General features: G+C 59.9%; 52 protein-coding genes (1 of these 52 only partly in view). 25 read left to right on the top strand and 27 right to left on the bottom strand.

The features are described 5' to 3' along the window. The first annotated feature begins 178 nt into the window (after positions 1-178). The 5 genes from ACRZ94_RS08795 to ACRZ94_RS08775 all read left to right on the top strand — a co-directional run bounded on the left by ACRZ94_RS08795 (position 179) and on the right by ACRZ94_RS08775 (position 8,715). Positions 179-2,530, top strand: a complete 2,352-nt coding sequence (locus ACRZ94_RS08795; protein ID WP_480797154.1) for a hypothetical protein — start codon at positions 179-181, stop codon at positions 2,528-2,530. A 132-nt stretch (positions 2,531-2,662) separates the two neighbouring features. Further along, complete coding sequence (locus ACRZ94_RS08790; protein ID WP_480652334.1) at positions 2,663-4,618, top strand: type I secretion protein; 1,956 nt, start codon at positions 2,663-2,665, stop codon at positions 4,616-4,618. A gap of 121 nt (positions 4,619-4,739) precedes the next feature. Continuing rightward, a complete protein-coding gene (locus tag ACRZ94_RS08785) occupies positions 4,740-6,890 on the top strand; it encodes a type I secretion system permease/ATPase (protein ID WP_480652332.1) in 2,151 nt (716 codons plus the stop codon). 15 nt (positions 6,891-6,905) lie between these two features. Further along, entirely contained in the window at positions 6,906-8,258 is a 1,353-nt protein-coding gene (locus tag ACRZ94_RS08780; protein ID WP_480652330.1) for an HlyD family type I secretion periplasmic adaptor subunit, read from the top strand. Between the two features lie 79 nt (positions 8,259-8,337). Then, complete coding sequence (locus ACRZ94_RS08775) at positions 8,338-8,715, top strand: rhodanese-like domain-containing protein (RefSeq protein WP_480797153.1); 378 nt, start codon at positions 8,338-8,340, stop codon at positions 8,713-8,715. Here ACRZ94_RS08775 and ACRZ94_RS08770 read toward each other — a convergent pair. Further along, the gene (locus ACRZ94_RS08770; RefSeq protein ID WP_480797152.1) at positions 8,712-9,512 is read right to left on the bottom strand and encodes an alpha/beta fold hydrolase; all 801 of its coding nucleotides are present in this window, start codon (positions 9,510-9,512) and stop codon (positions 8,712-8,714) included. The genes ACRZ94_RS08775 and ACRZ94_RS08770 overlap by 4 nt on opposite strands. Before the next feature lie 49 nt (positions 9,513-9,561). Between ACRZ94_RS08770 and ACRZ94_RS08765 the strand changes: the two genes are divergently transcribed. Continuing rightward, a complete protein-coding gene (locus ACRZ94_RS08765) occupies positions 9,562-9,936 on the top strand; it encodes a hypothetical protein (RefSeq protein ID WP_480652324.1) in 375 nt (124 codons plus the stop codon). Between the two features lie 63 nt (positions 9,937-9,999). On the opposite strand, the gene glyA is transcribed toward ACRZ94_RS08765, so the two are convergent. Continuing rightward, positions 10,000-11,295: a serine hydroxymethyltransferase gene (gene glyA / locus ACRZ94_RS08760; protein ID WP_480652322.1), complete on the bottom strand. Its 1,296-nt coding sequence runs from the start codon at positions 11,293-11,295 to the stop codon at positions 10,000-10,002. A gap of 167 nt (positions 11,296-11,462) precedes the next feature. On the opposite strand from glyA, the gene ACRZ94_RS08755 reads away from it, so the two are divergent. Then, the gene (locus tag ACRZ94_RS08755; protein ID WP_480652320.1) at positions 11,463-12,224 is read left to right on the top strand and encodes an NAD kinase; all 762 of its coding nucleotides are present in this window, start codon (positions 11,463-11,465) and stop codon (positions 12,222-12,224) included. A gap of 260 nt (positions 12,225-12,484) precedes the next feature. On the opposite strand, the gene ACRZ94_RS08750 is transcribed toward ACRZ94_RS08755, so the two are convergent. From ACRZ94_RS08750 to ACRZ94_RS08740, 3 genes are all read right to left on the bottom strand, one after another. After that, entirely contained in the window at positions 12,485-13,921 is a 1,437-nt protein-coding gene (locus ACRZ94_RS08750) for an amidase family protein (RefSeq protein WP_480797151.1), read from the bottom strand. A gap of 89 nt (positions 13,922-14,010) precedes the next feature. Then, a complete protein-coding gene (gene prpE / locus ACRZ94_RS08745; protein WP_480797150.1) occupies positions 14,011-15,900 on the bottom strand; it encodes a propionate-CoA ligase PrpE in 1,890 nt (629 codons plus the stop codon). Positions 15,901-16,164: 264 nt separating this feature from the next. Next, entirely contained in the window at positions 16,165-18,438 is a 2,274-nt protein-coding gene (locus tag ACRZ94_RS08740; protein ID WP_480797149.1) for an NADP-dependent malic enzyme, read from the bottom strand. 181 nt (positions 18,439-18,619) lie between these two features. Between ACRZ94_RS08740 and ACRZ94_RS08735 the strand changes: the two genes are divergently transcribed. The 7 genes from ACRZ94_RS08735 (at position 18,620) to upp (ending at position 24,986) form a co-directional block, all read left to right on the top strand. Continuing rightward, positions 18,620-19,312, top strand: a complete 693-nt coding sequence (locus ACRZ94_RS08735) for a hypothetical protein (RefSeq protein ID WP_480652312.1) — start codon at positions 18,620-18,622, stop codon at positions 19,310-19,312. Next, a complete protein-coding gene (locus tag ACRZ94_RS08730) occupies positions 19,287-20,378 on the top strand; it encodes a cupin domain-containing protein (RefSeq protein WP_480652310.1) in 1,092 nt (363 codons plus the stop codon). Before ACRZ94_RS08735 ends, ACRZ94_RS08730 begins: the two co-directional genes overlap by 26 nt. An 89-nt stretch (positions 20,379-20,467) precedes the next feature. Next, positions 20,468-20,854 carry a cytidine deaminase gene (locus ACRZ94_RS08725; RefSeq protein WP_480652308.1) on the top strand — a complete coding sequence of 129 codons (387 nt, stop codon included), beginning with the start codon at positions 20,468-20,470 and terminating at the stop codon, positions 20,852-20,854. A 4-nt stretch (positions 20,855-20,858) separates the two neighbouring features. Continuing rightward, the gene (locus ACRZ94_RS08720) at positions 20,859-22,166 is read left to right on the top strand and encodes a thymidine phosphorylase (protein ID WP_480652306.1); all 1,308 of its coding nucleotides are present in this window, start codon (positions 20,859-20,861) and stop codon (positions 22,164-22,166) included. Next, positions 22,163-23,374, top strand: coding sequence for a phosphopentomutase (locus ACRZ94_RS08715; RefSeq protein ID WP_480797148.1), 1,212 nt, complete (start codon positions 22,163-22,165; stop codon positions 23,372-23,374). The genes ACRZ94_RS08720 and ACRZ94_RS08715 overlap by 4 nt, the downstream gene beginning before the upstream one ends. Continuing rightward, positions 23,371-24,357 (top strand): adenosine deaminase, encoded by a 987-nt coding sequence (locus ACRZ94_RS08710; protein ID WP_480797147.1) that lies wholly within the window; start codon positions 23,371-23,373, stop codon positions 24,355-24,357. The genes ACRZ94_RS08715 and ACRZ94_RS08710 overlap by 4 nt, the downstream gene beginning before the upstream one ends. Continuing rightward, on the top strand, positions 24,354-24,986 hold the full coding sequence (upp, locus tag ACRZ94_RS08705) for a uracil phosphoribosyltransferase (protein ID WP_170741068.1): 633 nt from the start codon (positions 24,354-24,356) through the stop codon (positions 24,984-24,986). The genes ACRZ94_RS08710 and upp overlap by 4 nt, the downstream gene beginning before the upstream one ends. Before the next feature lies 1 nt (position 24,987). On the opposite strand, the gene ACRZ94_RS08700 is transcribed toward upp, so the two are convergent. After that, the gene (locus tag ACRZ94_RS08700; protein ID WP_480652300.1) at positions 24,988-26,004 is read right to left on the bottom strand and encodes a hypothetical protein; all 1,017 of its coding nucleotides are present in this window, start codon (positions 26,002-26,004) and stop codon (positions 24,988-24,990) included. Positions 26,005-26,152: 148 nt separating this feature from the next. On the opposite strand from ACRZ94_RS08700, the gene ACRZ94_RS08695 reads away from it, so the two are divergent. From ACRZ94_RS08695 to ACRZ94_RS08685, 3 genes are all read left to right on the top strand, one after another. After that, on the top strand, positions 26,153-27,070 hold the full coding sequence (locus ACRZ94_RS08695) for a DMT family transporter (RefSeq protein WP_480797146.1): 918 nt from the start codon (positions 26,153-26,155) through the stop codon (positions 27,068-27,070). Beyond that, the gene (locus ACRZ94_RS08690) at positions 27,067-27,729 is read left to right on the top strand and encodes a sulfotransferase family 2 domain-containing protein (protein WP_480797145.1); all 663 of its coding nucleotides are present in this window, start codon (positions 27,067-27,069) and stop codon (positions 27,727-27,729) included. The genes ACRZ94_RS08695 and ACRZ94_RS08690 overlap by 4 nt, the downstream gene beginning before the upstream one ends. A gap of 170 nt (positions 27,730-27,899) precedes the next feature. Then, positions 27,900-28,661: a Hint domain-containing protein gene (locus tag ACRZ94_RS08685; RefSeq protein WP_480797144.1), complete on the top strand. Its 762-nt coding sequence runs from the start codon at positions 27,900-27,902 to the stop codon at positions 28,659-28,661. A gap of 98 nt (positions 28,662-28,759) precedes the next feature. On the opposite strand, the gene ACRZ94_RS08680 is transcribed toward ACRZ94_RS08685, so the two are convergent. The 8 genes from ACRZ94_RS08680 to ACRZ94_RS08645 form a co-directional block, all read right to left on the bottom strand. Beyond that, the gene (locus ACRZ94_RS08680; protein ID WP_480797143.1) at positions 28,760-30,961 is read right to left on the bottom strand and encodes a 3-hydroxyacyl-CoA dehydrogenase NAD-binding domain-containing protein; all 2,202 of its coding nucleotides are present in this window, start codon (positions 30,959-30,961) and stop codon (positions 28,760-28,762) included. Next, positions 30,954-31,436 (bottom strand): cupin domain-containing protein, encoded by a 483-nt coding sequence (locus tag ACRZ94_RS08675; protein ID WP_480797142.1) that lies wholly within the window; start codon positions 31,434-31,436, stop codon positions 30,954-30,956. Before ACRZ94_RS08675 ends, ACRZ94_RS08680 begins: the two co-directional genes overlap by 8 nt. Next, positions 31,436-32,647, bottom strand: a complete 1,212-nt coding sequence (locus ACRZ94_RS08670; RefSeq protein ID WP_480694406.1) for an acetyl-CoA C-acetyltransferase — start codon at positions 32,645-32,647, stop codon at positions 31,436-31,438. Before ACRZ94_RS08670 ends, ACRZ94_RS08675 begins: the two co-directional genes overlap by 1 nt. 11 nt (positions 32,648-32,658) lie before the next feature. Further along, positions 32,659-33,297, bottom strand: a complete 639-nt coding sequence (locus ACRZ94_RS08665; RefSeq protein ID WP_480797141.1) for a glutathione S-transferase family protein — start codon at positions 33,295-33,297, stop codon at positions 32,659-32,661. A 315-nt stretch (positions 33,298-33,612) separates the two neighbouring features. Then, complete coding sequence (locus tag ACRZ94_RS08660) at positions 33,613-33,825, bottom strand: hypothetical protein (protein ID WP_480652285.1); 213 nt, start codon at positions 33,823-33,825, stop codon at positions 33,613-33,615. 54 nt (positions 33,826-33,879) lie between these two features. Further along, positions 33,880-35,661: an acyl-CoA dehydrogenase C-terminal domain-containing protein gene (locus ACRZ94_RS08655; protein WP_480797140.1), complete on the bottom strand. Its 1,782-nt coding sequence runs from the start codon at positions 35,659-35,661 to the stop codon at positions 33,880-33,882. A gap of 47 nt (positions 35,662-35,708) precedes the next feature. After that, a complete protein-coding gene (locus tag ACRZ94_RS08650) occupies positions 35,709-36,110 on the bottom strand; it encodes a MerR family transcriptional regulator (RefSeq protein WP_068332361.1) in 402 nt (133 codons plus the stop codon). Between the two features lie 253 nt (positions 36,111-36,363). Beyond that, positions 36,364-36,732 (bottom strand): MerR family transcriptional regulator, encoded by a 369-nt coding sequence (locus tag ACRZ94_RS08645; protein WP_480652281.1) that lies wholly within the window; start codon positions 36,730-36,732, stop codon positions 36,364-36,366. A gap of 113 nt (positions 36,733-36,845) precedes the next feature. On the opposite strand from ACRZ94_RS08645, the gene ACRZ94_RS08640 reads away from it, so the two are divergent. Genes ACRZ94_RS08640 through ACRZ94_RS08630 form a run of 3 tightly spaced genes read left to right on the top strand, consistent with a single transcriptional unit; the run spans position 36,846 to position 39,106 of the window. Further along, entirely contained in the window at positions 36,846-37,265 is a 420-nt protein-coding gene (locus ACRZ94_RS08640; protein WP_480652279.1) for a PaaI family thioesterase, read from the top strand. Then, on the top strand, positions 37,265-37,783 hold the full coding sequence (locus ACRZ94_RS08635; RefSeq protein ID WP_480797139.1) for a PaaI family thioesterase: 519 nt from the start codon (positions 37,265-37,267) through the stop codon (positions 37,781-37,783). Before ACRZ94_RS08640 ends, ACRZ94_RS08635 begins: the two co-directional genes overlap by 1 nt. Positions 37,784-37,789: 6 nt before the next feature. Continuing rightward, on the top strand, positions 37,790-39,106 hold the full coding sequence (locus ACRZ94_RS08630) for an MATE family efflux transporter (RefSeq protein ID WP_480797138.1): 1,317 nt from the start codon (positions 37,790-37,792) through the stop codon (positions 39,104-39,106). Here the strand turns inward: ACRZ94_RS08630 and arsC are convergent. Genes arsC through ACRZ94_RS08610 form a run of 4 tightly spaced genes read right to left on the bottom strand, consistent with a single transcriptional unit; the run spans position 39,103 to position 41,262 of the window. After that, positions 39,103-39,444 (bottom strand): arsenate reductase (glutaredoxin), encoded by a 342-nt coding sequence (arsC, locus tag ACRZ94_RS08625; RefSeq protein WP_480797258.1) that lies wholly within the window; start codon positions 39,442-39,444, stop codon positions 39,103-39,105. The genes ACRZ94_RS08630 and arsC overlap by 4 nt on opposite strands. Beyond that, positions 39,441-40,499: a quinone-dependent dihydroorotate dehydrogenase gene (locus ACRZ94_RS08620; RefSeq protein ID WP_480797137.1), complete on the bottom strand. Its 1,059-nt coding sequence runs from the start codon at positions 40,497-40,499 to the stop codon at positions 39,441-39,443. Before ACRZ94_RS08620 ends, arsC begins: the two co-directional genes overlap by 4 nt. Further along, positions 40,496-40,927, bottom strand: a complete 432-nt coding sequence (locus ACRZ94_RS08615; protein WP_480797136.1) for a DUF1330 domain-containing protein — start codon at positions 40,925-40,927, stop codon at positions 40,496-40,498. Before ACRZ94_RS08615 ends, ACRZ94_RS08620 begins: the two co-directional genes overlap by 4 nt. Beyond that, positions 40,924-41,262, bottom strand: coding sequence for a DUF952 domain-containing protein (locus ACRZ94_RS08610; RefSeq protein ID WP_480797135.1), 339 nt, complete (start codon positions 41,260-41,262; stop codon positions 40,924-40,926). The genes ACRZ94_RS08615 and ACRZ94_RS08610 overlap by 4 nt, the downstream gene beginning before the upstream one ends. A 108-nt stretch (positions 41,263-41,370) precedes the next feature. On the opposite strand from ACRZ94_RS08610, the gene ACRZ94_RS08605 reads away from it, so the two are divergent. Further along, the gene (locus ACRZ94_RS08605) at positions 41,371-42,954 is read left to right on the top strand and encodes a bifunctional metallophosphatase/5'-nucleotidase (RefSeq protein WP_480797134.1); all 1,584 of its coding nucleotides are present in this window, start codon (positions 41,371-41,373) and stop codon (positions 42,952-42,954) included. A gap of 58 nt (positions 42,955-43,012) precedes the next feature. Here the strand turns inward: ACRZ94_RS08605 and ACRZ94_RS08600 are convergent, their stop codons facing one another. Next, the gene (locus tag ACRZ94_RS08600; protein WP_480652265.1) at positions 43,013-44,665 is read right to left on the bottom strand and encodes a tetratricopeptide repeat-containing sulfotransferase family protein; all 1,653 of its coding nucleotides are present in this window, start codon (positions 44,663-44,665) and stop codon (positions 43,013-43,015) included. A gap of 54 nt (positions 44,666-44,719) precedes the next feature. On the opposite strand from ACRZ94_RS08600, the gene ACRZ94_RS08595 reads away from it, so the two are divergent. Together ACRZ94_RS08595 and mnmH are read left to right on the top strand one after the other, a co-directional pair. Continuing rightward, positions 44,720-45,385, top strand: coding sequence for an SOS response-associated peptidase (locus ACRZ94_RS08595; protein WP_480652263.1), 666 nt, complete (start codon positions 44,720-44,722; stop codon positions 45,383-45,385). A gap of 42 nt (positions 45,386-45,427) precedes the next feature. Continuing rightward, the gene (mnmH, locus tag ACRZ94_RS08590; protein WP_480652261.1) at positions 45,428-46,480 is read left to right on the top strand and encodes a tRNA 2-selenouridine(34) synthase MnmH; all 1,053 of its coding nucleotides are present in this window, start codon (positions 45,428-45,430) and stop codon (positions 46,478-46,480) included. Here mnmH and selD read toward each other — a convergent pair. From selD to ACRZ94_RS08555, 7 genes are read right to left on the bottom strand one after another with little or no spacing between them, the layout of a single operon-like run. Continuing rightward, complete coding sequence (selD, locus tag ACRZ94_RS08585) at positions 46,471-48,630, bottom strand: selenide, water dikinase SelD (protein WP_480797133.1); 2,160 nt, start codon at positions 48,628-48,630, stop codon at positions 46,471-46,473. The two genes, mnmH and selD, sit on opposite strands and share 10 nt — an antisense overlap. A 5-nt stretch (positions 48,631-48,635) precedes the next feature. Beyond that, entirely contained in the window at positions 48,636-49,022 is a 387-nt protein-coding gene (locus ACRZ94_RS08580) for a Na+/H+ antiporter subunit G (RefSeq protein WP_480652257.1), read from the bottom strand. A 7-nt stretch (positions 49,023-49,029) separates the two neighbouring features. After that, on the bottom strand, positions 49,030-49,299 hold the full coding sequence (locus ACRZ94_RS08575) for a K+/H+ antiporter subunit F (protein ID WP_480652892.1): 270 nt from the start codon (positions 49,297-49,299) through the stop codon (positions 49,030-49,032). Next, positions 49,299-49,796, bottom strand: a complete 498-nt coding sequence (locus ACRZ94_RS08570; protein WP_480652255.1) for a Na+/H+ antiporter subunit E — start codon at positions 49,794-49,796, stop codon at positions 49,299-49,301. The genes ACRZ94_RS08575 and ACRZ94_RS08570 overlap by 1 nt, the downstream gene beginning before the upstream one ends. After that, entirely contained in the window at positions 49,796-51,325 is a 1,530-nt protein-coding gene (locus ACRZ94_RS08565) for a monovalent cation/H+ antiporter subunit D (protein WP_480797132.1), read from the bottom strand. Before ACRZ94_RS08565 ends, ACRZ94_RS08570 begins: the two co-directional genes overlap by 1 nt. Then, the gene (locus ACRZ94_RS08560) at positions 51,322-51,681 is read right to left on the bottom strand and encodes a Na+/H+ antiporter subunit C (protein ID WP_480652251.1); all 360 of its coding nucleotides are present in this window, start codon (positions 51,679-51,681) and stop codon (positions 51,322-51,324) included. Before ACRZ94_RS08560 ends, ACRZ94_RS08565 begins: the two co-directional genes overlap by 4 nt. Then, positions 51,681-54,548 carry a monovalent cation/H+ antiporter subunit A gene (locus tag ACRZ94_RS08555; protein ID WP_480652249.1) on the bottom strand — a complete coding sequence of 956 codons (2,868 nt, stop codon included), beginning with the start codon at positions 54,546-54,548 and terminating at the stop codon, positions 51,681-51,683. The genes ACRZ94_RS08560 and ACRZ94_RS08555 overlap by 1 nt, the downstream gene beginning before the upstream one ends. Before the next feature lie 223 nt (positions 54,549-54,771). Here ACRZ94_RS08555 and ACRZ94_RS08550 point away from each other — a divergent pair, with 223 nt between their 5' ends. Then, positions 54,772-55,245: a rhodanese-like domain-containing protein gene (locus ACRZ94_RS08550; protein WP_480652247.1), complete on the top strand. Its 474-nt coding sequence runs from the start codon at positions 54,772-54,774 to the stop codon at positions 55,243-55,245. Next, positions 55,242-56,066 (top strand): CE1 family esterase, encoded by an 825-nt coding sequence (locus tag ACRZ94_RS08545; protein WP_480652245.1) that lies wholly within the window; start codon positions 55,242-55,244, stop codon positions 56,064-56,066. Before ACRZ94_RS08550 ends, ACRZ94_RS08545 begins: the two co-directional genes overlap by 4 nt. Before the next feature lie 98 nt (positions 56,067-56,164). Here ACRZ94_RS08545 and mdoH read toward each other — a convergent pair whose 3' ends face one another. Beyond that, positions 56,165-56,938, bottom strand: the 3' portion of a protein-coding gene (gene mdoH, locus ACRZ94_RS08540; RefSeq protein ID WP_480652890.1) for a glucans biosynthesis glucosyltransferase MdoH. It continues 1,095 nt past the right edge of the window; only the last 774 of its 1,869 coding nucleotides appear in the window; its start codon lies off the right edge, out of view; it ends in the stop codon at positions 56,165-56,167.

Here is a 56,938-nt window from a genome sequence, read left to right as displayed (position 1 = left end):
CATCAAAACCGCAGGCCTCGCATCGGCTTTAGCCGGGAAAGGGAGGTGGGCACGAAGTCACAGAAAACGACCGCGTCATGCGCGTTTTGCGCCTGATCGCAAAAATTTTGTTTCAACCGCGCGAGTAGCCGTTTTGTAGATGAATGACGGTCGAGCGCTTAGTAAGTGGAATTTTCTTATGTCTAGCAGACGCTCTCAACCAAATAATGATATTACAGCAATCGGCGAAGTGAACGTCGACAAGGTCTATGCACCTGTCGATGCCGATGTGAAAGTTGGCTATGCCGACGTCGATATCGATGCTGATGTAAATGAGCAGTATAACGACAACGAGAATAAGAACGACAACGATGTCGACAACGAGAATAAGAACGACAACGAAGTTAAGAATGACAACGACGTCGATAACGACGTTGATAACAAGAACGACAACGACGTTGCTAATATTAACGGTCAGCAGCAGAAGAACGGCGGCGACGACAGCAACGACAACTCCAACTCCAACAAGGTCAACATCGACTTTGGCGGTGGCGAGTGGATCCCGCGCGATGACGATCTGGTAGATGTCGACGTCAGCAAAGGCGGTTCGGTCGAAGACGTTATCACTGTCGGCAACGACTTTGACTACGATCCCGGCGACGACATGAACCTGGATATTTCGCTGAACGGCGAAGGCAATGACATGCTGGCCATCAACAGCCAGCTGGCCGAGCTGAACGACGCGGACCATCTTGGTGACGCAACTGTCCGCAACGACGGTCGTTTTGACCAGTCGGGCGACGCGCGTGGCGGAACCGCAACCTCTGCTGAAGGCATCTCTTCGCAGTCTGTCGGTGGCGACACCGGTGACGGCGGCTACAACTATGGTGGCGACGCAGCAGCTTACACCAAGGGCAGCACAGCAATTGCAGCCGGTGGTGAAGCAGGTGATGCTGACGCCGACGCAGACGCTGGTAACGGCGGTGCTTCGGGCGATGCAACCACGCTTGGCCTGAATGTGGGCAAAGGCTACGCTGACTCGGATGGATCCGGTGACGGTGGCAACAGTGGTCACGCGGACGCGGATTCGGATGCCGACAATGACGGTCATTCCGATGCATCGGACGCCGACAGCAACGGTGGCGACGGCGGCAATGCCGGTTCGATCGGTCTGGGCCTGGGCCTGGGTGTGTCGGGCGCTGGCAATGACGGCGAATCCGAAGGCGGCGACAACGCAAGCATTGCTGCTGCTAAAGGCGGCGCGCTGGCGGACAATGACGCTTCGGCTGACGACGCAAATGGCGGCGACAGCGGCGCTGGCAACATTGGTCTGGCCAAGAACGACGCCGAAAGCGATGCAGACGCTGGTGACACCTCTTCGGGTGGCAACATCGGTCTGGGCAAAGCAGCAAGCGCAGCTGGCGCAGACGCAGATGCTGATGGCGGCCGTGGTGACGGTGGCAACGGTGACGGTGCTCGCGGTGACGGCGCCAAAGGCGTTGGCGGCGACAGCACCGGTGGCGGTGGCGAAGGCGGCGATGCCGGCCAGATCGACACAGCCGTTGCAGGTGCCAAGCAGCTGAATGGCCTGAGCGGTCTGAACCACAACGACGCAGATGCTGATGCTGGCGGATACGACAAAGCCTATGGCGGCGACGTGAACGCTGATGGCGCTGATGGCGGCGACGGTACCGGTGGTAAAGGTATCGGTGGTGACGGCACTGGCGGCAACGGCCCGGGTGGCGACGCTGACGGTGGTCGTGCCGAAGCAGACTCTTCTGCGAAGGGTGTAGGCGATCAGGACGCAACAGGTCCTGAGGTATCGCCGACTGCTGGTGATGTGTACGGTAAAGCCGGCAACGATCAGGATGCAGATTCTGATGGTGGCAACGGTGGAACCAACGACACCGACGGTCATGCTGACGCCGAGGGTACCGGTACTGCGAAAGCAGACGGCTTCGGTGGCGGTGGTGGTGCTGTTGATCAGGATGCAACGTCTGATGCACGTGGCACCGGATCTGCTGACGCCGACAACGATGCCGGAAACGCCGGAGACGCCGAAGTATTCGCAGTGGCTGACACTGACGGCTCTGCCGACAGCTTGGCCCAAGCGATCTCGGGTTATGCTGGCGCAGGGAGCTCGGACAACGATGCGACTGCAACCGGTTACGGTACGTCGCACGGTACGGCTGACTCCGGCTTCGGCGGCGGCGGTGGTGCTGCGATGGCCACAGGTGGCGAGGGTGGTAACGCCCACGGTTACCTGGACATCGGTGACGTCAAAGGCGGCGCTCAGGAAGGCGGAAACGCATCTGGTGCCAACTCGGGCGACGGTGGTAACGGCGGAAACGCGGGTACCTGGGGCGCGAACAATGCTGGTGACAGCATCGTGTCCGGCGAGTCGAACGCATCTGCAGCAGCAGTTGTCGACACCGCGGCCTTCAACCAGTCGATTGTCATGGGCGCCAACGTCCTGGGCAACTCGGTCGACACGACCATGGTTGGTGGCAACATGTCGTCCAGCTACTCGAGCGACGACACCGACACCTAATAGAAGAACCAGAGCCCGCTCTTACGCGGGCTCTGACTCCTTCCAAGACAACTCCGGGGGCGCACAACGTGGCCTCGGTCCAACCGAACCTAAGCCGGAAATTTTAGGCCGGCGCGGGGAAAGGAAACCCAGATGTCGCTTGACAGTATTTCTGAACAGATTGCACATTTTGTTGGTACATTTGCCCTGACCATTGAACAGGCACGCTGGCGCGACCAGTACGAAGAATTCACGGCGTTGCGCCGCAAAGCCGAACTTGAAGAGCTTGAAGATCCTACACGTATTTCTGTGAAAGCCGACCTCAAGCCGATTTCCGGTGAATATGATCCGCTTCCGTATAAATTCGCAGCGCCTCAGGTAAGCTATCCCGCCAACCCCTCGGTACAGGTTCAGCTGAGTGACCCGGAAACCTTCTCGGGTCCGGCAGTCCAAGCCAATATCTACTTGCCTGAAACCCTGGCCACAGGCGCGACGCTGACACAAATTAACATCATCCTTGAACCGGTTTACATCAACGAACTGATTGGCTCAGCCGTTACGCATACGGTTCAGAAGGTCTATCTGAACGACAACGATACTGTTGGCGAAGGCGACTTCCGCGATGTCGAGGTCCTGATGGCGCAGGGCGCGGCCCTCGCTGAAGGCGCGACCCAACTGCACGCGATCTCGACGCTGTCAGTCCATATTCAGGACTATCAGTCCGGCGAAGCGATCGAGATGCTGATCGAACAGATTGAATCGCCGATCAATGTCGAAATCGAAGGTGTGACTGTTTATCAGTTCCACGGCGAGGATGCGACCGGGATGATCGTCAACGGCGAACAAGTCGACGAGATTCCCAATTTTCTGGACCTGCAGCCGGACCATCACCAGGACGACGACGAGGAAGACGGCGAAGAGGATACCTTTGCCGAAGCTCTGCCGGCCGAGTGGGATCAATCAGACGACTATGAGTTCGAAGATGGCCACTCGATCGTTGCAGGTGGAAACCTGGCGATCAACGAAGTGTCGATCAGCGTTGGTTGGGTGGATGCGCCCAACATCGTTGTTGGCGGACAGGCCGTTAACCTGACAGTTGTCAGCCAGGTCGCCATCGTGTCGGATACCGACCAAGGCGAAGACGGCGTGCAGAGCGAAACCAAGGTTGTTCAGGCCGCCGCGATCAATGTGGAAGGCAACGAGGCGGCTTGGGTCGAAGACAACGTTCTGGAAGATCCCGAAACACAGGAAACCTTCGTCACGGTCGACTGGATCAGCGGTGACCTGTTGGTGACCAACTTTATCGAACAAGTTATCGACGCGACGGATATCGACCAGATTTCGACCGATATCACGGCCAGCTCGACAGCCTATACGCTGGGCGACAACACGTTGATCAACGTGACCAATATCATCCAGCTGGGCAGCTTCTATGATGTGATCATCATCGGCGGCGATATGGTTTCCATCGATGTCGTGTCGCAGACCATCGTTCTGCTCGACAATGATGTGGTCCATGGCGCGCAGCCGACCGATGCCGAAGACAATCTGGTGATGAATCAGGTGTCGGTATCGACTCAGGGCGAAGACACCCATGAGGCCCTGAGCGACAATTTGGCCAGCACCGTTGATCTCCAGGAAGTGGACACTGATGCGTTAGAGGACGCATTGTTGAACGATCCTGAATTCGCGGGCGCCGAGTTGATCCGTGTTCTCAAGATCGAAGGCGATTTACTTCAAATTAATGTGATCGATCAGGTCACCATTCTGCAGGACGACGATGATGTGTATGTCGAAGGGCCGGGTGGTGAAGAGACTTCGGCCCTTGGTGCCGGAAATGCCATCCTGAACGCAGCCAACGTCACCAAAATTGGTGTGGATTCGGTCGTAAGGGCACAAGAGGAAGAGTATTCTGACGTGATGTTGCATCAGGCCAGCCTGATCGACAGCCCCGAAGAAGAAAATGCTGAACTGGTAAACGAAGCAATTGCTCTTCTGATGGAAGAAGCCGATGCCGGAAATGACGCTGACGGTATGGCTGGCAACTCGAATCTTACGTCTTCTGAAATGGCCACCATCGACGACGGCCTGCAAACTATGCTAGCATAGTAACCCTGTTTGTTACGAGTGACCTGAAAGTTTTGACATGTCGATTGTTTTTCCGTCTCGTCCGAGGCGATTCCCAAGCCCATTGGATCGCAACGGCGGCGGCGTATCTAAGCCGCCGAAAATGAGCAAGGTAGAAGATAAGCCCAACAAGACCCCCGGATTGCGCCTGAGCGAGGATTTTCGCGTTCGCAATTCGAAAGACGGTGAACAAGAGGCTGTCGCTGATAGCGATGCGAGCGCCAATGAAACCGTGAAAGCGCAACCTGTAAATTCTGATCAGAATGAGGAGCCGCAATTGCGCGCCGGTGCTTCTGCCCGACGCGATCAGCCGCAGCCTGCCGAAGACAGTGACCAACAGGGCAGCGGCGATGGGGTGGCCGATGCCAAGGGGCCCGATCCTGAAACCGTCAACAAAACGAGCGACCGTATACCCCCCGCGTCGCGCTCGAAAGGCGGTGAACGCATGGGCACCACTATCGAGGCCAAGGCGAATGAGCCATTGCTGCGTAGCAACTCAGGCGGCGGCGATGGCAAAGGGCCACCCCAAACTTTCCACAAACGCACTCCGCCCGAAGATTTCCAAAAGACGCTGCGCACCTCGCTGCGGGCGATCTATCGCAATCTGGCCTTTGTGCTGGTGTTGACCTGTGCGACCAATATTCTGGTTCTGGCGATCCCGATCTATCTGTTCCAGATCAGTGACCGTGTTCTGACCAGCCGGTCGCTGGACACGCTGATCATGCTGACGGCTATCGTGGCCGGAGCGGTCGTCTTTCAATCGGCCTTTGACGCGGTCCGTCGCTTTATGCTGATGCGCACCGGGGTCGAGGTTGCCGCGCGTCTGGGCGCGCCGGTGTTAAGTGCGGCGGCGCATGCCTCGCTGCACGGTAACGGGCGCGAGTATCAGACGCTGGGTGATCTGCAGCAAGTGCGCGGATTTCTGGTGTCAGGTACTCTGATCTCTTTCCTTGATGTGCCCTTTGCACCTCTGTTCATCCTGATGATCTTTCTGGTGCATCCACAGCTGGGCATGATCGTGATCGTCACGGCACTGCTGCTGATGCTGATTGCCTTCATCAACCAGCGCATGACCGCCAAACCCTTTGCCGAGGCGAACAAGGCGCAGTCCATGGCGAACATGCACCTGGATTCGATGGCGCGGAACAGCCAGATCATCAACGCGCTGGCCATGATCCCCGAGGCCGTGCGCATCTGGGGTCGCGATACCGCGCAGTCGCTGACCTGGCAGGTCAAGGCGCAGGATCGCAACGTGATCTTTGCCGCCATTTCGCGAGGTGTGCGCCTGCTGACGCAGATCACCATTCTGGGTTGGGGTGCCTTCTTGTCCCTGCAGGGTGAAATCACCGGCGGTATGGTGATTGCGGCCTCAATCATCGCGGGCCGGGCCTTTGCCCCGATCGAAGGTTCAATCGAAGGCTGGAACAGTTTCCTGCTGACCCGCGGCGCCTATGCCCGGATTAATCAGCTACTGTCGAACTCGGCCCTGCAATTCGAAAAACTGCGCCTGCCGCGTCCCGAAGGCCGGCTGGATGTGGAACGCTTGCTTTACGTGCCCGGCGGTACCAAACGTGTTGTACTGAACGGGATCAGCTTTTCACTTAACCCGGGTGAGACGCTGGCGATCATCGGCAACTCTGGCGCGGGCAAGACCACGCTGGGCAAGACGCTGGTGGGGTCGATCCTGCCGACATCGGGCAGCGTGCGGCTGGACCTGATGGATATCCGTAACTGGGACCCACGTCAGTTCGGCGAAAGCATCGGTTATCTGCCGCAGGACGTGCAGCTGTTCCCGGGCACCATTAAGGACAATATCGGCCGGATGCGTAATGACGCGACGGACGAGCAAATCCATGATGCCGCGGTTCTGGCTGACGTGCACAACATGATCGCGACCCTGCCGCAAGGCTATGAGACGGTGGTGGCCGCCGATGGATCGCCCCTGTCGGGGGGGCAGAAACAGCGTATCGCGCTGGCCCGGGCGTTCTTTGGCAATCCGCGCATGGTGGTGCTGGACGAGCCGAACTCGAACCTGGACGTGGCTGGTGACAAGGCGTTGGCCAAGGCCATCGAACAAGCCAAGGCCAACAAGATTACGGTGGTTGTTATCACGCAAAAGCCAACCCTGTTGAACGCGGTCGACAAGATCATGCTGCTGACGGACGGCCGTGTGGCGCTGTTTGGTCATCGCGAACAGGTATTGCAACAATTGAACGGGCCGCGGAACAACCAGCCCGGCATTCAGAAGCAGTAATTTGGGGGAAGTAAGATGAATGAACTTGTACCCGTTAACAACGATCCACAGGACCCGGCGGTTTGGTACGCCGAGGTTCCACGCTCGATCAGCCGATTGGTGGTTGTCGGGATGATCATGCTGGTGGTCTGCTTCGGCGGGTTTGGCCTTTGGTCGTTCAGTGCACCGCTGGCTGCCGCGGTTATTGCGCAGGGAAGTTTTGTGGCCACTGGCCGCAACAAGATCGTGCAGCATCTGGAGGGTGGCATCATCCAGGAAATCCAGGTCGCCGAAGGCCAGTCTGTCCAGGCAGGACAGATCATGATGACCCTCGACCAAACCTCGGCCGAAGCAAATGAGCGCGAGCTTTTCATCCGCAAAATCCGTTTGCAGGCGATGTCGGAACGTCTGAACGCAGAATATGATGAAAAGCAGCGGCTGGAGTTTTCGCCCAACCTGCTTGAGGCCTCGGATGACATCGAAGTCCTCAGCATTCTGGACGGTCAAAAGATCACCTTTGATCTGTCCCGCAAGACATTGCTGAACGACATCGCGCTGCTTGAGCGCAACATGGAAGCCCTGCGTATCCGCTCCAGCGGGTTTGAGGCGCAGCTGGACAGCATGAAACGACGGTCAGACATTCTGCAGGAAGAGTTTGAAACCAAACAGACCCTGTTCGAAAAAGGCCTTGTCCGTAAGGGTGAGCTGAATACGATCCGTCGTGTTCAGGCCGAAGCGGAGGGCCAGCAGGCTCGCCTGCAGGCCGAAGCGTCCGAGATCAGCCAGATGCTGCTGAAATTTGACGAACAGATTGATCGCACCCGCGCCGCCTATCGCGAAGCAGCGCTGGATGAGCTGGGCGTGATCGAGGCGGATCTTGAAAGTGTCCGCGAAAAAGCGCGTCAGGCGCGCAGCGTTCTGGACCGCGCGGTTGTGCGGGCCCCGGTGACGGGTACGGTGGTGCGGCTGCATTACCACACGCCCGGCGGTGTGATCGAAACCGGTGAACCCATTGCCGAGATTCTGCCCGCTGACGCCCCTCTGATCATCGAGGCGCAAATCCCCCGGACCGAGATCGACAGTGTTGTGACCGGGCAGGACGCGACCGTCCGTCTGGTGGGCCTGAACCAGCGAACAACGCCCGTGCTGAACGGGCAGGTGTTTTACCTGTCGGCGGATGCGGTGGTCGAGGACACGCATGGCGCCCCGCAAGAGGTCTATCTGGCCCGTATCTCGCTGGAACCAGAAGAGCTGGAACGCGTGCGTGGCTTTATACCAACCCCCGGCATGCCCGCCGAGATCATGATCCAGACCGAAGAACGCACCTTTGCAGCCTATATCGCCAAGCCTGTGACAGACAGTATGTCGCGCGCGTTCCGCGAGCAATAATGAGGCTGACCCAGGGGGCGGTCTACACCTTCCATTTTTCGCATGTTATCCTCCGGTGATCATCACCGGAGGTTGACCTATGGCGCTAAGCGTAAAAGACATGATGGAAGCGGCAAATGCGGTTGTCGAACGTATCGATACCCAGACCGCCAAGGAGCTGCTGGATCAGGGAGGTTTGCTGCTGGACGTGCGGGACGGCACTGAGGTGCAGCAAACCGGTACGGCGGCAAATGCGCTGCATATATCGCGCGGGGTGCTGGAATTCAGTGCTGATGAGGCCCTGCAATCTCATAACCCGGAACTGCGCAAGGATCGCCCGATTGTCTTGTATTGTGCCGCAGGTGGCCGTGCAGCTCTGGCAGGTAAGGTTTTGAAAGATATGGGGTATGCGCAGGTCTATAACCTTGGTGGCTTTGCCGATTGGGTTAATGCAGGCGGTGCCGTTTCCAAAGCTTAGGCATTCAGGAACGTCCGAACCGCGGCCTCAAATTCGCGGGGCTTTTCGGCATGCAGCCAATGCCCCGCACCGGGGATTTTGGCGAATTTGGCGGCCGGAAAAAGCGCGCGGATTTGGGCGCGATGTTCAGGCAAGACATAATCCGACTCGGCGCCCGACAGGAACAGGGTCGGGCCATCCCAATGGCCGCTTACTTCGGGAAAGCCCATGATTCTGGGCATCTCGGCGGCCAGCACATCCAGGTTCAGCAACCAGCGTTGGTCCTGCACATCCAGAGACTGGGTGAAAAAGCTTTGCAGTGTTTTGTCGACCCCCAGCGCGGCCAGCTGTTCGGACGCGTCCGAGCGACGCGTGACCTTTGTCAGATCAACGGCGCGCATCGCCTCGATATACTGAATCTGGCTATGAGAATACGCAACCGGCGCAATGTCGGCCACCACCAGTTTGCGGACCAGATCACCATGCTGCAAGGCCAACGTCATCGCAGCCTTGCCACCCATGGAATGGCTCACCACGTCGGCTTTTCCCCCAAAGTGGTCGATGACCTCGGCCAGATCATTGGCCATGTCGGGATAGCTGTGCTGGCCGGTCCATTGGCTATAGGCATGGTTGCGCATATCGACGGCGATCACCTGCCGTTCATCCGCAAGCCGCCGCGCGATCACCCCCCAGTTCCGCGCCGAGCCATATAGCCCATGTGCAATCAAAAGAGGGGGGCTATCGGTCGGTTCGCCATGAAGGATCGTGTTCAGCATAAAGATGTGATACCTGCCGCAAAAAGAAACGACCAGCCCCATTGTCGCCCCGCCAGCCGGTGACTAAGCTGTGGGGCTTGGAGGCCCGGAAATGTCCGAAAACACAGAAATTCAAAGCCAGATTGCGCAGACGCTGATGCTGTTGCGCAAGAAGCTGGGGGTAAAGGACAAGACGCTCACAGCTTCGATCCGCAAGGCCAAACGGCGACTGCCACGCCGCATCTACAAACAGGCATTGTTATTGGCGCAGGCCGAGCCGATGGCCTCGCATCCCAAACTCCGGTTGGTTTTGGACAACCCCCGGCTGCTGCGTGCGTCCGAAGAGGTGCAAGAGCATCTGGGCGGCATCAATCTGGCAGATCGGCGTCTGGGATGGTTTCTGGGGATGCTGGGTGGTCTGGCCTTTAACCTGCTGGCCGTGATCGTGCTGCTGTTGGTTGTCCTGTGGTGGCAGGGATTTATCTGAGCCACTAGACACAAAAAAACGGCGCCCGATGGACGCCGCTTAGCTTGTAAGTTTTTGATCCGATTACAGGTTCGGGTAAATCGGGAAGCGGGCGCACAGCTCGGCCACTTCGGCTTTGACCTTGGCTTCGACAGCGCCGTTGCCCTCTTCGCCATTGGCGGCCAGACCGTCGACCACTTCGATGATCCAATCCGCGATCTGGCGGAATTCGACCTCGCCAAACCCACGGGTGGTTCCGGCGGGTGAGCCCAGACGGATACCGCTGGTGATGGTTGGCTTTTCCGGATCAAACGGCACGCCGTTCTTGTTGCAGGTGATATGCGCGCGGCCGAGGGCCTTTTCGGTCGCGTTGCCTTTGACGCCTTTGGGGCGCAGGTCGACCAGAACCACATGGGTGTCCGTGCCGTGGGTCACGGTATCCAGACCGCCCTTGATCAGCTGATCCGACAGCGCCTGCGCGTTGGTGATGACCTGCTGAATATAGGTCTTGAACTCGGGGCGCAGGGCCTCGCCGAACGCAACGGCTTTGCCGGCGATCACGTGCATCAGCGGGCCGCCCTGAATGCCGGGGAAGATTGCCGAGTTCACTTTCTTGGCGATCGCCTCGTCATTGGTCAGGATCATGCCGCCGCGCGGGCCGCGCAGGGTCTTGTGGGTGGTGGTGGTCGCAACATGTGCGTGCGGGAAGGGGCTGGGGTGTTCACCCGCCGCAACCAGACCGGCGAAATGCGCCATATCGACGTGCAGATAGGCGCCGACCATATCGGCAATCTCACGCATGCGGGCAAAGTCGATCTGGCGCGGGATGGCCGAACCGCCTGCGATGATCAGCTTGGGTTGATGCTCTTTTGCCAGCGCTTCAACCTGATCGTAGTCCAGCATGTTGTCCTGCTGACGCACGCCATACTGAACGGCCTTGAACCACTTACCCGACTGGTTAGGGGCCGCGCCGTGGGTCAGGTGGCCACCTGCGTCCAGGCTCATGCCCAGAATGGTGTCGCCGGGCTGGATCAGCGCCTGGAACACACCCTGGTTGGCTTGGCTGCCCGAGTTTGGCTGTACATTGGCGAAACCGCAGCCGAACAGTTCTTTGGCACGGTCGATGGCCAGATTCTCGGCAACGTCGACGAACTGGCAGCCGCCATAGTAACGGCGACCGGGATAGCCCTCGGCATATTTGTTGGTCATGACCGAGCCCTGCGCTTCCATCACGGCGGCAGAGACGATGTTCTCGGACGCGATCAGCTCGATCTCGTCGCGCTGGCGGCCCAGCTCGGATGTGATCGAGCCGAACAGCTCGGGGTCACGATCCGCAAGGGACTGGGTGAAAAAACCGGTATCACGAAGATTGGCGTTCATGGAGGGCTCCGCATGGCTGCAATAAACTTGCGGATTTCCTATCGGAAACTGCGCAGGCACAAAAGCATTAAAGCGACGATTTGGTATTCTGGGGCGTCAAGACTGGCCTATCGGGGAAAGGTATGTTTGTTTCGGAACCAAATGCGCAGCACTGGAAACCGGAATAAATGAAAAAGAGAATCGCCTTTCTGGCCAGCGACGTCCAAGTTGCGCAAGCTTCGCGGGACAGCCTTGTTCGCCGCTATGGAAACGCGGCTCCGCGTGATGCGGATGTGGTGGTTGCATTGGGCGGGGACGGGTTCATGTTGCACACGCTGCACAATATGCAGCATCTGGATACGCCGGTTTACGGTATGAACCGTGGCACCATCGGTTTCCTTATGAATGAGTTCCACGAAGACGACCTTCTGGAACGTCTTGAAGCCGCCGAGGAAGAGGTGATCAATCCGCTTGCGATGCAGGCCATGGATCAGGCCGGGAAACTGCACGAAGCACTGGCGATCAACGAAGTCTCGCTCTTGCGTGCGGGCCCTCAGGCCGCGCGGCTGAAGATCAGTGTGGATGGCCGGGTGCGCATGGCGGAACTGGTTTGTGACGGCGCGTTGCTGTCCACGCCTGCGGGATCGACCGCGTATAATTATTCGGCGCATGGGCCGATTCTGCCCATCGGCTCTGACGTGCTGGCGCTGACGGCGATTGCGGCGTTTCGGCCCCGAAGGTGGCGCGGGGCGTTGCTGCCCAAGATCGCTAAGGTGCGATTCGATGTGCTGGACGCCGATAAGCGGCCCGTGATGGCAGACGCGGATTCGGTGTCGTTTCCCGATATCGACTGGGTGGAAATCCGCTCGGAACCCTCAATCCAGCACCGAATTCTGTTTGATCCGGGCCATGGGCTGGAAGAACGCCTGATCTCGGAACAATTTACCTGAGTTATCAAAAAAATCGCGTTTTCTCTCTCTTGTGTGATCCAGTTCACAGGCGCGCGATTTACCGTTTGTTAATGTGAACTTGCCCGGACAACACGTCGAGGTGGGAGTGAGTGGCCACCAACCGGCGTTGTCGAACAGTGCGCAGTTTTCGCGCCGGCGAGGGTAGGTGGTGCTACGCTCGTTGTCAGACTTCCGGGCTTATTTTAGAAAGCGGACCCCGGGTACAATAGCCCGGGGTCAATTTCTTTGGTGGGGCCGGTTCAGGCCCCGTTCATCTTGTCCCAGAGCGGCAGACACATCTGGCCCACGCGGGCCTCAATCGCGGCGGCGGCGTCAACGGCCATATCCTCGCGCCAGCGACGGGCGGCGATCTGCACGTTGATGGGCTGCGGCCCTTGCGGCAGATCGGCCAGACGGGCCGGAACACAGGCGGCGGGCAGGCCCAGAAAGTTCATCGCATAAGAATAGACGGCGCAGCCCAGAACCTCGTGCACGCCTTCTGCGCCTTCGGTATCGCGGTCCGGCTTGAAGAACGGCTGCGGCATGAACGGGGACAGGACCAGCGGATAGTCCTGCAGGAACAGTGCCCATTCCCGCGCGTAGTGCGTGCGTTTGGCCATCATCTGCACCAGTTCGGTGCCTGTGATGGGGGGGAACTCCTGAAAATAGACCTCGAATATCTGGCGGATGGTGTCTGAACCTGCCGCTTCGATGTCGCCTTTCAGCAGGGTCAGAACCTCGCCCATCAAGCTGCGATAGCCTGTGCGCCCGCATTCGTACACATCGGGCAGACGGACCTCTTCCACCTGATAGCCTGCATCGTTTAGCGCGTCGCGGGCGGTGTCCAGCGCCTTGTCGACCTCGGGGTGGAGGGCATAGCCATAGGTTTCCTTGGTGAACGCCACTTTGATCGGGTCATCAGGCGCATCGCCGCGCCACGGCATAGGCACATGGAACGGATCGCGCGGGTCTACGGCGATCAGGCTGGGCATCGACAGATGCAGATCGGCGGCCGAGCGCGTGATCAGACCCTGCACCGACATGGATTGAGCCAGCAGCCCACGTTCCACCTGCTGGCTTGGGTTCCACGCAGGCACCCGGCCCAGACCGGGTTTCACCGTGACCGCACCATTGGCCGCAGCCGGAAAGCGCAGGCTGCCGCCAATATCATTGCCATGCGCCAAAGCGCCGATCCCCGCCATCACGGCAGAACCGGCCCCACCGGACGATCCGCCGGGCGAGATATGGCGACCCCAAGGGTTGTGCGTGCGACCGTGCAGCGGGTTGTCGGTATCCGCGCGAAACGAAAACTCGGGCGTGTTGGTTCGCCCGATCACTACGGCACCCGCATTCTGCAGGTTGCGCACGACGGGGGCATCATCCGGCGCGATGACATCTTTCAGCGCGACAACGCCGTTTGATGTGGCGTGCCCCGCTTGATCCACGTTGATCTTGATGGTGACCGGCACGCCATGCAGCGGACCGAGCGGTGCGCCCTGTGTGCGAGCCTTGTCCAGATGGCGGGCGCGGTCCAGCGCCTGCGCGCTCAGATCCTCGACCACGGCGTTCAGGTCCGGGTTGACCTGCTGCATGCGGTCGATTGAGCTGCGCACCGCGTCCTCGGCGCTTAGCTCGCCGCTCCGGGTCAGGTCGGTCAGCTCAGTGGCGCTCAAACGCCAGATGTCGGAATGTGTCATGGGCCCTCGCTGTCTTGAACCGACAGTAGGGGCCTTGGGTCTGGTTGCAAGCGAAAGGCGCGGGCGATCCGGGACCGCCCGCCTTGCGTTTATCGGGCGTAGCCCAAGGTTTTCAGGGCCACGGTGATCTCGTCCAGAATGGCCGGATCGTCGATGGTTGCGGGCATCTTGTAGTCCTGACTGTCCGCAATCGAAACCATCGTGCCGCGCAGGATCTTGCCCGAGCGTGTCTTGGGCAGACGGTCCACGACGACAGCCTGCTTAAAGGCCGCAACCGGGCCGATCTTTTCGCGCACAAGCTTGACGACATCCTGCACGACCTCGCCGTGATCCCGATCACACCCGGCGTTCAGGCACAGGAAGCCAACGGGCATTTGCCCTTTCAACTGATCGGTCACGCCGATCACCGCGCATTCGGCGACATCGGGGTGGGCGGCCAGAACCTCTTCCATCCCGCCGGTAGACAGGCGGTGGCCCGCGACGTTGATCACGTCATCGGTGCGCGCCATGATGTAAAGGTATCCGTCCTCATCAATCATGCCCGCATCGCCGGTTTCATAGTATCCGGGGAAGTGGTTCAGGTATGAGCTTTTGAACCGCTCTTCGGCGTTCCACAGCGTCGACAGAGTGCCCGGCGGCAGCGGCAGTTTGACGGCAATCGCGCCCAGCTCACCGGGTTTCATCGGGTGGCCGCCTTCGTCCAGAATCTGCACGTCATAGCCCGGCATCGGCTTGGCCGGAGAGCCCAGTTTGATCGGCAGTTCCTCGATCCCCAGCGGGTTGCCCGCAATGGCCCAACCAGTTTCGGTCTGCCACCAGTGGTCGACCACCGGAACATTCAGCGCCTTCTGGGCCCATTCAATCGTATCCGGGTCGGCGCGTTCACCGGCCAGGAACAGGGCGCGCAGGTTGGACAGATCGTATTTGCCGATCATCTCGCCCTTGGGGTCTTCGCGTTTTACCGCGCGGATCGCGGTGGGGGCGGTGAAAAAGCTTTTGACGTTGTGCTCGGCGATTACGCGCCAGAACGTGCCCGCATCGGGGGTACCGACGGGTTTGCCCTCGAACACGATGGTGGTGCTGCCGTTGATCAGCGGCGCGTAGCAGATATAGGAATGCCCCACGACCCAGCCCACATCGGACGCAGCCCAGAACACATCGCCTGCATCCACGTCATAGATATTCTTCATCGTCCAGTTCAGCGCAACCAGATGGCCTGCGGTGGGGCGCACAACCCCTTTGGGCGATCCCGTGGTGCCCGAAGTGTAAAGGATATAGGCCGGATCATTGCCATCGACCGGAACGCAATCGGCAGGTTCGACGCCGTATTGGAACCCGTGCCAGTTATAGTCGCGTCCTTCGACCAACTGGGCCACTTCCTGTTCCCGTTGGAAGATCACGCAGAAATCGGGCTTGTGATTGGCCAGATCAATTGCGCCGTCCAGTAGGGGTTTGTAATGCACCACGCGACCCGGCTCCATCCCGCAAGAGGCGGCGATGATGGCCTTGGGTTTGGCGTCGTCGATGCGCACCGCCAGTTCGTTGCTGGCAAAACCGCCAAACACGACCGAGTGCACGGCCCCCAGACGGGCACAGGCCAGCATCGCCTCAAGGGCTTCGGGGATCATCGGCATATAGATGATGACGCGGTCGCCCTTTTCGACCCCTTTGTCCCGCAAAGCCCCGGCCAGTGTGGCCACGCGGTTGCGCAGCTCAACATATGAAATCTCGCGTTTGGTGTGGGTGATGGGGCTGTCATATATGATGGCGGTCTGTTCACCCCGGCCGTTTTCCACGTGGCGGTCGACAGCATTCCAGCAGGTGTTGACCCGCGCATCGCTATACCATTCGTACAGAGGGGCCTTGTCGCCAAACAGCGCTTTGGACGGAGGGCGGACCCAATCGATGCCCTGCGCGGCCTCCATCCAGAATGCCTCCGGGTCGGATTTCCAGCTGTCGTAAACGTCCTGATAAGCCACGTTGGTCTCCTCCTAAATCTCCTTGCAAACTGTGTAAGGGGGGCAGAGGGGCGCACACAAGCGAGGGACCTAACGGAGCGTCACTTTATCGCAAAATATTTGCAAGCTTCGCTAAAGTGACCTGCAAATTTTTGCAAAGTGAATTTAGGGGGCAAATTTTAGGGGATAATTTGCCAGTTTTTGCAAATCTGCAAAGTTTCCGCGCGGGGAATCAGGGTATTACCCTCGGGCATCTATTCAAGCACCCGAGGGTTTATTGATCGTTTATCCGTAATGTGTCACGGGCGTTCCGGCGATGGCGGCCATATTCAGCAGACCACGTGCCGTGATCGACGGTGTCACGATATGCGCCTTGTTGCCCATGCCCATCAGGATCGGTCCGACCTCAAGTCCGTCTGCCTTCATCTTCAGGATATTGCGCACGCCGCTTGCGGCATCTGCATGGGCAAAGATCAGGACATTCGCAGCACCGGTCAGGCGTGAATTCGGGAAGATCCGCGACCGCAGTTCCGGGTCCAGAGCCACATCCAGGTTCATTTCCCCTTCATAGGTAAAGTCGCGGGGTTCGGAATCGAGGATGTCCAGCGCGGCGCGCAGGCGTTTGCCCGAGCCTTCGGCCTGATTGCCGAACTGGGATTGCGAACAGAAGGCGATCTTGGGCTCAATTCCGAACCGGCGCACATGGCGCGCGGCGCCTATTGTGGATTCGGCCAGTTCCTCGGGTGTTGGCAACTGCCGCACATGGGTATCGGCAATGAACAAGGGGCCGTCCTCAAGGATCATCAGGGACAACGCGCCGTGCGGGCGCAGGTCGCCATCGGCCAGAACCTGCTGCACATAATTCAGATGCCAGCGGTATTCGCCGAACGTACCGCAGATCATGCTGTCGGCCTCGCCACGCTGGACCATGATTGCGGCAATTGCCGTGTTATTGGTGCGCATGATGGCCTTTGCCAGATCGGGGCTGACGCCCCGGCGTTGCATGATCTCGTGGTACGAGTTCCAATAATCGTAATAGCGCGGGTCATTGTGAGGGTTCACGATCTGGAAATCCTCGCCGGGTCGGACTGTCAGGCCCAAACGTTCACACCGGGCGCTGATCACGTCCGGACGGCCAATCAGGATGGGGGTTTCCGGGGTTTCTTCCAGAATGGCCTGCGCGGCGCGCAGAACGCGTTCATCCTCGCCCTCGGCAAAGACGATCCGGCGGGCGGCGGCGGCGGCGGCCTCGAACACGGGTCGCATCAGCAGGGCCGACTTGAACACGGTCTGGTTCAGACGTTCTTTATAGACCTCGATGTCTTCGATCGGGCGTTTGGCCACGCCGCTTTCCATCGCCGCCTTGGCCACAGCCGAGGAGACGACGCCCACCAAACGCGGGTCGAATGGTTTGGGAATAAGGTAATCTCGCCCAAAGGTCAGCTGCTCACCCTTATAGGCGGCTGCCGCCTCGGCGCTGGTGGTGGCGCGGGCCATTTCGGCGATGCCGTCCACACAGGCAATCTGCATCTCGTCATTGATCTCGGTCGCGCCCACGTCCAGCGCACCCCGGAAGATGAAGGGGAAGCACAGAACGTTGTTGACCTGATTGGGAAAGTCACTGCGTCCGGTGGCGATGATCGCATCCGGCGCAACCTCGCGCGCGGCCTGAGGCAGAATTTCGGGTGTCGGATTTGCCAGCGCAAAGATGATCGGGCGGCTGGCCATCTTTGCCACCATCTCGGGCTTGAGCACATTGGGGCCGCTGAGGCCAAGGAACAGGTCGGCCCCGTCAATTACGTCATCCAAAGTGCGCAAATCCGATTTCTGCGCAAACTGATCCTTGTGGGGGTTCATATCTTCGGTGCGGCCCTCATAGACCAGACCTTCAATGTCGCACAGCCAGATATTCTCGCGCTTCACGCCCAGTTTCATAAGCATGCTGAGACAGGCGATACCTGCCGCGCCGCCACCGGTTGAGACGACTTTGATATCTTCGAATTTCTTGCCTGCCACGTGCAGCGCGTTCTTTGCAGCCGCCCCCACGACAATGGCGGTGCCGTGCTGGTCATCGTGAAAGACCGGGATGTTCATCCGCTCACGGCACAGTTTTTCTACTATGAAACAGTCAGGGGCTTTGATGTCTTCCAGATTGATCGCCCCAAAGGTTGGCTCCAGCGCGCAGACAATATCGGCCAGCTTTTCCGGGTCGGGCTGGTCGACCTCGATATCGAAACAGTCGATCCCGGCGAATTTCTTGAACAGGACGGCCTTGCCCTCCATCACCGGTTTTGAGGCCAGCGCCCCGATATTGCCCAGCCCCAGAACCGCCGTGCCGTTCGACACAACCGCCACAAGATTGCCCCGTGCCGTATAGCGTTCGGCATTGTCGGCGTCTGCCTTGATCTCAAGGCTGGCCTCAGCCACGCCCGGAGAATACGCGCGCGCCAGATCGCGACCGTTTGCCATGGGCTTGGTCGCCTTGATCTCAAGCTTTCCGGGTTTTGGATGGGCGTGATAGTCAAGCGCGGCCTGCCGCAGGCTGGGTGTATCCGACATTGTCGTTTCAGCTCCTTTTGGAATTTGATTTAGCCTTAAACTAAATTTTCAGACTTGGCTACGTTGCGTCACTTGTGGGCGGGAAACCGGCTGATTTGTCGCTGCGGTTGATTTCTATCACAAAAGATTTATGGTCCCGCGACCTTCTATCCCACAGTTGTTTCGCTCCGAGAAGACCGGCATGAACCCCAAAGAAAACCTTCGAACAGGTGCAAACCTGCCTGCGTCCACACCGAGTTTCGGTACGGATCGGTTCGCTTTTCGGACAGCTATTGTGGCTGCGGTTATTGTACTGTGTGCCATCTCGATCTGGCCGATGCAGGCGGCGGTGTTCAATCAGGAAGGCGGGTTGATCGAGACAGCATCAGCGGCGGCTTTGCTGGTTGCCGGACTGGCAGCGTTGTACCGCTATCGCGGCCTAAGCCGCCTGTATATCGGTGTGGTTCTGTTGCTGCTGGCTGAGCGAGAGCTTGAGGCGGACATCTATGCTGTGGACACGGTGCCGTACCAAGTCCTGAATGGTTTGGACGGTTTGCTGGACATGACACTCGTGCGTGTCGTGCTGGCGGTGATCGTGTTGGGCGGGGTCGCGTGGCACGGTGTGCCAACCGCATGGCGCGCGTTGAAAGAGCGTGCGCCGTTCCTGCTGGTGTTCTTCATTGCGGGCATGTGCGCCGTGGTCGCGCAAGGGCTTGAGGAAATCAGCAGCGCGTTGAGCGATACCATGTCTGCGACTATGGCGACCCGGCTTTTCGTTTTGGAAGAAACGCTTGAGATGTTCTTTTCGATTGGCATTTTGGCCGCTGTTCTGATCGGATGGCCAAAATCCAAGACCGAAGAGACTTCGAATGACCCAAAGCCAGACCCAAGCTGAGATTCGCCTGCCTACGCAGGAACTGCGCGACGACATCCCGTTCTATACCAAGGTGCTGGGGATGCGCATGGATATGATCTATCCGGCGGATGACCCGCGGGTCGCAGTCTTTTCGGGTCATGGGCTGCGCTTGCGGATAGAAAAAGATGCACCCGAGACCCCCGGCACGCTGCGCATTCTGACCGATAACCCGGATGATTTCGCGGACGGTCAGCGCAGCCTTGTTGCGCCGAACGGGACGCGGGTGGAAATTGATGAACTGAACCCGCCCATGGTCATGCCCGATACGGTGCATTCCTTTGTTGTGCGCAGGCTCAAGGATCAGGCCCCATGGATCATTGGCCGCGCCGGGATGCACTATCGCGATCTGGTGCCGGACCGGCTGGGCGGGTCGATCATCGCCAGCCACATTCGCATCCCCGATGGCGGGCCGGTGCCGGATATGGTGCATTTTCATAGGGTCGGGTTTCAGCTTATCTTCTGCATCCACGGCTGGGTCGATGTGGTCTACGAGGATCAGGGCGACAAGATGCGCCTGACTGCAGGCGATTGCTTTATCCAACCGCCGGAAATCCGCCACCGCGTGCTGGAAGCATCGGACAATGTGCAGGTGATCGAGATCGGAGTGCCCGCCGAACATGTCACCGAGATCGATCACGACATGGCCCTGCCGACCCCACATTATCGCCCCGATCGCGAATGGCAGGGGCAGCGGTTCGTCTTCAATCAGGCCAAGGGTGCGGATTGGGTGCCCTTCCGCCTGCCGGGCTATGTCTGCCGTGACACGACCATCGCTGCGAACACCAAGGGCGTGGCTGGGGTGCAGGTCGTGCGCAAAGGGCAGGGCGACCCGCAATGGGCCGCACATGACACCGATATTCACTTTACCTTTGTCATGGACGGGCAGGTCACGCTTGAGGGCGAGGGCCGCGATCCGTTCCGGTTGGAGCAGGGCGACGCCTTTGTGATCCCGCCGGGCATGCGGACGCGGCTGTCCGATCCGTCGGACGATGTCGAATTGCTTGAGGTCACGCTGCCCGGTACGTTCAACACGACGCTGGGGTAAGAAAACTTCGGTCCGGGGCTTCAACTCGGGGGTCAGTTTCCGCTAGTGTGCAAATTTCTGACCATATGATCAAAAATTGGGGAATCGCCATGAGCCTGAAAGACGCCGCCCTGTCCGTTCGTGAAAACGCCTATGCGCCCTATTCGAAATTCAAGGTCGGGGCCGCGATCCGGTCGGAAACGGGCGTGGTTTATTCCGGCTGCAATGTCGAAAACGTGGCTTATCCCGAAGGCACCTGTGCCGAGGCCGGCGCCATCGCCGCCATGGTTGCCGCCGGTGAGCAGGCGCTGACCGAGGTCTATGTGGTCGCCTCTTCCCCGCAACCGGTGCCGCCTTGTGGCGGGTGCCGGCAGAAACTGGCCGAATTCGGCAAGCGTGACGTCAAGGTGACGCTGGCCACAGTGGATGGGTCGGAATTCGAAACAACCATCGGTGATCTTCTGCCGGGCGCTTTTGACGCCTCACATATGGAGTGAGCAGATGGACGCCCGCTCGATCATCGCGAAGCTGCGCCGGGGGCAGGTGCCCTTGGGCGAGGAGCTTACGTGGTTCGCCCAAGGTTTGGCCGATGGTGGCGTGAGCGATGCGCAGGCCGGGGCCTTTGCCATGGCGGTCTGCATGGGCGGGCTGGGTGCGCAGGGCCGCGCCGACCTGACCCTTGCCATGCGCGACAGCGGCGACGTTCTGACATGGGACGTCGATGGCCCGGTGATCGACAAACACTCGACCGGAGGGGTGGGGGACAGTGTCAGCCTCGTGCTCGCCCCCGCGCTGGCTGAACTTGGGGCCTATATCCCGATGATCTCGGGGCGCGGGCTGGGCCATACAGGTGGGACGCTGGACAAGCTTGAGGCGATCCCCGGTGTGACCACTCAGGTCAGTGAAGATCGTCTGGCGCAGATTCTGCACGACACTGGGGCAGCGATTGTCGGTGCGACGGGTCAGATCGCCCCGGCGGATAAGCGTCTCTATGCGATCCGCGATGTCACGGCGACGGTCGAAAGCCTGGATTTGATCACCGCCTCGATCCTGTCCAAGAAACTGGCCGCCAGCCCTCAGGCGTTGGTGCTGGATGTCAAAGTGGGCTCTGGCGCGTTCATGAAAACCCATGAGGATGCGCGCAATCTGGCGCAGGCCCTGACCCAGACGGCAAACGCCGCCGGATGCCGGACCTCGACAGTGATTACCGACATGAACCAGCCTCTGGCCCCCGCGCTGGGCAACGCGCTAGAGATCTGCGAGGTGATGAAGGTGCTCACCAGCGGCCAAAACGCGCCATTGGCCGAGATTTCCGCAGAATTGGGCGGCGTTGTGTTGGCTGACGCCGGTATGGTTGCAACGGTGGACGAAGGCCGCGACAAGGTGGCCGAGGTGATCCGCGACGGTCGCGCGGCCGAGCGGTTCGGCCGCATGTTGGCCGCCGTGGGCGCACCGCTGCAATTTGTCGACAACTGGTCACGCTATCTGCCCGAAGCCAGTGTCATCCTTGAGGTTCCCGCACCAAGCGAAGGCTATGTGACCGCGATGGATGGCGAAGCGCTGGGTCTGGCCGTCGTCGCGCTGGGCGGCGGACGACAGGTCGAGGATGACGTGATCGATCCGGCCGTGGGGATTTCCGATATCGTGCGGCTGGGCGACAAGTTGGACAAAGGCGCGCCCTTGGCCGTGATCCACGCGGCGCGCGAGGATGCGGCGCAGCAGGCGGCGCAGGCGGTCCAACAAGCGATCAGCCTCGGGCCCGAAAGCCCGTCTCTGCCCGGGATCGTGCATGAAAGGATCACCGCATGACCCGTGCGTTTTTGGTGGTGATGGATTCAGTCGGCATCGGCGGCGCGCCGGATGCAGATCGTTTTTTCAACGGGGATGTGCCCGACACCGGGGCCAACACGCTGGCTCATATTGCGCAGGCCTGTGCCGAAGGGCGGGCAGAGGATGGTCGTTCCGGCCCGCTGCACCTGCCGCATCTGGACGCGTTGGGATTGGGGGCGGCCACCCGTCTGGCCTCTGGCGCGGACACGCCGGGGCTGGGGGCGGATGCATCGGGCCTGTGGGGCTGTGCGTGCGAGCATTCGCCGGGCAAGGACACGCCCTCGGGCCATTGGGAATTGGCAGGGCTGCCTGTGCCGTGGGACTGGCACTACTTTCCCGATACGCGCCCATCCTTTCCCGCCGACCTGAGCCGCGCAGCTGCCGAGGCTGCGGGCACGGACGGTATTCTGGGCGATTGTCACGCCTCAGGCACCGCGATCATCGCCGACCTTGGGGCCGAGCATATGCGGACCGGCTGGCCCATCTGCTATACCTCGGCGGACAGCGTCTTTCAGATCGCCGCGCACGAGGAACACTTTGGCCTCGACCGTCTGCTGGATATGTGCCGCACGCTGGCTCCACGCCTGCATGAGATGAAAGTGGGCCGCGTGATCGCGCGACCTTTCGTGGGAACGCCGGAAGACGGCTTCACCCGCACCACCAACCGCAAGGATTTCGCCATCCTGCCACCCGCACCGGTGCTGACCAACTGGGTGCAGGATGCCGGGCGGCGCGTGCATGCGGTGGGCAAGATTGGTGACATCTTCTCGATGCAGGGGATCGACACGCTGCGCAAAGGCTCGGATGCCGAGCTGATGGGGCATCTCTCTGATCTGGTCGATGAGGCAGAAGAGGGCAGCCTGACCTTCGCCAATTTCGTCGAGTTCGACAGCCTCTATGGGCACCGCCGCGACATCAGCGGCTATGCACGCGCGCTGGAGTGGTTCGACCGTGAGATCGGCGCGATCATCGCCCGCCTACGCCCCGGCGACCTGATGCTGCTGACCGCAGATCACGGCAATGATCCCAGCTGGATCGGCACTGACCATACCCGTGAACAAGTACCTGTGCTGATCGCAGGGCAGGGCGCCGGCCAGATCGGCGCGGTTAATTTCGCCGACATTGCCGCCAGCATCGCGCATCACCTGAACATTCCGGCGCAAGGACCGGGAAAGAGTTTTCTATGAGCGTCGCAGACCTGCCCAAAATCGAACTCCACCTGCATCACGAAGGCGCGGCCCCGTCCGCGTTCATCCGTCAGCTGGCCCATGAAAAGCGTATCGACCTGAGTGGGATTTTCAAACCCGACGGCAGCTATGACTTCCGCGATTTCGCCCATTTCCTCAGCGTGTATGAGGCTGCCTGCGAAGTGCTGAAATCGCCCGAGGATTTCCGCCGCCTGACACTGGCCATCCTTGAGGAAAGCGCGGCGAATGGGGTGGTTTATTCGGAAACCTTCCTGAGCCCCGATTTCTGCGGCGGCGGCGACCTGCATGCGTGGCGCGACTACCTGACCGCCATTCAGGACGCAGCGGATGAGGCCGAGCGCAAGTTCGACATCACCCTGCGTGGCGTTGTCACCTGCGTGCGCCATTTCGGCCCCGAGCAGGCCAAGATCAGTGCCCGCTGCGCGGCGGAAACGGCGGGCGACTGGATCACCGGTTTTGGCATGGGCGGCAATGAGGCTACGGGCGCGCAGGGCGACTATAAATGGGCCTTTGATTGTGCGCGCGAGGCCGGATTGCGCCTGACTACCCACGCCGGAGAGTTCGGCGGCCCCGAAAGCGTGCGCGATGCGATCCGCGATCTGGGGGTGGAGCGTGTGGGCCACGGTGTGCGCGCCATCGAAGACCCCGACCTGATCCGCGAAATTGTCGACCGCGACATCACGCTTGAGGTTTGCCCCGGCTCGAACGTGGTGCTGGGGCTCTACCCGGATTTCACGGCCCATCCCATCGCGAAACTGCGCGATGCGGGGGTCAAGGTCACGGTCTCAACTGATGACCCGCCGTTTTTCCATACCACTATGCGGCGTGAATATGAGATGTTGGCGCAAGCCTTCGGCTGGGAGGCCGAAGACTTTGCCGCCCTGAACGAAACCGCCCTGAACGCGGCCTTTTGCGATGACAAGACCCGCGCGCGGGTCAAGACAAGACTGGAGAGATCATGAGCGAACACCTGACCGTCGTTGACCACCCGCTGGTGCAGCACAAACTGACGCTCATGCGGGACAAGGGCACATCCACTGCCGTTTTCCGGCAGTTGCTGCGCGAGATCACGCTGCTGCTGGCCTATGAGGTCACGCGTGAGCTGAAGCTGACCACCCGCCATATCGAAACCCCGATGGAGGAAATGGACGCCCCCATTCTGGCGGGCAAGAAACTGGCGCTGGTGTCGATTCTGCGGGCCGGGAATGGCATGCTGGACGGGGTGTTAGAGCTGATCCCCTCGGCCCGTGTGGGGTTTGTGGGCCTCTACCGGGATGAGGAAACGCTGAAACCCGTTCAGTATTATTTCAAAGCGCCCGAAGGGCTGAAGGACCGTCTGGTGATTGCCGTGGATCCGATGCTGGCCACCGGCAACAGTTCGGCTGCGGCGATTGATCTGCTGAAAGAGGCAGGGGCGACCGACATTCGGTTCCTGTGCCTGCTGGCCGCGCCCGAAGGGGTGGCGCGCATGAAAGAAGCCCACCCGGACGTGAAAATCGTCACCGCTGCACTGGATCGCGAGCTGAATTCCAAGGGCTATATCATGCCCGGTCTTGGCGACGCGGGCGACCGGATGTTCGGAACCAAATAGCCTATTCGCCGCAGATATTCTGCAGCCGGACCCAATCGCGGTCCGGCAAAACCTGCTGCATGGGACGGCCTGCCATCGGGTCGGCCTCGATCAGGCCCAGCACTGTTTCGCCGGTGACATCCATGGCATAGGCAAACGGCGTTGACGGCAGGGCCGCCTGCGCAAAGACCTGCAGCAAATCATCATCGGGCAGCGAAGGGCGGGGTTCTGACAGAACCTGTTCGGTATAGGTGTCGATGATTTCGGGCGTCAGCTCTCCGGTGGTCAGCAGACGGAAGGCGGTGGCCGATCCGGTGCGATCCAGCAAATCCTCAAGCGGGTCCTGCGCCTCGGACCGGGCGCGTTCAGCGATGATGTAACCCGCGGCGACCGAGGGGTCCTCATGATCCTCGACCAGAGCGCGGTTCAGCAAAAAAATCCCGCCCGGCAGGCTGAGGCTGCTTTGCACACCGGCGGGCAGGATGATGACTTCGCGAACACCGGTGCGCGCGGCCAGTTGATCCAACGCGGGTTTTGCATCTTCCGAGGTGCAGGCGCGGCCCGAAACCCGCTCGATTCGTTGCAGGATCGTATTGCCGATATCCTGGCGTTTGATCTCTGGCACCACGGTCACAACATGCTTCTGCAGGGCAGCAGGCATCCACAGCAACAACAGCACAACCACCGCCGCCACAACGCCCGCCACGCTGACCCATCGCAACCGGCCCGGATGGGGTCGCGCCTTGTCGATGGCGCGCTGCAGGCGGTCTATGGCCTCGATCATAGTGGTTTCGGTTTCTTCCAACTCCAGCGTTTCGTCCGGGTCACCGTCGGGATTGAAAATGGCAGGAAAACTGCCCGGATTCTGGCGCACCAGCGCGGCCAGCGACCAATGGGTCAGCGCCTGTTCGTTGAAGTCCGAAATGGTCAACGTCGCCTCACCCAGAGACGCCACAACCTCGCGCCGCTGAACATCGGGCGAGGGGCGCCACAGACCGGTGGCTTCGATCCGCTGGTACTGTTTAAGGGCCGTCTTCAAGATGAGATATGCTCGTGATTATTTTGACTTAGCTTAGCATGGGAATTTCCGGCGGCGCAAACCTGTTGCGCCCCGATTGGGAAATGTGCTGGATAAAACCAGACACGGCAATTCCGCCGGTGTCCAATACTCTAAGACCGGGGCCGGAATGCAGGCGGATACTCAGACCTCACCGATTTTGGCCTCGGCGCTGATGGTGGGCGCTATGGCGATCATCGGGGTGATCGATAACGTTGTCATCCTGCTGGCCGAAACAATTGGCCTATGGCAATTCCATTTAAGCCGCGCTGTTCTGATGTTGCCGTTGATTGCGTGTCTGTCGGTTTTGGGAATGGGTACGATGCGCCCGCGACGGCTGGGGCCCGTGATCCTGCGCAGCGTGCTGATCACGGTGGCGATGCTGTTTTACTTTGCGTCTCTGGCGCTGATGCCGATTGCGCAGGCGCTGGCGGGGCTGTTCACGTCTCCGATCTTCGTGCTGCTGGTTTCAGCCGTCGCGATGGGGCAGAGGATTGGCCCCTGGCGCATTCTGGCAGTTGTGATCGGGTTCACCGGGACCTTGTGTGTGCTGCAGCCCAACCCCTATGAGTTCGATGCCCGAACCCTGCTGCCGGTGGCCGGAGGGTTCTTTTACGCGCTCAGCTCGATCATCACCCGCAGCCACTGTGCGCAGGAAAGCACTGTGGCGCTGCTGGCGGCAATGGTCACCACGCTGGGATTGGCCGGCGCAATCGGTCTGACTGCGTTTTCCCTTGTGCCCCATTCCTTTGCCGACGGATTCGTTACGCGGGGGGTGGTATGGCAGATGCAACCGGCGCTGTCCTGGATCATCGTACAGGCGGTTGGTTCGACGATTGCGGTCTTTATGCTGATCAAATCTTATCAGGTGGGCGAGACCTCATACGTGGCCGTATTCGAATACTCGGTCATGATCTTTGGACCGCTTTTTGCCTGGGTTGCTTTGGGTCAGGCCATCGGTGTGATGCAGATCGCTGGTATCGGCCTTATTGCGGCGGCTGGTGCCTTGTTGGGCTGGCGCGCGAGTGTGGCGAAGGTGGTCGCATGATCATTTCGCGCGGGCGCAACTATGTGTTTGTTCATATCCCCAAGACGGGGGGAACGTCGTTGGCCCAAGCGCTGGAAACACGGGCGATGAAAGACGACATCCTGCTGGGCGACACGCCCAAGGCTCTCAGGCGACGCAAGCGGGCCAAGGCGCTGACGGGCAGGGGACGGTTGTGGAAACATTCAACACTGACTGATATCGACGGTGTTCTACTGCTGTCCGAACTGGAAGAGATGACCGTATTCACCATGGTGCGAAACCCCTGGGACCGGATCGTCAGCTATTATCACTGGCTGCTGGAGCAGAGTTTTGATCATCCGATGGTGGCGCTGGCAAAATCCCTGTCGTTCGAGGGCTTTGTACAGCACCCGGATGTTCTGCGGTCTTTTCGGCGCAGCCCTGCGCGCCATTATGTGACGCGGGCCGACGGGGCCGAGCAATGCCAGTTCTTCATAAGGTTGGAGTGGTTTGAAGAGGATGCGGGCCCGCTATTCGATCTGCTTGGGTTTGACGTTGCTTTGCCGCACCTCAATCGTTCGAGCCGCGACGCGGATTATCGCGGCTATTTTGACGACAGGGCTGCCGAGCTGTTGGCCGATGCTTGTGCCGAGGATGTTGCCAGATTCGGCTACACGTTTGATCAGATGTCTGTGTTATAGTTTCCAATATTTAATCAATATTGATCTAAGTTGCGGTTTTGTTTGTGATTTTTGCCAAAAAATGGCTCAGATTAACCCAAATTGGGCCACAATATGTCAAAAATAAGCCCTCTCACTAAAACCTGTGTTAAAGCTCAATTGTAGTTTTTTGTGAGTAACAAGTGGGTTCTGTGGTGTTGAAAGTAGACAGTGTTATTGATTTTGCAGAGCGTTCCGAATTCCAGGGCAATGCAGAGCAGCATTCCGCGTTGAACGCGCGCCGTGGCGGTCTGGTTCACGGAACCAAAGTCTCAACCAAAAGCGGCTGGAAACTTGTCGAAGAGATCGAGGCCGGTGACCTCATTCGCACCATGGACAATGGGTTCCAACCCGTTAGCCGCGTCGCGATTGATGGTATCACGGTTCCGCCGGGCGAGACGAAGTCCGAAAACATGCCAATCCGGGTGCCGACGCATGCTGCGTATAACGGTCGCCCCGTCTGGCTGATGCCCGAACAGGGCGTGGCGCTGGACAACACCAAGCTTGGCCATGATCCCATCAAACTGCCGGTCAGCCTGCCTGTTGTGTCGGCCCGGTTGCTAAGCGGTATGTTCCGGATCACATCGGATGTGCCCGCGTCCTATTTCGACATCAGCACCCTGTTTTTCGAACAGGATGAGGTGATCTATATCGAGGGCGGCTTCCGCGCCTTTTGCCCCTCGGGCCGGTTTGGATCGCGCAATACACCCGGTCGCGCCTCGTATGAGGTTGTGGCCGCAGAGTCGGCGACCGAACTGATGTATCTGACGGCTCGGCGCAACCATATCGCGGTTCTGGCGAATTCGCTGGGATCCCTGCCTGCGCCGGTTTTCGATCATCCGATTGTGCCGATCAGGCCGGTAAAAGGCGCGCGGCGTCCCGGTCGCCCCGGTCGTCCGACCATGATGATCTGATTAAAGCGTCTCAAGTTTAACCCGAAACGCTTGCTAGGGACCTATCTGTACCTACAAAGAAACGCTGGCGCATGGGGGCATGCGCCAGCGTTTTGTCTTTAGGCTGCTTTGGCTTCGGGGTCGAACCTACCGTAAAAGCTCTGCCCTTTGTCGGCCATTTCACGCAGCAGCGTTGGGCAGGCAAAACGTTCGCCGTATTTTTCCGACAGTTGATCGCAGCGCTCGGCCGCGTAGGGCGTGCCGATGATGTCCAGCCAGCTCAGCGGGCCACCGGACCATGGCGCAAAGCCCCAGCCCAGAATTGCACCCACATCGCCTTCGCGGATATCCTCCAGCACGCCTTCCTCCAGCGCGCGGACCGCTTCCAGTACCTGTGCGAACATCAGGCGTTCCTGCACTTCGATCAGATCGGGCTGATCTTCGGCATGGGGGTACTTTTCGGCCAGACCTTTCCAATATTCGACGCGCTTGCCCTTGTCATCATAGTCAAAGAACCCGGCATTGGCCTTGCGGCCAAGACGGCCCTCAGCCTCCATCCAGAAGATCAGATCATCCGCAGGGCTTTCGGGATAGGCGTCGCCCATGGCGGCTTTGGTCGCACGTGCGATCTTGGCCCCCAGATCAATCGAGGTTTCGTCATTCAACTGGATCGGCCCCACGGGGAAGCCAAGCTGACGCGCGGCATTGTCGATCAACACAGGGCTGACGCCTTCGGTGATCATCCGCAGACCTTCGTTGATATACGGAATGATGCAGCGGTTGGCGTAGAAGAACCGCGCATCGTTGACCACGATCGGCGTCTTGCGGATCTGGCGCACATAGTCCAGCGCCTTGGCCACCGCGCGATCTCCGGTTTCGCGGCCTTTGATGATCTCAACCAGGAACATCTTCTCAACCGGTGAGAAGAAGTGGATGCCGATGAACTGATCCGAACGCACGCTCGCCTTGGCCAGATCGGTGATTGGCAGGGTCGAGGTGTTCGAGGCAAAGATGCAATCCTCGGGGATGATCGCCTCAACCTTTTTGGTCATCTCGGCCTTGACACCCATATCCTCGAACACCGCTTCGATGATCAGGTCGCAGCCCTTCAGGTGATCCAGATCGGGCGTCGCGGTGATGCGCGCCAGCATGGCCTGTTTCTTGTCTTCGGTGACTTTGCCGCGCTTCATGCCTTTGTCCAAATAGGCTTCGGTATACGCCTTGCCCTTGTCCGCGGCTGCCTGATCCCGGTCGACCAGCACAACCTCCATCCCGGCCTGGGCCGAGACCAACGCGATGCCCGCACCCATCATGCCCGCGCCCAGAACGCCGATCTTCTTGACCGACTGATCCGGTACACCGGCAGGACGCACGGCCCCTTTTTCCAGCGCTTCCTTGTTCAGGAACAGCGACCTGATCATCGCACCCGAAGAGGGGTTCATCAGGACGGATGTGAACCAGCGCGCCTCGATTTTCAGCGCGGTGTCGAAATCGACCAGCGCGCCTTCATAGACCGCGCTGAGCAATGCCTTGGCCGCCGGGAAGGCGCCTTGGGTCTTGCCGTTGACCATGGCCGAAGCCCCGACGAAGTTCATGAACCCTGCGGGGTGGTACGGCGCGCCACCGGGCATTTTGTAGCCCTTGGCGTCCCACGGCTTGACCAGATCGGCGTCTTTCGCGTTCAGCACCCATTCCTTGGCGGCGGCAACTGGATCAGCAGCGATCTCGTCGATGTAACCCGCGCCCTTTGCTTTCTTGACGTCCAGCATCTTGCCTTCCAGCAACAGCGGAGCCGCAGCAATCGCGCCCACCTTGCGGACCATTCGGGTGGTGCCGCCCGCGCCGGGGAAGATGCCGACCATGATCTCGGGCAGGCCGTATTTCGCCTTGGGGTTCTCGGCGGCAAAGATGCGGTGCGTGGACAGTGGCAGCTCCATCCCGATACCTGCGGCGGTGCCAGGCAGGGCGGTCGCAATAGGCTTGCCGCCTTTCTTGGTCTTGGGGTCCATGCCCGCCAGTTCGATCTTGCGCAGCAGGGCGTGCATTTGCATCGTGCCCTCGAACAGACCCTTGGCCGGATTGTCGCCCGCCTGTTCCTTCATCACGGCCAGCAGGTTCAGGTCCATGCCGCCCGCAAACGACCCCTCTTTGCCCGAGGTCAGGACGATGCCCTTGACCCCCTCATCCGCCAGCGCCTGATCGATCAGGTCGCTCAGCTGGGCCAGCCCGTCAAAGGACATCACGTTCATCGTTTTGCCCGGAACATCCCATGTGATCGTGGCGACGCCGTCTGCGTCTTTGCTGAGGGTGAATTCAGTCATTGTCATCTCCAATCTGGTCAGCCGTCAGCGGGCTGCCATCCTTGCGGGTGAAGTCGTTTCCGTCATCCTTCACCATCATGTCTATGTCGCTGTAGAAACAGGTCTCGGTCGGGGTCCGTGTGCCCACCACCAGAAAGGTCGCGGGCGCATCGGTTTTGTTCACAAGGTGATGGCCGTTGGGCTCACCCGCGGGCCAGGCGGCGCAATCGCCGGGCTGCATCTCATGCTCACCATCGTCATCAATCAGTACGCAGGTGCCGGAAAGCACAATGGCAAACTCGTCCTGCTCCATATGGTAATGGCGCAGCGAAGACATGCCCTGCGGTTCCAGCCGCACGATGTTGACCCCGTATTGGGTCAGCCCGCCTGCATCCGTCAGCCGCTGCACGAAACGACCCGCGGTCGCCTCGGCCAGTTTGCCGGGATAGGACGAGCCGCCCTGAAACGGGATCTGAGAGAGATCCAGCTTGGGCATCAGACCCGCTCGATAATCGTTGCAGCCCCCATGCCGGACGCAATGCACAGCGTGGCCAGACCGGTTTCCTTGTCCTGACGCTCCAACTCGTCCAGAAGGGTGCCGATGATCATCGCGCCGGTTGCACCCAGCGGGTGACCCATCGCGATCGAACCACCGTTCACGTTCACCAGTTCGGGGTCCACATCAAACGCCTGCTGGAACCGCAGCACGACCGAGGCGAAGGCTTCGTTCACTTCGAACAGGTCCAGATCGCTGATCTTCATGCCGTTGTCGGCCAGAATTTTCTCGGTCACCGGAACCGGGCCGGTCAGCATGATGGTCGGGTCGGTACCGATCTTGGCAGTTGCCTTGATGCGCGCGCGCGGCTTCAGGCCATATTTCTCACCGAACTCCTTGTTGCCAATCAGCACAGCCGCAGCCCCATCCACGATGCCCGAGCTGTTGCCCGCGTGGTGAATGTGGTTGATCCGCTCCAGATGCGGGTATTTCAGCATTGCGACCTTGTCAAAACCGGGCATCTGCTCACCCATCATCGCAAAGGACGGGTTCAGCGCGCCAAGGCTCTGCATGTCCGTGCCGGGGCGCATATATTCGTCGCGGTCCAGAATGGTCAGGCCGTTCTGGTCGGTGACTTTGATGACCGATTTTTCGAACCGGTTCTCTTCCCACGCCTTGGCTGCGCGCTTTTGCGATTCAACAGCCAGCGCGTCCGCCTGATCGCGATCAAAGCCATATTCGGTCGCGATGATGTCAGCCGAGATACCCTGAGGCACGAAATAGGTGTCCATCGCCAGCGAGGGGTCCACGGCAATCGCCGCACCATCGCTGCCCATGGCCACGCGGCCCATCATCTCAACACCACCGGCAATATACGCCTCGCCCGCGCCGCCTTTGACCTGGTTTGCGGCCAGGTTCACGGCCTCCATCCCCGAGGCGCAGAAGCGGTTGATCGCCAGACCGGGAATCGACTGATCCAGGTCAGATGCCAAAACGGCCGAGCGTGCAAGACAACCGCCTTGTTCCATCACCTGCGTGACGTTGCCCCAGATCACGTCCTCGACGGCGTGACCTTCCAGGTTGTTGCGCTCTTTCATCGCGTTCAGGGTCACGGCGGACAGCCGCACCGAGGTCACCTCGTGTAGGCTGCCATCCTTGCGGCCTTTGCCACGCGGGGTGCGCAGGGCGTCATAAATATAGGCTTCGGTCATGGGTCTTCTCCTCAAGCTCGATCCGACGGGTTGCCGGGCATCAGGTCATAGGGGTGTTTCCATCCGGGCTGCTCGGACAGGCGTTGCAGCCAGGCGTCGATATGGGGCCAGTCGGCACGGTCAAAGCCGAATGGTTCCGGGTAATAGAGGTAGCCGCAGCAGCTGAGATCGGCATTGGTCACGCCGTCTCCCACGATCCAGTCGCGGCCTTCCAGATGAGTGTTCAGAATGTCATAAGCCGCTTTCAGGCGCCCTTGATTGAACGCGATAACATCCGGGTTGCGGTGCTCCTCGGGCAGGAAATTGCACAAAAACCGCGTCATCCCTGCATTCGAGCTAAGCTTGTGATTGTCCCACAGCACCCAGCGCAGAATGTCATAATTCTCTTCTCGGGTATTGCCGCCAAACTTGCCGGATTTTTCGGTGACGTAAGCCTGAATGGCACCCGATTGAGTGATACGGAAATCGCCATCCGTCAGCACGGGCGCTTCACCCATTGCATTGACTTCACTCCGATACTCGGGCGTGCGGGACGCGCCGTTGAAGAAATCCACAAAAATCGGTTCCCAATCCAACCCCGACATCTCAAGCGCCAGCGCCGCCTTGTAGGAATTCCCGCTTTCTCCGAAGCAGTGCAATGTGATGGTCATGCGAACGCCCCTCCCGTGGCGTGTGTGGTTAGGTCGGAATTTCCGTATTTGGAACGAGAAGAAGATGAGGGCCTTTCTCTCTTCCGTAAGGGTTCGTTAACGTTAATCGGGTCTTGTGTTGTGCGCGGTACAGGCTGCCGAGCCGATGACCGCACGAGGAGAAGCCCCGCCGTCCCGGCTGAGTGCCACCTGGTGAGATCAGTTCCCGGATGGCGGGGTGGACGCGCGCCGGCGCCTTCTTCTCGTTCCAAATACGGCCGCCGGAGGCGGATGCAGCGGCTGCCACTCGCTCTCCGGATTTTGAAGGCACAATCGTCACCGTTTGCGGGCCTCAAGCTCGGAGTTGAAGCTGCGCAGGCGGCGGGTGAGTTTGTCCTCGTGAATGATGCTGTTGAAGTTCTCAAAAAGAAAAGACAGGGCCTCTCCCTCGTCCAGACCGGCCTCATGGGCGAAGCCGCGCAGTTTGCGATAGCCTTCTTCTGTCATTGCGACTGGAAAGCGGCGGGTCAGGCGAAAGCGTTTGGGCATTGTCTTTCCTTCGAAGAACCGGCGCTGGGGCAGGGCACCAGCGCCGGGCAGTGATCAGAAGTTCGCGGCCTCAAGGGCCATGACCGTATCCGCGCCGGTTTGAATGCGTGCCAGATGCAATGCAGTGGCAGGCAGGCGACGTGCCATGTAGAAGCGGCCGGTGTTGATCTTGGTCTCGTAGAACTCTTTGTCCGAGGTTCCACCGTCCAGCGCGTCTTGCGCAGCCTTTGCCATCTGTGCCCACATCAATCCCAGGCAGACATGGCCGAACATGTGCATGAAGTCATAGGACCCCGATAGCGCGTTGTTCGGGTTTTTCATGCCTTCCTGCATGAAATACATGCCCGCGGCCTGCAGATCCTTGGACGCCGATTTCAACGGTTCGATGAAGGCCTTGTCAAAGGCCTCATCTTTACCGCCGTTTTCCTTGCAGAAGGATTTGACCATCTCGAAAAAGGCCATGACGTGCTTACCGCCATCCTGCGCCAGCTTGCGGCCCACGAGGTCCAGCGCCTGAACGCCGTTCGCCCCTTCGTAGATCATCGCGATGCGGGCGTCGCGGGTGTATTGCGACATGCCCCATTCCTCGATGTAGCCGTGGCCGCCGTAAACCTGCTGTGCCTGAACGGTCATGTCGTATCCCTGATCGGTCAGGAAGCCTTTGATGACCGGCGTCAGCAGCGAGATCAGCCCGTCCGCATCCTTGTCACCCGAGCGATGCGCCTTGTCGATCATGGTCGCGCCCCACAGGATGAAGGCACGCGCGCCCTCGGTAAAGCTTTTCTGATCCATCAGGTTGCGGCGGATGTCCGGGTGCACGATCAGTGGATCGGCGGGGCCGTCAGGGTTTTTCACGCCGGTCACGTCGCGGCCCTGCAGACGATCCTTGGCGTATTCCAGTGCGTTCTGGAACGCGGCCTCGGCTTGCGCCAGACCCTGCATGCCCACACCCAGGCGCGCCTCGTTCATCATGGTGAACATGGCACGCATGCCTTTGTGCTCTTCGCCCAGCAGCCAGCCTGTGGCCTCGTCATAGTTCATGACGCAGGTCGAATTGCCGTGGATGCCCATTTTCTCTTCGATCTTGCCGACCGATACGCCGTTGCGCTCACCCGGTGTGCCGTCTTCGTTGACGATGAACTTGGGCACGATGAACAGCGACACGCCCTTGATACCATCGGGTCCGCCGGGGATTTTGGCCAGCACCAGATGGATGATGTTATCGGCCATGTCGTGGTCGCCGGACGAGATGAAAATCTTCTGACCGGTGATCTTGTAACTGCCGTCGCCTTGCGGTTCGGCCTTGGTGCGCATCAGGCCCAGATCGGTGCCGCAATGCGGTTCGGTCAGGTTCATGGTGCCGGTCCATTCACAGCTGACCATGTTCGGCAGGTAGGTGTTCTTCTGTGCGTCGGTGCCGTGCGCCAGGATGGCCGAGGCCGCGCCGTGGGTCAGGCCCTGATACATCACAAATGCCTGGTTCGCGCCCGAGAACATCTCGCCCACGGCGGTGCCGATCACGTAAGGCATGTTCTGGCCGCCATACTCTTCGGGCATGTCGAGGCCAGTCCAGCCACCTTCCTTCATCTGCTCGAAGGCGTCTTTGAAACCTGTAGGCGTGTAAACGATGCCATTTTCCAAACGGCACCCTTCGGTGTCGCCCACCACGTTCAGCGGATGCAGCACGTTGGTTGCAACCTTGCCGGCTTCCTCCAGCACGGCGCCGGTAAATTCGGTTTCCAGTTCGCTATACCCCGGAATATCGGAGTCCGAGATTTTCAACACGTCATGCAGGATGAACTGAGTGTCTTTGGTTGGCGCGTTGTAAACGGGCATATGAAGCTCCCTTAAATTCAGATGTCCGGGGGATGGGGCCGACGGGGTTACTCGGCGGCCTTTTTCTCATTTTTCATTGAGGCGATGACTTTTTCGCCCCAGCGCAATTGCTCTTTCAGATCGTCAATGGCCTGGGTCAGTTCCTCGCGGCGGGCTTCCATGTCGGCCAGACGTTCGCGCGCAATTTCAAAGGTGCGCGTCATCTGGGTCATTTGCTGGTCGCCCACATGGTAGAGGTCCAGCAACTGCCGGATTTCTTCCAGGCTAAAGCCGAAACGCTTGCCGCGCAGGATCAGTTTCAGGCGCGCGCGGTCACGTTTGGTGAACAGGCGTTTCTGGCCCTCGCGGATCGGAAACAAAAGCTCTTTGGCCTCGTAAAATCGCAAAGTGCGCGGCGTGACATCATAGGTCTCGCACATTTCACGGATGGTCATCAGATCTTCGGTCATGGTCTCAGCACTCTCGTCACTGGCGTCTGTCTAAGTCATTTGCGCAGTCGATGCGCAGGTTACAACACGTAGATGACGTTCACGTAATGCAAACGCTACGTCACATTGAAAGTTGACGTAGCATCATCCTGCGTCAAGTCATGGATTGCGTAGGATTTGACAGATGACGTAACGGAATTTTGAGGACAGGCCGGGCAGGTGCCGGGGAAGCGATCCGCAGGGAACAGGAGAGGGGCGGCACCCCGAATAGGGATCAGCGCAGCGACTTGGCCGTCTGGTCGCGCAGGCGCTGAAGCTCATCCATGGCTTCGTCCAGTTGCTGGCGCTGCTTTTGCAGTTCGGGCATTTGCCGGTCGGCCAGCTTGATGAACTCGGCCATCTGGGCCTGATCGCCCTGATCTTCGTAGATCAGCAACCACTGGCGAATCTCTTCCAGCGAGAAGCCAAACAAACGACCACGCATGATAAGCTTCATCCGCGCGCATTCGCGGGGGCCGTAGAACCGGGTCCGACCTTCACGCTCGGGCTGGAGCAGCTCGATATATTCGTAGTAACGCAATGTGCGCTTGGTTACGTCGAACTCTTCGCACATTTCGTTTAAGGACAAACGGTTGTCAGTCATTTGTGGTCTCCCTGGCTGCAAACTATGCCTTCGTGGCGGCAAGCGCAACAGGCGGTCTTGCTCTTTTGGCGGGCTCAGGCTCATAAAGAGGGAAACCACGGGGGCACGGCGACATGGTCGACAAAGTAGAAATAGCGCGGCGGTTCATCGAGGCGATTCCGCACGCCAAGGCGCTGGGCCTGACGCTCAATACGATCAGCGATGGTGAGGCCGTGATCGCGATGCCCTACAATGCCGATTTGATTGGTGATCCCAGAACGGGCGTCATCCACGGCGGGGCGGTGTTTGCTGCGCTGGACACCTGTTGTGGCGCTGCCGTGATGTGCCATCCTGCGGCGCCGGGCGGAACCGCAACCATTGATCTGCGGATCGACTACATGCGCGCGGCGACGCCCGGGCAGACGATCACGGCCCATGCAACCTGCTATCACATCACGCGCAATGTGGCCTTTGTCCGGGCCACTGCGATGGACGAAAACCAGGACCTGCCGGTGGCGACCGCCGCAGGGTCTTTCACGGTGGAGGGTCTGTGATGGCGCGTCCTCGTCCTGAACCGATGCAGGTGGTCAAGCAACGCCGCGATGCGGCCCTGAAAGCCCTTGTCGAAGGGGTGCCTTATATCCGCTTTCTAGACATCACATTCGACCGGCGCGGGGATGAACTGACCGGCGTGCTTCATTTTGACGACAAACTGATCGGCAACCCGCTGCTGCCGGCCTTGCATGGCGGCGTCACGGCGGCGTTTCTTGAGGTGACCGCCGTCATCACCCTGAGTTGGGAGTATTTCTTTCCCAAGATCGAAAGCGGTGAGATTGACGCGGATGCGCTGTTCAAGGCAGACACGCTGCGGTTTCCCAAAACGGTGGACTTTACCGTGGATTACTTGCGCTCTGGTCTGCCGCGCGATGCCTATGCGCGCGCCTTCGTCAGCCGGTCTGGGCGGCGCTATGCTTCGGTCCGGGTTGAGGCGTGGCAGGACAATCACGCGCGTCCCATTGCGCAGGCGACAGGGCATTTCCTGATGCCGCAGAACACGCCGCCCAAAGGGTAGATCAACGTGCAGAGCGCCTCGGCACCTCTCACCCATAAACGGGTGCTCAAGATCGCGGTGCCGATTGTGCTGTCCAATGCCACGGTGCCTATTCTGGGTGCCGTCGATACCGGGGTGGTCGGGCAGCTGGGGCAGGCCGCGCCCATTGGGGCCGTGGGCATGGGCGCTGTTATCCTGGCGGCGATCTACTGGATTTTCGGTTTCCTGCGCATGGGCACCACGGGTTTGGCCGCGCAGGCGCGCGGGGCCGGGGATACCGCCGAAACCGGGGCCCTATTGATGCGCGGGCTGCTGCTGGGCGGGGCGGCGGGGCTGTTCTTTATCCTTACACAAATCTGGGTGTTCTGGGGGGCTTTTGCCCTGTCCCCCGCCAGCCCCGAGGTCGAGGCGCTGACCCGCAGCTATCTGCAAATTCGCATCTGGGGGGCTCCGGCGACCATTGCCCTATACGCCGTCACCGGTTGGCTGATCGCGGTCGAACGCACGCGCGGCGTGTTCCTGCTGCAGGTATGGATGAACGGGCTGAATATCCTGCTGGACCTGTGGGTCGTGCTGGGGTTGGGCTGGGGCGTTGAAGGCGTCGCCATCGCCACGCTGATTGCGGAATGGACGGGATTGGCGCTGGGATTGTGGCTGTGCAGGGATGCGTTTGCCGCCAACCAATGGCGCGACTGGCCCCGGATTTTCGATGCGGCCCGGCTGAAACGGATGATGCAGGTGAACGGCGACATCATGATCCGCTCGGTCCTGCTGACCGGGTCGTTCACCACGTTTCTGTTCGTGGGCTCGGATCTGGGCGACGTGAACCTCGCCGCCAATCAGGTGCTGTTGCAGTTTCTTGAGATCACGGCCTTTGCCCTTGATGGCTTTGCCTTTTCAGCTGAGGCTCTGGTCGGCAGCGCCGTCGGCGCGCGGAATCGGCTACAGGTCCGGCGCGCCTCGATCATGGCGTCGCAATGGGGCGTGGGCGGAGCATTCGCACTGGGGCTTTTATTCTATCTGGCCGGACCGGCCTTGATCGACCTGATGTCCACCTCGCCCGAGGTGCGGCTGGCCGCACGAGACTATCTTATCTGGGCGGCGCTGGCCCCGGTGATCGGAGTTGCCAGTTGGATGTTCGATGGCATCTATATTGGCGCCACATGGACCCGCGCCATGCGCAACGCGATGATCCAGTCGGTTGCGATCTATGTCGTTGCGCTGTTCGTGCTGGTGCCCACGCTGGGCAACCACGGGCTGTGGGCCGCGCTGATGGTTCTGAACATCGCGCGCGGTGTCACGCTGGGCTGGCGCTATCCCCGGCTTGAGGCGCAGATCGCTTAAAGCAGCGCCAACAGGTTTTCGGGCGGACGGCCAATCGCGGCCTTGTCGCCTGAGATGGCCAAGGGGCGTTCGATCAGGATCGGGTTTTCGGCCATGGCGGCGATCAGGTCATCTGGCCGGCTGGCCTTGTTCAGACCCAGCTCCTTGAACCGTTTCTCGCCGGTGCGCATCATGTCGATTGCATCGATCCCCAACAGGTTCAACACCGTGCGGATTTCTTCGGCCGAGGGCGCATCCTCAAGGTATTTACGCAGTTCGACCTGCGCGCCGTTTTCTTCCAACAGAGCCAGCCCGGCGCGGGATTTTGAGCAGCGCGGGTTGTGCCAATATGCGATCACAGCCAATCCTCTCTCTTACTTCCGACGGCTTGCGCGACCGACGTGAACCCATCCCGAGCCAGCAGGTCATCCAGCCCCCGCGCAATCTTGGCGGCCAAGGAAATCCCGCCGTAGACCAATGCAGTATAAAGCTGCACAGCAGATGCACCGGCGCAAATCTTGGCATAGGCCTGATCCGCATTGCTGACCCCGCCAACACCGATCAGGGGGATGTTGCTGTCGGTCAGCTGGCTGAGCCGGGCCAGAACATGCGTTGATTTCTCGAACAGGGGCTCACCGGACAGACCGCCGGTTTCGCCCTTGTGCTGGCTGCGCAGCCCATCGCGCGACAGGGTGGTGTTGGTGGCAATCACCGCGTCCACGCCCGTTTCCTGCGCGACTTCGGCAATGTCCTGCAACTCGGCCTCGGTCAGGTCAGGTGCGATTTTCAGGAAAACCGGAATCGGGCGGGGCAAGCCGTTCCGCGTTTCGATCACACCGGACAGCAAGGCACCAAGCGCCGCCTTGCCCTGCAAATCCCGCAGCTTTTCGGTGTTGGGGGATGAGACATTGACGGTGGCGAAATCCAGATGCGCCGCGCAATGGGCCAGCACCTTGGCGAAATCGCCGGGGCGGTCGTGGCTGTCCTTGTTTGCCCCCAGATTCAGGCCGATCACCGCGTCTTTGGGGCGGTCGGCCAGACGGCGGCCCATGACCTCCATGCCTTCGTTGTTGAAACCAAAGCGGTTGATGGCGGCGCGGTCCTGGGACAGGCGGAACAGGCGCGGTTTGGGGTTGCCGGGTTGTGGGCGCGGGGTGACGGCCCCCACCTCGATAAAGCCGAAGCCGGTGCGCGACAGGGGCGTCAGCACCTCTCCGTTCTTGTCGAAGCCTGCGGCCAGACCGACAGGGTTGGGCAGGTTCAGCCCGGCCACCTTTGTTTTCAACCGCTCGGAGGTCACCGGGCCGGGCATTGGGGCCAGACCGGCCTTCAGCGCCTTGATCGACAGGCCATGGGCGGCTTCGGGATCCATTTTGTGCAGGACGGCGAGCCCCAGTTTCTCGGTCAGTTTCATCCGAATGTCTCTCCACCTTTGGCTGGTGCACAGCGGATCAGGCGCGAGGTTTCAACCCCCGCCTGACGGTGCACGACGGCAGCCTGATAGGCCGGGTCCGTCACCATTTCCAAAAACGCATGCGCTGTGGGATAACGGGCGATGAAAACCTCATCCCAAGCCTCATCCTGCGGGCCGATCAGCGTGGTCTGGTAAGACCCGCGCCACAGGATCGATGCCCCCAACCGCGCGATGATCGGGGCTGTTTCGGCCCCATAGGTGCGGTAAGCCTGCGCGCCGGTCAGACCTGCATCGGCCAAAGGGTGCCCGGCAGGGTAATCAGCCCTGTCGCGGAACTTCACCAGATTGAGCATTTCAATCGGATGGTCGCGATCCAACGCCTTGAACGCCTCAAACTGAGCGCGGTCCGGGTCGACGAAGGTGGTCATTCCATCTCCTGCGGGAATTGATGCGCGTGCCCGTCAAAGGGCAGGGGGCGTGACCAGACAACATCCGCCATGCGAATCTGGCGGTAAAGATGCGGAAACAGCGCCCCGCCGCGCGAAACCTCCCACTTCAGGTCATCGCCCATCGCGTCAGCGTCACAGGCCAGCAGGGTCAGGCCATCGACCCCGGCAAAATGCTTGGCAGCTGTCTCGGCCGCCTGCGTTGCCGTTGAAAAATGCACATAGCCATCGGCGACATCAATCGGGGCACCGTCTGACGCCCCCTGATCCTGCAACGTGGCCCATTCGTCGGCCCGGAAAATCTTGTAAATCAGCATGCGCTGGTCATGCCCCGCGCGACGGGTAGAATCAAGCCGGATTTCCCCCTTTGACTCTTCCCGTCACTGCGCGCACCATCACCTCAATCACATACAGGGAGTTTCATTATGTTCACCCGCCTTTTGGCCTCTGCCGCCGTATTGGGCCTGACCGCAGGCATGGCCGCAGCCGAGTACAAGCTGACCATTCTGCACACCAACGACATCCACAGCCGTATTGAATCCATCAACAAATACGACTCGACCTGCGACGCCGAGGATGAGGGCGAGGGTAAGTGCTTTGGCGGCATGGCCCGGTTGAAAACCATGGTGGACACCAAGCGCGCCGAACTGGCGGACCAGAATGTCCTGTTGCTGGATGCCGGTGATCCGTTCCAGGGATCGCTGTTTTACACCACATACAAAGGCGCGGCTGAAGCCGAGTTCATGGAGGCCATCGGCTATGACGCCATGGCCGTGGGCAACCACGAATTCGACGACGGCCCCGAAGGTCTGGCTGCGTTCATCGACGCGGTCAGCTTTCCGGTCATTTCCGGCAACCTTGACCTGACCACCTCGGCCGAGTTGGTGGACCGGGTGAAAAACCACGTGGTTTTGGACATTGGCGGGCAAAAGATCGGCGTGATCTCGGCCCTGGCCACGGATACGGTGGATACGTCCAGCCCCGGCAAAGACGTGATTTTCCGAGATGAGATCGAAAGCCTGACAGCAGACGCCGCTGCCTTGCAGGGCGAAGGCGTGGACATCATCATTGCGCTGAACCATGTCGGGCTGGCCAAGGATATCGAGATTGCCGGGAAGGTCCCCGGCCTTGATCTGGTGATCGGCGGCCATTCCCACACCCTGCTGTCCAACACGCAAGAGGGGGCCGCGGGCTCGTATCCGCTGATGGTTGGTGATGTGCCGGTGGTTCAGGCTTATGCCTATTCCAAGTATCTGGGTGAGGTGACGCTGACCTTTGACGATGACGGCAACCTGCTGTCGGCAGAAGGTGAGCCGATCCTGCTGGATGCCTCGGTTCAGCCGGATGCTGCAATTGCTGCCCGCGTGGCGGAGATGGGTGCCCCGATCGAAGAGATGAAGCAGCGCGTCGTGGCCGATTCCGCCGCTGCGATTGAGGGGGACCGCGCGGTCTGCCGTGTTCAGGAATGCGAAATGGGCAACCTTGTCGCCGATGCCATGCTGGCGCGGGTCGCCGATCAGGGCGCGCAGATCGCAATTGCGAATTCAGGAGGGTTGCGCGCGTCCATCGACTCGGGCGAAGTGACGATGGGCGAAGTCCTGACGGTGCTGCCGTTCCAGAACACGCTGTCGACCTTTGAGATCAGCGGTCAGGGTGTGATTGATGCGCTGGAAAACGGTGTCAGTCAGGTGGAAGAGGTCAAAGGTCGCTTTCCGCAGGTGGCCGGTATGACCTTTACTTGGGACCCGTCCGTTGCCCCGAACGAAGGACGTATCACCGAGGTTATGGTAGCCAGCGAAGACGGCTTTGTTCCGATTGATCCGGCAGCCACCTATCTGGTCGTGACCAACAATTATGTGCGCAACGGTGGTGACGGCTACAGCATGTTCGAAGGCGACGACAAAAACGCCTATGACTATGGCCCGGACCTTGCGGATGTCACAGCGGAGTTTTTGGCAGCCAATGCGCCCTACCAGCCCTATCTGGATGGTCGCATCAAACAGAAGTAATTCGGCACTTAAGAACAGAAAAAGGCCGCGTCATTCGATGCGGCCTTTTTTGATGGGCTTAGCCCAGATCGTATTCCGGCCAAAGCGCCGGATCGAAACCGTCAAGCATCGGTTGCAGATGTTCGGCAACGCTCTGCCAGCCGCCAATGGATTTTGTCGAGATTTTGCTGCGCACCTGATCGATGCTGGCGGTTCTGACCTGGCTGGTGTTTTTCTCAGGGTGGATCATGGCCTCGGTCCATTCGACACCGCAGAAAGCCGCCACTTGCTGGCTGCAGGTTTTCGCCTCCGACACAAGCTTTTCATAAGGGATAGTCAGGATGCGGTCGCCGAATAGAGCCTGCCAATGGGCCATATAGCGCCGGTACATATTTGCGGAATGAGCAATGGCCTGAAGATTGGAAGCATAGCGCATCCCGCCCGCTGGGAACCGTCTGATCCATTTGGATAGCCCGACATCGCGCGGATCGCGCATCATGTTCACAACTTTAGCATTGGGGAAAGCGGATAGAATAAAGCCAACATACTGGTAGTTATGAGGTATCTTGTCGACAAAAGCGGTGGAAGTGTCGGGAACCGGCGGCATAAGCATCCGGTATTGCCGGGCAAAGTCTGTCGCTTTCTTCGCACTAAAGTCTTGTTTGCCTTCAACAAACTCAGCCGACAGTTCTGCGCCCAACATCAGTTCTCCGCATCCCGCAACATCGGGGGCCGAACTTAGCATCATCTCCATCAGTGTCGTACCGGATCGGGGCTGGCCCAGAACAAAGATCGGTGCGGGTGTTTCATTCAAATCCGAGACAGGCGCCTTGTTCCCCAAGGGAAAACAGCTGGTGATCTGGGCGAATTTCTCTTCTTCTTCCGAAATCACGTAAGGGTTGCTGTCATGTTGAATCGCGTTGGCCCGTTGGAATTGAGGCATTGCCGCCTCGAGGCTGTCAATTTTGGAGATCGCATGCGCTTTGGCGAACTCTAACTCGTTCCGTTCGTCCGGGCTGGCTAAAATAGCTGCGTCAATCAGGTTTAAAAGGTCAGCTGCGTCTTCTTTGACGATGATGTTCGACATCTCCAGGAGCGCAGAGGGATTGTCTGGTTCATTTTTCAGAATGCGTTCCAGAATCTTACGCGAACCCTTCCGGTCTCCACTTTGATGCAGGCTCACTGATTTGTGGAAGGCTGCGGTCAGATCGTCAGGCGCCAGCGCATAGGCACGCTCAACATCGCGCAAATTGTCTTCGACGAACCCGATCTTGGAGTAGGCCTGCGCACGTTTGGACAAAAGACGGATGTCATCAGGGCTGTCCTTCAGTTTCTTGCTTACATAGTCGATCACCAAACGCCAGTTGCTGCCTTTCAGATGGATTTCGTCCAGAACGCGGTTCAGCTCTTTGTTGTTGGGGAATTTCGCCAGTTTGTGTTCAGTGTAGTCCAGCGCTTTGGGAATTTGACCTGTCTGCATTAGAGCGTTGGCCAGGTTCTCCACAAATTGCGGATCGTCCGGTTTCATTCGCGATGCTTCGACAAAATGCGGGATCGACCTTTTGTATTGCTTCATCTCGGTCAGCACAAAACCCGAAATCGCGTGGAAATCTGAATCCTTCGGGAATTTCTTAACGCCCAGCTGCGCCTTTTTAAGGGCTTGTTGCAATTGACCCGCATCCAGTGCTGCCAGTGCCTTGCTTTTAAGGGTATTCGCTGTTTGATTTTGCATAAGATCCGATAACGCTCTGCGCCTGCTTCAAACGATCATAAGGCTTCATCACCCATGTGTGGACGGTTTGCAATAACCCAGACTAATGACGCCATGGCGCAGTTGTTTGCCGCGCGGCCCGCCAACACGTTGCCTCAGGTCCCCAATTTCAACGTATGTCCAACCAATCCGGTGCACGTGGTCCGCGCGTCCGCGGGCGGACGCACTCTGGATGCGCTACGATGGGGGTTTTTGCCGCATTGGTACAATACCGAAACCGCAGGGCCATTGCTGATCAATGCCCGGTCTGAGACGCTGGCCGAAAAGCCAGCCTTTCGCGCGGCGTGCCGCGAACGGCGCTGTCTGATCGTGGCGACCGGATTTTATGAATGGACCAAAAGCGATCAGGGCACGCGCTTGCCTTGGTACATTCACCGCAACGATGGCGCGCCGATCGCCTTTGCCGGGGTCTGGCAGGATTGGGGGGCGGATGAGGCGCGTCAGGGCACCTGTGCCATTGTCACAACGCCTGCAAACCGCCGCCTCAGCGCCATCCATCACCGCATGCCATTGGTCGTTGAGGCGCAGGACTGGCCGCTCTGGCTGGGTGAAGCGGGGAAGGGGGCCGCCCGTCTGATGCAGCCGGGGGCAGAGGACGTGTTGGAATATCACCGTGTCGATACCGCAGTGAATTCGAACCGGGCCAGTGGGGCCGAGTTGATTGAACCTATACCGGTATGACCGTGCCTTTCCATTCCGAATGCCACAGGATAAACCGCTGACATGGCTTTGAACTTCACTGACCTGTCCGGTCTTTATGCGCATGATTTCGATACGGTGATCGATGTGCGCAGCCCCGCCGAATTTGCCGAGGATCATCTGCCCGGTGCCATCAACCTGCCGGTTCTGAACAACGAAGAGCGCGCGCAGGTCGGCACGATCTATGTGCAGGAAAGCCCGTTTCTGGCCCGCAAACTCGGGGCCGCGCTGGTGTTTCGCAATGCCGCCAATCATATCGAACACAGCCTGTCGCATCATGAAGGCGGGTGGAAACCGCTGGTCTATTGCTGGCGGGGCGGGCAGCGGTCGGGGTCGTTCACATGGATGTTGCAACAAATCGGTTGGCGGGCCGAGGTCGTTCAGGGCGGTTATCGTACCTATCGGCGTCTGGTGAACCGGTTCTTGTATGACGACCCGCTGCCGCATCGGTTGGTGGCTCTGGATGGATATACGGGCACGGCCAAAACGGACCTGTTGCAGCAGTTGAAGGCGCGCGGGGTTCAGGTTCTGGATCTCGAAGGGTTGGCCAATCACCGTGGGTCCTTGTTGGGCGAAATGCCGGGTGGTCAGCCCAGTCAGAAAGGGTTCGAGTCTGCGTTGGCCGCGACCCTGTGCAAGCTGGACCCGACACGCCCCGTGGCGGTTGAGGCGGAATCGTCGAAAATCGGGTCACTGATCCTGCCGCCCAGTTTGTGGACCGCTCTGCGCGCCGCGCAGCGCATTCAGATCAACGCTCCAATTGAGGCACGTACGGCCTATCTGGTTGATGCCTATGATGACATTCTGTCGGATGCAGACCGGTTGCGCGACCGGCTGTCGCCGCTTCGATCCCACCGAGGGCATGAGGTTGTGGACGCGTGGCTGGCGCTGATTGATGCGGGGGACAAAGCAGGGCTGACACGGGCGTTGATGGAACAGCATTACGATCCGGCCTATGCCAAATCCAGCCGTTTGCATCCGGCTGACATTGTAGCCCGGATCGAAGCCACGACCTTGGACGAAGCAGGTCTGAAAGAGGCTGCTGCGCGAATTGAGGCTGTACTGGATCAGCTTTGAAGGCGCAGGCCCGGCGTGTCTGAGATATGCCCGATGATTGCGGCCGGATAACCTGCCTGCCGCAGGTTATCACATAGGCTCTGCGCCTGATCTGCGGGTATGGCGGCCAGCAAACCGCCAGCGGTTTGCGGATCGAACAGAAGGCCGGCCTTCCCATCTGACGGCAGATCAGGGGCGGTGGAACGATTTTCGTCGAAAATCGTGGAGCGGACGCCCAGCGTTGCCAATTCAAGCGCGCCTGTCATCAGGGGGATCACCTCCAGATCAAGCGTCGCGCCGCAACCTGAAGCCTCGCACAGCCCCATCAGATGCCCGGCCAGACCGAACCCGGTGACATCGGTCATCGCATGGGCACCCGCCAAAATGCGCGCGGCCTTGCCTTGCGGGATGCTCATCTGCTGGTAAGCCTCAGCGATCCACGCGCCATCCGCCTGACCGGCCATTTCGGCGGCCATCAGCACGCCGCTGCCCAGAGGTTTGGTCAGGATCAGCGCGTCACCCGGACATGCGCCCGACAGGGTGATCGGGTCGGCTTCGCACAGGCCGGTCAGGGTGAAACCGATGGTCAGTTCATCCCCCATGGAGCTATGGCCACCCACGATTTCGGCTCCGGCAGCTTGCATGACGTCGCTGGCCGTGGCCATGACCTCAGCCATGGTCCTGTGCTGCAGCGCAGGTGTCATCCGAGGCAAGATGATTGTTGCGGTTGCGGCTTGCGGGCTGGCCCCCATGGCCCAGATATCGCCAAGCGCATGGATCGCAGCGATACGTGTCATCAGGGCAGGATCATTGGTGAAGCCGCGCAAATGGTCCGAGGTCATCACCTGCCGCGCTCCGCCGGTCGTCAGAACTGCGGCGTCGTCACCGGGCAGGGGCGTGATGTCGTTGCGGCGTGGGGCTGGCAGAGCGCCAAGCGCAGCGCGCAAAGCGTCGCGTCCAAGCTTGGCACCGCACCCGCCGCACATGGGTTTGTCGCCCAATGCTTCCTTAAGCCCGCTGGCATGATGGCGGGGCAAGCTAGGCCGTGACATTTGGGGCAGGTGGCGAAACCTGTTCATAAAGCTCTGATCGATGTGATCCTTCCAGCGCCACATCAACGCGCCGCTGAAAGAGGTGCCCAGCCGTTCGGCCAGAGCGGATTTGCCGCCCAGCGAGATCAGTTTCAGATAGTCGTTCTGCGGGCGGTACCGTCGCATCTGCCCAGCCCCTAGCGCGGCGCGCAGGTTGTCGAACAAAACTGGCGCTTCGCGGACCGCATAAACCCCGGCTTTGGGGCGGGGGTTGTCTGTCAGATGCGCGCAATCCCCGGCGGCAAAAACCACAGGGTCGCTGGATTGCAGAAACCCGTTCACCCGGATGTAATCGTCTTGCAAGTCCAGCCCGGTATCCGCGATCCAGCCATAGGGGCGGGCACCGGCGGCCCCGGTCACGAAGGCGGCGGGAATGGTGCGGCCATCTTCCAGAACCACATGGTCAGATTCAATGCGGGCGATACCTGTGTTCTCAATCACCTCAACGCCAAGCCCTTGCATCGCCTGACGAATGGTGGCGCTGGCCTTTGGCCCGGTGGCTGTCAAAGCCTGCGCGTTGTCGATCAGAGTGACCTGCGCGGCGCGGCCTTTGGCGTGCAGGGCATGCGCCATCGCCATCACCAGCTCAACCCCCGCAACGCCGCCGCCGATCACAGCGACCGAGGCTGGGCCGTCGCCGTCCAGATACCTCTGCCACCGCGATGCAAACGGGCCCAGAGGTTTGGCGGGTACGGCATGGTCGGCAAAACCGGGAAGCGCGGGCATGTCTGACGTGATGCCCACATTGACCGACGCCACATCAAACACAACCGGAGGGCGCCCCGGCACGCGGATCACGCGTTGGTCCAGGTCGATGCCGTCAACCGGCCCCAGGATCACGCGGGCCCCGGCAAACCGGGCCAGTCGCACCAGATCGATGTCCAGTTCGCCGCGTTCGTAATGCCCGGCGACAAAACCGGGCAGCATACCGGAATAAGGCGCAGTCGGGCCGGGATTGATGACCGTAACCCGCGCGCCCGGCAGCGGGTTCATGCCCCATTTCCGCAGCACCAACGCATGCGTATGGCCCCCGCCTATCAGAACCAGATCACGGGTCAGGGGCAATGGTGGGTACTGCATGGGGTTTAATTCGCTGTGTGGTCAGGGACGTCTTCGACCTGTTCGACCGCGTGAGTGGCCCAAAGCTCATCCTCGCCCGCGTCCGGCAGATCGCTGGGCTTTTCATGCCGATGAATGTGCCATTTGGCAATGAACAGGGCCGTGATCGGCGCGGTCAGGAACAAAAACAGCGTGATCAGCAGCTCATGCAGCGAAAGTTTGCCCTCCAACAGGACCGAGTGGCAGATCGATGCCAGCAATACCCCTCCGACGCCCAGAGTGGTCGCTTTGGTGGGCGCATGCAGGCGTGACATTGGGTCTTTCAGCTTGATCATCCCAAAAGACCCAACAAAGCCGAAGATGCCCGACACGACCAGAAAGAAAGCGATCAGAAGTTCGAAGATGATCGTCATGTCGCCCTCACTCGATAATGTTTCCGCGCAGCATGAAGCGCGCGTAAGCCACGGTTGAGACAAAGCCCAGCATGGCGATGATCATGGCAGACTCGAAGAAGATCTCGGTACCCTGATCCAGACCATAAAGGATCAGCAGGGCAATCGTGTTGATGACCATCGTGTCCAGGGCCAGAACGCGGGTGCCAACGCCCTCGGCGGTGATGATGCGGTAGAGGCACAACATGATGGCAGCCCCGAAACAGGCGAATGCAAACCAGATCGCGTAGGTGATGATCATTCGAAAATCTCCTTTAGTCGGCGTTCATACCGGTTCTTGATTTCATCTCGCACGGCGTCGGTATCAGGCGCGTCCAGACAATGAACCAGCAGGTTGTGCCCTTGCGCCGACAGATCGCAGCTGACTGTACCGGGGGTCATTGTGATCGTGCCTGCCAGCACGGTGATCGCCTCGGGCGTGCGCAGCTCCAGCGGGATGCAGACCCAGTTGGGTTGGCGGTTGGCGTCACGTTTGAACAGGATGATCCTGGCTACGGTGATATTGGCGATGACGATATCCCACAGCACCACCAGCATATATTCCACAACCATCGGCCAATTGCGCAGCTTGGGGCGGTCAGGCCAATAGGGCTGGGTGATGAAGGGGATGATGATCCCCAGCAGCAATCCAAACACCACCGAATTCAGCGACCCGTTATTGGCCAGCAGAACCCACACGACCGTCAACAGGAAGGTCAGGTGGGGGTGGGGGAAGATCCGGCGCAGAAGTTTCATCACTCTTCTCCTCCCAGAACGGCCGAGATGTAGTCTTCGGGCGTGTAAAGCTGCGCGGCGGTTTTACCGGCATAAGTCAGGGCCGGGCCTGCGAACAGGGTCAGCATGGCAAGCCCCAGCACCAGCCCGAACACGGTTGTATAGGTCAGGGCCGGGTTCGGCTCGGGCGCGGGTGGGGTGTCTTCGTCTTCGGGCGCTGTATTGTAGCGGGCATCATAGCTTTTCCAGAAGATCAGGGTCCCGGCGCGGGCCAATCCGACGATGGTCACGAAAGACCCGATCAGGATTACCGCCCAGATGGCATTTGCGTCCGGCGCATCGCGCGCGGCATCCAGCACCAGCAGCTTGCCGATAAAGCCTGAAAGCGGCGGCATCCCGGCCAAAGCTATCGATCCGACAAAGAACAGCGCTGCAATCAACCCGTTCTGAGGCATTGGCGTCTGTGGTTCAATCGCGCCACCGCGCCGCTGCATCACCAGATCGGCCACAAGGAACAACAGCGCCGTCGCAAGGGTCGAGTGATAGATATAGTAAAGCGCGGCGGCCGTGGCAGTTTCGGTAAACAGCGAAATTGCGATCAGCAGCGTGCCCATCGAGGCGATGGCGCAAAACGCCACCATCCGCGCGATATGCTGCGCGCCCAGAATACCGATGGTTCCGACGGCCAGCGTCAGCAGAGCTGCCGGTTGCAGCCAGGCCCCGACCAGCCCCTGGGTGGCTTCAACCTCGGGACCGAAGCCCAAAGTGTACATCCGCAGGATCGAATAGGCCCCGACCTTGGTCATGATCGCAAACAGTGCTGCCACCGGCAAAGGCGCGTTGGCATAGCTGGCGGGCAGCCAGAAATGCAGGGGCAGAACGGCGGCCTTGATACAGAAAACCAGCAGCAACAGAACCGCGCCGACACGCAGCAGGGCGGTATCCTCGGCCGGTAGCTCTGCAACGCGCACCGCCATATCCGCCATGTTCAGCGTCCCGGTCACCGCGTAAAGCGTGCCCAAAGCGAACAGGAACAGGGTCGAGCCCAGCAGGTTATAGGCCACGTATTGCACGCCTGCCTTCAGGCGCACCGCCCCCCCGCCATGGGTCATCAGACCGTAGGAGGCGATCAGAAGAACCTCGAAGAACACAAACAGGTTAAAGGCGTCGCCGGTCAGGAAGGCACCGCAAACGCCCATGAGCTGAAAGTGAAACAGCGCGTGAAAATGCTTGCCGCGTTCGTCCCAGCCCGATCCGATTGCGTATAGCACGATGGGCAGGGCCAGCAGGGCGGTCAGCAGAACCATCATGGCCGACAACCGATCCAGCACCAGAACGATGCCAAAGGGCGCGGGCCAGTTCCCCAGTTCATAGACCTGAATATCGCCGCCCGCCGCCTGCGCGGTGATGGTCAGGGCGATACCTAGCAGGCCAATGACACCGGCGACCGAGAAGATGCGCTGCAGGTCCAGATGATAACGCAGGACCATAATGATGAACGGGGCCAGGATCGCGGGCAGGACGATCGGCGCAACAATCCAGTGGTTCATGCGTCTTCTCCCGGCGCGTCCACGCTGTCGTCTGCGCTCATGTCGATATGGTCATCCTTCGAGGACAGATAGGCCGAAAGCGCGATCATTACGATGACCGCCGTCATCCCGAACGAAATTACGATGGCGGTCAGAACCAGCGCCTGCGGCAGTGGGTCGGTGTAAGGCACTTCCTTGTATTTGTTCAGAACAGCCGGCGCATCCAATGCCAGCCGCCCGGTGGCGAACAGGAACACGTTCACCGCATAAGTGATCAGGGACAGACCCAGAATGACCGGAAAGGTGCGGCGACGCAGGATCAGGAATATCCCCGCGGCGGTCATGATGCCTACGGCTGAGGCGACGAGCGCTTCCATCAGGCCTGCTCCTTCTTATCTTCTTCTTTCAGGTCATCCCGCAGCGGGTTGATATCCATCGGGAATTCCTGGGCCATACCAGGCTGCCATGCGAACCGGGACAAGCTGTCCAGCGCCAGCATGACCGCGCCCAGAACCGCCAGGAACACGCCTGTGTCAAACAGGATCGCGGTGGCCCATTCAAACTCTTGCAACGGCGGCCAGTGGATATAGCCGAAATCGCTGGTCAGGAAGGGACGCTCATTGAACCACGCGCCCAGACCTGTTGCCGCGGCGATTAGCACACCCCAGCCAATGGTGCCGTGGTAGTAGAACCTTTGCCGTTCAATCGCCCAAGTATAGCCGCTGGCCATGTATTGCATCAGGAACGCAATCGCCACGATCAGACCGGCGATGAACCCGCCGCCCGGCTGGTTGTGGCCCCGGAAAAAGATATAGGCGCCGACCATCAGCGCGATGGGCATCATCATCCGCGTGACAACCACCATCATCAGCGGATGCGAGTCGCCCGATTGCGGCCAATGCGGTTTGCGGTTCAGCAGATAGGCGCGGACATTGCTGCCCAGAACGGATTCGGTCAGCGCATAGATGATCAGCGCGGCAATACCCAGAACGATGATTTCACCAAAGGTATCAAAGCCTCGGAAATCCACCAGAATGACGTTCACCACATTGGTGCCGCCGCCACCCTTGTACGAATTTGCCAGATGAAACTCGGAAATGGTCGGGAACGCAAAGTCACGCAGCATCAGCGCATAGACCAGTGCACCAGTGCCCAGCCCTGCCACGACCGAGATCGCTGCATCCCGCCAGCGGCGCGCGGCGCTGCTGTCCCACGGCGTATCCGTAGGCAGGAAGTTCAGCGAGAGCAGCAACAGGATCATCGTCACCACCTCGACCGAGATCTGCGTCAGCGCCAGATCGGGGGCCGAGAGGTAGTTGAACGCCATCGACACAATCAGGCCGACCACGCCGATCAGCACCAGTGATAGTAGTCGGTTGCGGTGGAACCACATGATCGCCAGCGTCGCGCCGACCAGACAAATCCAGCCGATGAACGGAATGATCTGGATCGGCAGCGGCTCACGCGTGACCGGGCCAATCGTGCCTGTTGTGTACGCGTAGTAGCCAAGCCCGACCGTAAAGGCGACAAGGATGATTGCATAGCGGCTGATCACGCCGTTATGCAGCGTGTCGGTGATCAGACGGCTCAGCCCGGTCAGGGCGTGGATCACGGCCTCAAAGATCACCTTGGCCTCAGGGCGGGGCAGCGCGTTCCAGATCGCCTCGCCCTTGCCGTGCAGGCGCAGCAGGGCCAGACCGCCCAGCGTGGCGACAACCGACATGTACAGCGCGGGCGTGAACCCATGCCACAGCTTCAGCGAGTAATAGGGAGGTTTGCCCCCGCCATAGACCGCCTCGGACACCACGGCCACCAGCGGACCCACAATGGCGGCCGAGTTCAGCCCGATCAGGACAACCAACACCACCAGAAACGCCGGAGCCAGCCACAGCCCAACCGGTGGGTCATGCGGATGGTGAGGGTACTCGTCCTGCTGCGGCCCAAGGAACACATGGCCGATAAAGCGGAAAGAATACGCCGCCGAAAACAGCGCCGCCAACAGCGCAAGGCCCGGAACAAGGTAGTGCGAGTGCAGCCAGGTGGTGTGAACGGTTTCCTCAAGCATCATCTCTTTGGACAGGAACCCGTTCAGCGGCGGCAGACCGGCCATGGACAGGGCTGCGATTGTGCCGATGGTAAAGGTGATCGGCATCAGATGGCGCAACCCGCCCAGCCGTTTGATATCGCGCGTGCCGGTTTCATGGTCGACAATCCCGGCGGTCATGAACAGGGCGGCCTTGAATGTGGCGTGGTTGATGATGTGGAACACCGCCGCCACGGCCGCGAATTTGGTGCCAAAGCCCAGCAGCATCGTCACCAGACCCAGATGCGAAACGGTCGAAAACGCCAGCAGCGCCTTGAGGTCATCCTTGAACAGCGCAATGCAGGCGCCGATCAGCATGGTCACCAGACCTGTGGTTGCCACGATGTAGAACCACGCATCGGTTCCAGCCAGAACCGGCCACATCCGCGCCATCAGGAACAGCCCGGCCTTCACCATCGTGGCCGAGTGCAGATAGGCCGACACCGGCGTGGGCGCGGCCATCGCATGCGGCAGCCAGAAATGGAACGGGAACTGCGCCGATTTGGTGAAACAGCCCAGCAGGATCAGGATCAGCGCGGGCAGGTAATAGGGCGAGGCCTGGATCAGCTCTTTGTTCTGCAGAATGACGCTCAGATCATACGAACCCACGATATTGCCCAGGATCAACATCCCCGCGATCATCGCCAGCCCGCCCGATCCGGTCACGGCCAATGCCATCCGCGCACCCTGACGGCCTTCGGGCAAGTGCTTCCAATAGCCGATCAACAGGAATGAGCTAAGCGATGTAAGCTCCCAGAAAATAAGAAGAAGCAGGATGTTGTCAGACAGAACAATCCCCACCATCGCGCCCTGAAACAGCAGCAGATAGGTATAGAACTGCCCCATCGGGTCCTCACGCGACAGGTAGAACCGCGCATAAAGGATAATCAGCAGGCCAATGCCCAGAATCAGCAGGGCAAACAGGAACCCCAGACCGTCCAGCATGAAGTTCGCATTCAGTCCCAATACCGGTATCCAGTCGAACCGGGCGGTCACAACATCTCCGCGCATGACCGCGGGGATGTGGATCAGCAGTCCCATCAAGGCCAGGAACGTTGTCAACCCGGCTGCCGAGGCTGCTGCATTTCGTCCTGCCCGGATCAGGAGGGCTGGGAAAACAGCTCCGAGGAAGGGAAGGGCCGCGATGAGGAATAGGGACAAGTGCGATACTCCGGTCTGAGCGGTCAGAATTAGACCTAATTTTGTAAAGATAATTTTCTGACTGTCCAGCTATTGCGAATTTTTCACTTTGTTCTAGGGCGGTAGGGGCGCGGCGGTTCAGGTGCGAAATAATGACGCGAACTTGATCCGTGTATCAAAATTCACCACAGCAGCCTTCCCGTGAATATGATAAAACCGCCCTGTCAGTTCAGGAGGGCGCGAAATGGCGAACAAGATGAACCGGACCCGAAGGTGGGTTGTTCTGGGCGGGGGCGCGGTGATCGCCACCGGCTTTGCCATTCGCGAGTATCGTCTGATCCCTCCGGCCTATGCAGGCGGGCAACTCAGCGTGGCTGAGGCGCACCAGCAGGCCCTGTCCGGTGATGTCCTACTGATCGATATCCGCACACCACGGGAATGGCAGGCCACGGGGGTGGGCGAGGGCGCTTACCCTCTGGACATGCGGCGGGACGACTTCGAACAGGTTCTTGCGCAGTTGGCGGATGGGGATCGCAACGCGCCGGTTGCCCTGATTTGCGCGCGTGGCGTCCGGTCTGCGCGTCTGAGCAACCGCTTGACCCAGGCCGGGTTCACCAACGTCATTGACGTGCCCGAAGGCATGCTGGGCTCAGCGGCAGGGCCCGGATGGGTGCGCGCCGGTCTGCCGGTAGAACGCCCGACAGGAGAGACAGAATGATCCGCGCCGTTGCTCTGGCCGCTGGCCTGGCGCTGACGGGGCAGGCTGGCTTTGCCGCCTGCGCCGATCAGGAGAATGTGTGCGAAACCGCCTCGGGCACGTATCACATTGAACTGCCCAAGGCGGAAAACCCCCCGTTGGTGGTGTTTCTGCACGGCTATGGCGGCAACGGTGCAGGCACCATGAGGAACCGCAGCATGGTTGAGCCGCTACTGGCGCGGGGCTATGCGGTGATCGCCCCCGAAGGGCTGGAGCGTGCAAACCGACCTGGTGTCAAAAGCTGGAACTTCTATCCGGGCTTTGGGGAAAGGGACGAAACGGCGTTCTTGACTGAGGTCGTGCAGGATGCAGCAGACCGGTTCGGCGTGGATGCGGATCGTGCGGTGCTGGGAGGTTTTTCAGCCGGCGCCTTTATGGTTTATTATCTGGCCTGCGACGCGCCGGAAACGTTCTCGGCCTATGTGCCTGTTTCGGGCGGGTTTTGGCGACCACATCCCGAAAGCTGCGAAGGGCCTGTGCGCATGTTCCACACCCATGGCTGGACGGATAACGTCGTGCCGCTTGAGGGGCGCCTTTTGGGCGGCGGTCGGTTCCATCAGGGCGACATTTTTGCCGGGCTGGAAATCTGGCGCGTGGCGAATGGCTGCGTTGATACCAAACCCAGCGGATTTTCCACCACGGGGCCGTTCATGCGCCGCTACTGGAGCGGTTGTGCCGAGGGCAGCGCGCTGGAATTCGCCCTGTTTCCCGGCGGGCACAATGTCCCCAAAGGTTGGTCCGATATGATGGTGGACTGGTACGAAGGGCTGCCGGGCGGCTGATCAAACGCTTTGTGCTTGAATTGAACCGAAATACGCTGCCTCTCCCTTTCGGTCGAACGCGCATTTCGGTTGTTCTATATTTAAAAGCGCAAAGCGTTCTATTCCGCAGGGGTCATCACGCCCTTGCCTTCGATCAGACGCTTCAACTCATCACGGTGACGGCGGGCCGAGCGCGTGATCGCCGGTTCGTTGAAATCCTCTTTCATCCCGACCATGCGCCGTGCCGTGCCAGCCGACACGCCGCTGAGCGCAGAGAGCGGGATCGCGAGCGCAAGGCTGATCGCAATCGGGGCCAGCCAGACCGACACGAGGCCAGACAGAATCCCAACGCTCAGCGCGATGCCGCTGATGGTTTCCAGCGTATGACACAGGATCAGCGTGCGCAGCCCATAGGTGCCGCCGTCACGCGCCTGCGGCGACCAGCCCTTTTGGATACCAAGCGCGGTGCGGAACACCGCGATCATCTGCTGTACCATCAGGATCGGTGCGTAGAGGATCGATAGGATCACCTCGGCCAGGAACGATGTGAGAAATTTCAAGCCGCCACCAAACTCGGCATAGCGCATCCCGCTGAGGGGCAGGGCCAGAACGCCCAGCACCTTGGGGGCCAGCAACATGGCGTACATGACCAGAATGATCAGCACATGACGGGTCTCCGACATCTCGGGCCACTGCGGGAAAAGGGGATTGTCGGGGCTGAAATAATACAGGACCGAGGCGTCCTCACCCTGACCGATCAGCGCCCACATCACCAGCAGGGCAAACCACAGCGGCGACATCAGATAGCCGACCGCGCCGTGGAACATGTGAAAACGCGACACGGCGCGGAACCCGGTCGAGCCCAGTAGTTTCAGGTGTTGCAGGTTGCCCTG

This window comes from Ruegeria sp. CH10, assembly GCF_056537125.1.
The sequence above is the reverse complement of the archived record's forward strand: the minus strand, read 5'-3'. Positions and strand labels throughout refer to the sequence as shown.

Coding starts and splice junctions, on each gene's coding strand:
- ACRZ94_RS08795 (WP_480797154.1), top strand. CDS start 179: ATGTCTAGCAGACGCTCTCAACCAAATAATGATATTACAGCAATCGGC.
- ACRZ94_RS08790 (WP_480652334.1), top strand. CDS start 2,663: ATGTCGCTTGACAGTATTTCTGAACAGATTGCACATTTTGTTGGTACA.
- ACRZ94_RS08785 (WP_480652332.1), top strand. CDS start 4,740: ATGAGCAAGGTAGAAGATAAGCCCAACAAGACCCCCGGATTGCGCCTG.
- ACRZ94_RS08780 (WP_480652330.1), top strand. CDS start 6,906: ATGAATGAACTTGTACCCGTTAACAACGATCCACAGGACCCGGCGGTT.
- ACRZ94_RS08775 (WP_480797153.1), top strand. CDS start 8,338: ATGGCGCTAAGCGTAAAAGACATGATGGAAGCGGCAAATGCGGTTGTC.
- ACRZ94_RS08770 (WP_480797152.1), bottom strand. CDS start 9,512: ATGGGGCTGGTCGTTTCTTTTTGCGGCAGGTATCACATCTTTATGCTG.
- ACRZ94_RS08765 (WP_480652324.1), top strand. CDS start 9,562: ATGTCCGAAAACACAGAAATTCAAAGCCAGATTGCGCAGACGCTGATG.
- glyA (WP_480652322.1), bottom strand. CDS start 11,295: ATGAACGCCAATCTTCGTGATACCGGTTTTTTCACCCAGTCCCTTGCG.
- ACRZ94_RS08755 (WP_480652320.1), top strand. CDS start 11,463: ATGAAAAAGAGAATCGCCTTTCTGGCCAGCGACGTCCAAGTTGCGCAA.
- ACRZ94_RS08750 (WP_480797151.1), bottom strand. CDS start 13,921: ATGACACATTCCGACATCTGGCGTTTGAGCGCCACTGAGCTGACCGAC.
- ACRZ94_RS08740 (WP_480797149.1), bottom strand. CDS start 18,438: ATGTCGGATACACCCAGCCTGCGGCAGGCCGCGCTTGACTATCACGCC.
- ACRZ94_RS08735 (WP_480652312.1), top strand. CDS start 18,620: ATGAACCCCAAAGAAAACCTTCGAACAGGTGCAAACCTGCCTGCGTCC.
- ACRZ94_RS08730 (WP_480652310.1), top strand. CDS start 19,287: ATGACCCAAAGCCAGACCCAAGCTGAGATTCGCCTGCCTACGCAGGAA.
- ACRZ94_RS08725 (WP_480652308.1), top strand. CDS start 20,468: ATGAGCCTGAAAGACGCCGCCCTGTCCGTTCGTGAAAACGCCTATGCG.
- ACRZ94_RS08720 (WP_480652306.1), top strand. CDS start 20,859: ATGGACGCCCGCTCGATCATCGCGAAGCTGCGCCGGGGGCAGGTGCCC.
- ACRZ94_RS08715 (WP_480797148.1), top strand. CDS start 22,163: ATGACCCGTGCGTTTTTGGTGGTGATGGATTCAGTCGGCATCGGCGGC.
- ACRZ94_RS08710 (WP_480797147.1), top strand. CDS start 23,371: ATGAGCGTCGCAGACCTGCCCAAAATCGAACTCCACCTGCATCACGAA.
- upp (WP_170741068.1), top strand. CDS start 24,354: ATGAGCGAACACCTGACCGTCGTTGACCACCCGCTGGTGCAGCACAAA.
- ACRZ94_RS08695 (WP_480797146.1), top strand. CDS start 26,153: ATGCAGGCGGATACTCAGACCTCACCGATTTTGGCCTCGGCGCTGATG.
- ACRZ94_RS08690 (WP_480797145.1), top strand. CDS start 27,067: ATGATCATTTCGCGCGGGCGCAACTATGTGTTTGTTCATATCCCCAAG.
- ACRZ94_RS08680 (WP_480797143.1), bottom strand. CDS start 30,961: ATGACTGAATTCACCCTCAGCAAAGACGCAGACGGCGTCGCCACGATC.
- ACRZ94_RS08675 (WP_480797142.1), bottom strand. CDS start 31,436: ATGCCCAAGCTGGATCTCTCTCAGATCCCGTTTCAGGGCGGCTCGTCC.
- ACRZ94_RS08670 (WP_480694406.1), bottom strand. CDS start 32,647: ATGACCGAAGCCTATATTTATGACGCCCTGCGCACCCCGCGTGGCAAA.
- ACRZ94_RS08665 (WP_480797141.1), bottom strand. CDS start 33,297: ATGACCATCACATTGCACTGCTTCGGAGAAAGCGGGAATTCCTACAAG.
- ACRZ94_RS08660 (WP_480652285.1), bottom strand. CDS start 33,825: ATGCCCAAACGCTTTCGCCTGACCCGCCGCTTTCCAGTCGCAATGACA.
- ACRZ94_RS08655 (WP_480797140.1), bottom strand. CDS start 35,661: ATGCCCGTTTACAACGCGCCAACCAAAGACACTCAGTTCATCCTGCAT.
- ACRZ94_RS08650 (WP_068332361.1), bottom strand. CDS start 36,110: ATGACCGAAGATCTGATGACCATCCGTGAAATGTGCGAGACCTATGAT.
- ACRZ94_RS08645 (WP_480652281.1), bottom strand. CDS start 36,732: ATGACTGACAACCGTTTGTCCTTAAACGAAATGTGCGAAGAGTTCGAC.
- ACRZ94_RS08640 (WP_480652279.1), top strand. CDS start 36,846: ATGGTCGACAAAGTAGAAATAGCGCGGCGGTTCATCGAGGCGATTCCG.
- ACRZ94_RS08635 (WP_480797139.1), top strand. CDS start 37,265: ATGGCGCGTCCTCGTCCTGAACCGATGCAGGTGGTCAAGCAACGCCGC.
- ACRZ94_RS08620 (WP_480797137.1), bottom strand. CDS start 40,499: ATGAAACTGACCGAGAAACTGGGGCTCGCCGTCCTGCACAAAATGGAT.
- ACRZ94_RS08615 (WP_480797136.1), bottom strand. CDS start 40,927: ATGACCACCTTCGTCGACCCGGACCGCGCTCAGTTTGAGGCGTTCAAG.
- ACRZ94_RS08610 (WP_480797135.1), bottom strand. CDS start 41,262: ATGCTGATTTACAAGATTTTCCGGGCCGACGAATGGGCCACGTTGCAG.
- ACRZ94_RS08605 (WP_480797134.1), top strand. CDS start 41,371: ATGTTCACCCGCCTTTTGGCCTCTGCCGCCGTATTGGGCCTGACCGCA.
- ACRZ94_RS08600 (WP_480652265.1), bottom strand. CDS start 44,665: ATGCAAAATCAAACAGCGAATACCCTTAAAAGCAAGGCACTGGCAGCA.
- ACRZ94_RS08595 (WP_480652263.1), top strand. CDS start 44,720: ATGTGTGGACGGTTTGCAATAACCCAGACTAATGACGCCATGGCGCAG.
- mnmH (WP_480652261.1), top strand. CDS start 45,428: ATGGCTTTGAACTTCACTGACCTGTCCGGTCTTTATGCGCATGATTTC.
- selD (WP_480797133.1), bottom strand. CDS start 48,630: ATGCAGTACCCACCATTGCCCCTGACCCGTGATCTGGTTCTGATAGGC.
- ACRZ94_RS08580 (WP_480652257.1), bottom strand. CDS start 49,022: ATGACGATCATCTTCGAACTTCTGATCGCTTTCTTTCTGGTCGTGTCG.
- ACRZ94_RS08570 (WP_480652255.1), bottom strand. CDS start 49,796: ATGAAACTTCTGCGCCGGATCTTCCCCCACCCCCACCTGACCTTCCTG.
- ACRZ94_RS08565 (WP_480797132.1), bottom strand. CDS start 51,325: ATGAACCACTGGATTGTTGCGCCGATCGTCCTGCCCGCGATCCTGGCC.
- ACRZ94_RS08560 (WP_480652251.1), bottom strand. CDS start 51,681: ATGGAAGCGCTCGTCGCCTCAGCCGTAGGCATCATGACCGCCGCGGGG.
- ACRZ94_RS08550 (WP_480652247.1), top strand. CDS start 54,772: ATGGCGAACAAGATGAACCGGACCCGAAGGTGGGTTGTTCTGGGCGGG.
- ACRZ94_RS08545 (WP_480652245.1), top strand. CDS start 55,242: ATGATCCGCGCCGTTGCTCTGGCCGCTGGCCTGGCGCTGACGGGGCAG.